This window comes from Dickeya sp. ws52 (genome assembly GCF_007210685.1).
Classification (GTDB): domain Bacteria; phylum Pseudomonadota; class Gammaproteobacteria; order Enterobacterales; family Enterobacteriaceae; genus Dickeya; species Dickeya chrysanthemi.
Genome location: NZ_SZVX01000024.1, coordinates 1 through 57,671, shown reverse-complemented (window position 1 = coordinate 57,671; position 57,671 = coordinate 1). Strand labels below are relative to the sequence as shown.

Here is a 57,671-nt window from a genome sequence, read left to right as displayed (position 1 = left end):
GATAACGCACATGCGCTGCTTTTTGCCCGTCGACTCAGGGAGAGTTTCGTCCAATACGGTATACAGGTGACGGCCCGCTAACGAAGATGAAGTGCCTGAGTATCAAGGAAATAGCGTTGCCATTAGTAAAAAGGCCGGGTAAAAAAACCCGACCTTTTACAATGAACGGCAATAGCATTTAGCGCTTGGTGATAACCGGTTCGAAATTGCGTTCGGTATGACCGGTATACAACTGGCGCGGACGGGCGATCTTCAGCCCTTCGCCGTGCATTTCGCTCCAGTGAGCGATCCAGCCGACGGTGCGCGCCATCGCGAAAATCACCGTGAACATGCTGGACGGAATCCCCATGGCTTTCAAAATGATGCCGGAGTAGAAGTCTACGTTCGGGTAGAGTTTACGCTCAATGAAGTACGGGTCGTTCAGCGCGATGTTTTCCAGCTCCATCGCCACTTCCAGCAGATCGTCTTTGGTGCCCAGTTCTTTCAGCACTTCGTGACAGGTTTGACGCATAACCGTTGCACGCGGGTCGTAATTTTTGTACACGCGGTGACCGAAGCCCATCAGACGGAACGAGTCGTTCTTGTCTTTAGCGCGTTTAATGAACGCCGGAATGTGCTCCACTGAGCTGATTTCTTCCAGCATACGCAGACAAGCCTCGTTGGCGCCGCCGTGTGCCGGCCCCCATAGCGATGCGATACCGGCGGCGATACAGGCGAACGGGTTGGCGCCGGAAGAGCCTGCGGTACGTACGGTGGAGGTGGAGGCGTTTTGCTCATGGTCGGCATGTAGGATCAGGATGCGATCCATCGCGCGTTCCAATACCGGGTTCACCACATATTCTTCACACGGGGTGGAGAACATCATGTGCAGGAAGTTACCGGCATAGGACAGGTCATTGCGCGGATAAACAAACGGCTGGCCGATGGAGTATTTGTAGCACATCGCAGCGACGGTCGGCATTTTCGACAGCAGACGATAAGCGGCGATTTCACGGTGACGCTCGTTGCCGATGTCCAGCGAATCATGGTAGAAGGCCGCCAGCGCGCCGGTTACGCCGCACAGTACCGCCATGGGATGAGAGTCGCGACGGAAGCCGTGGAACAAGCGGGTGATCTGCTCGTGAATCATCGTGTGACGGGTAACGGTGGTTTTGAAGGTGTCATACTGTTCTTGCGTCGGCGCTTCGCCGAACAACAGGATATAACAGACTTCCAGATAATTTGATTTTTCCGCCAGTTGCGCAATCGGGTAGCCGCGGTGCAGCAGTACACCCACGTCGCCGTCAATGTAAGTGATTTTGGATTCGCAGGATGCGGTGGAGGTGAAACCGGGGTCAAACGTGAAATAACCTTTAGAACCAAGGCTACGAATATCAATTTCATCGTTGCCAAGCGTACCAGACAAGACATTCAGCTCAATCGCTTCTTTGCCGTCTATCGTAAGCGTTGCTTTTTTATCAGCCATTTACAGTCTCCTTAGCGCTTTAATCTTTAATTTTAAAAATTCGTCACTGCAGAAATACCGTCATGCCCGCACGCTGGACAAAGTAAACAGACCAGACATCACTCTGTGATCGGAAATGGAATCGGGTACAGAGTTGACCATTATCGTCAGGCAGCCACTGTCAGGATGAACTCGTTGCTCTCCCAGCTCGGGTATTTAGCCCTGTCCTACTCATAAGTGTAGCCAGTACTTATCACTTTTCCGGGGACTTTGTTTCCCACTGTTACATAACTTTGGTGAATGGGAAAGAGCTACCGATGAGCTTTAACAGGGCAATAGGGTTTCTTGGGCCCTAGTTGTAATTTAAATGTTGAAGATTTGTCAAATCAGATAATTAATTTTATATAAATTGTGAAAATCGTGATCTTAATCACTGTTCAGGGCAAATGTGCCCAAACAGTTTGTAGGGTAATTGTAATGGGAATGTGAAGTGCCTATACTGCCGCCAGGTCTCCGGAATACCCTGCAGTAGGAGCACCCAGTGTGATCGATTTGTGTGAGTGAAATAAAGGATTCATATTCAGTCGCGCATTGACAGAGACAAGCATCATCTCATCGTCCACACTGTCTGACCCCACAACAGGTCCGGAGGAAGAAAATAATAAAAGCTGTGTGGGCAAACCCGTGAAAAAACAAAGACCTGTCAATCTGGATCTGCAGACGATCCGGTTCCCCGTTACCGCGATAGCATCTATTCTTCACCGTGTCTCCGGCGTTATTACGTTTGTCGCTGTGGGTATTCTGTTGTGGCTGTTGGGCCTTTCGCTCTCTTCGCAGGAAGGGTTTGCTCAGGCAGCGGCCATCATGAGCGGCTTCATCGTAAAATTCATTGTCTGGGGCATTCTGACCGCATTGGCCTATCATATTGTAGGGGGTCTGCGTCATCTGTTGATGGATTTCGGCTATATCGAAGAGAACTTCGAGGCGGGATCACGTTCTGCAAAAATCTCTTTCATCATTACTGTCGTGCTTTCACTTTTGGCTGGAGTCCTCGTATGGTAAGCAATGCCTCCGCATTGGGGCGTAATGGCGTACACGATTGGTTGTTAATTCGCGCTTCTGCCATCGTCATCGTGCTGTATGTCCTTTATATCGTTGGTTTTGTGGCCAGCGCCGGCCACATCACATATGAAGTCTGGCGCGGTTTCTTCGCCATGCATCTCACCAAGGTGTTCACCCTGCTGACTTTATTCGCCATTCTGGTCCATGCCTGGATCGGGATGTGGCAGGTGTTGACTGACTACATCAAACCGCTGGCTATTCGGCTGACCTTACAGCTGGCTATTGTGGTCGCGTTGTTGGTGTATGTCATTTATGGAACTGTTGTGGTGTGGGGTGCGTAATGAATTTGCCAGTCAGAGAGTTTGATGCCGTTGTTGTCGGTGCAGGCGGTGCAGGTATGCGCGCTGCGCTGCAGATTTCCCAAATGGGGTTGTCTTGCGCCTTATTATCAAAAGTGTTCCCGACTCGTTCCCATACTGTATCCGCTCAAGGCGGCATTACGGTAGCGCTAGGCAATAGCCACGAGGATAACTGGGAATGGCACATGTATGACACCGTGAAAGGCTCCGACTATATCGGTGACCAGGACGCGATTGAATATATGTGTAAAACCGGCCCGGAAGCGATTCTGGAGCTGGAACATATGGGATTGCCGTTCTCCCGTCTGGATGATGGCCGCATTTATCAGCGTCCGTTCGGCGGTCAGTCCAGGAATTTCGGCGGCGAGCAGGCTGCCCGTACCGCGGCGGCGGCGGACCGTACCGGCCATGCGCTGTTGCATACGCTGTATCAGCAGAACCTGAAAAACCACACCACCATTTTTTCCGAATGGTATGCGTTGGATCTGGTGAAAAACCAGGATGGCGCGGTGGTCGGTTGTACGGCTATCTGTATTGAAACCGGCGAAGTCGTTTATTTCAAAGCTCGTGCCACGGTGCTGGCAACCGGCGGCGCCGGCCGTATTTATCAATCCACTACCAATGCTCACATCAACACCGGTGACGGCGTCGGTATGGCGCTGCGTGCCGGTGTACCGGTGCAGGACATGGAAATGTGGCAGTTCCACCCAACCGGCATCGCCGGCGCTGGTGTGCTGGTGACCGAAGGTTGCCGCGGCGAGGGTGGTTACCTGTTGAACAAACACGGCGAGCGTTTTATGGAACGCTATGCGCCTAACGCTAAAGATCTGGCAGGGCGTGACGTGGTGGCTCGCTCCATCATGATTGAAATCCGTGAGGGGCGTGGCTGTGACGGTCCTTGGGGGCCACATGCCAAGCTGAAACTGGATCACCTGGGCAAAGAGGTGCTTGAGTCTCGTCTGCCGGGGATTCTGGAGCTGTCTCGTACATTTGCCCACGTCGACCCGGTGAAAGAACCGATTCCGGTTATTCCGACTTGCCATTATATGATGGGCGGTATCCCAACCAAAGTAACGGGACAAGCGCTGACGGTGAACGAGAAGGGCGAAGATGTGGTGATCCCGGGTCTGTTCGCTGTGGGTGAAATCGCCTGCGTATCGGTGCACGGTGCTAACCGTTTAGGCGGCAACTCGTTACTGGACTTGGTGGTATTCGGTCGTTCCGCCGGTATGCACCTGCAGGAGTCTCTGGCTGAACAAGGCGTTAGCCGTGATGCCAGTGATTCCGATATCGAAGCCTCGCTGGACAGACTTAACCGTTGGAACAACACGCGTTCCGGCGAAGATCCGGTAGAAATCCGTAAAGCGTTGCAGTCTTGTATGCAGAACAACTTCTCGGTGTTCCGCGAAGGCGATGCGATGGCGAAGGGGCTGGACGAGTTGAAAGTGATTCGTGAACGTCTCAAAAACGCCCGTCTGGACGACACATCAAGCGAGTTCAACACCCAGCGTATCGAATGTTTGGAGCTGGATAACCTGATGGAAACGGCTTATGCCACCGCGGTGTCTGCAAACTTCCGTACTGAAAGCCGTGGTGCCCACAGCCGATTCGACTATCCTGATCGTGATGACGAAAATTGGTTGTGCCATTCGCTGTATCAACCGCAAACCGAAAGCATGACGCGCCGCGAGGTCAACATGCAGCCTAAACTGCGTCCGGCGTTCCCGCCGAAAGTGCGTACCTATTAATTGTGCGGAGATAAAGCGATGAAAGTTGAATTTTCCGTTTATCGTTACAACCCGGATGTCGATAGCGCCCCGCGTATGCAGGACTATACGCTGGAGGCGGAAGAAGGCCGCGACATGATGCTGTTGGATGCGTTGATTCTCCTGAAAGAGCAGGACCCGACGCTGGCATTTCGTCGTTCCTGCCGTGAAGGCGTGTGCGGTTCCGACGGCCTGAACATGAATGGCAAGAATGGCCTGGCGTGTATCACCCCAGTATCCACCTTACGCAATGGTAATAACAAAATTGTGATCCGTCCCTTGCCGGGGCTGCCGGTGGTGCGCGATTTGGTGGTAGACATGGGGCAGTTCTACGCCCAATATGAGAAAATTAAGCCTTACCTGTTGAATAATGGGAAAAATCCGCCTGCTCGCGAGCATTTGCAATCACCGGAGCAGCGGGAAAAACTGGACGGGTTGTATGAGTGCATTATGTGCGCTTGCTGTTCTACATCCTGTCCGTCGTTCTGGTGGAATCCGGACAAGTTTATCGGGCCTGCTGGTCTGCTGGCTGCCTACCGTTTCCTGATCGATAGCCGTGATACGGAAACGAAATCGCGTCTGGATGACCTGAACGATGCTTTCAGTGTATTCCGTTGTCACAGCATCATGAACTGCGTCAGCGTTTGCCCGAAAGGGTTGAACCCGACGCGTGCCATCGGGCATATCAAGTCGATGTTGTTGCAGCGTAGCGCCTGATTTTCAGACGCTTGTAACAAACCGGCTCCCCCGCCGCAACGCGGGGGAACGGTAGGAAACCTTTAAAAACCGGCTCGCGCGCCTGAACCGTTTTTTAAAGGTTCCTTCGGGATAGGAATATCCCAATCGTGCGTAATCAGGCACAGCAAGTGAACCGTTTTTACGGCAACCCGTTTTATAACGGCAAGATAAGACATGTTAACTACGGCGAAAACTGAAGCTTATTAGCTTAAGGGATCATAATGCAGAACGGCGCAATGAAGGCCTGGCTGGATTCCTCCTATCTGGCGGGCGCGAACCAGTCCTACATAGAGCAGCTCTATGAAGATTTTTTAACCGACCCGGACTCTGTCGATCACAGCTGGCGTTCGATTTTTCAACAACTTCCTACCACTGGGGTTAAACCGGATCAACTTCACTCCAAAACTCGCGATTATTTTCGTCGTCTGGCGAAAGATGCATCGCGTTATACTTCTTCCATTACTGATCCTGACAGTGATGCTAAGCAAGTCAAAGTATTGCAGCTGATTAACGCATTCCGTTTCCGTGGGCATCAGCACGCCAATCTTGATCCGTTGGGGTTGTGGAAGCAGGATCGTGTAGCGGATCTTGACCTGGCTTACCACAATCTGACGGACGATGATCTGAAAGAGACCTTTAACGTCGGCTCGTTTGCCATCGGTAGCGAAACGATGCCGCTCGGCGAGCTGTATGCTGCGCTTAAGCAGACTTACTGTGGTTCGATCGGTGCGGAATACATGCACATCACCAATACTGAGGAAAAACGCTGGATTCAGCAGCGTATTGAATCAGTGGTGGGGCAGCCGAGTTTTACCGTTGAAGAAAGAAAACGTTTCCTGAAAGAACTGACCGCTGCCGAAGGGCTGGAGCGCTATCTGGGCGCCAAGTTCCCCGGCGCCAAGCGCTTCTCGCTGGAAGGCGGAGATGCGTTGATCCCGATGTTGAAGGACATTATCCGTCACGCGGGTAAGAATGGTACGCGTGAAGTGGTCGTAGGGATGGCCCACCGTGGGCGTCTCAACGTGCTGGTAAACGTGATGGGGAAAAAACCCCAGGACTTGTTCGACGAGTTTTCCGGTAAGCACAAAGACCACCTTGGCACCGGTGACGTGAAGTACCATCAGGGCTTCTCATCCGATATGGAAACTGAAGGCGGCAAAGTCCATTTGGCGTTGGCGTTCAACCCCTCGCATCTGGAAATTGTCAGCCCGGTCGTGATCGGGTCGGTGCGGGCTCGTATCGATCGTCTGGATAATCCCAGCAGTTCTCTGGTATTGCCGATTACGATTCATGGCGATGCGGCGATTACCGGTCAGGGTGTGGTGCAAGAAACGCTGAACATGTCCAAGGCACGTGGATATGAAGTCGGCGGCACTATTCGCATCGTCATCAATAACCAGGTTGGTTTTACCACTTCCAACCCTCGCGATGCACGCTCCACCGAATATTGTACTGACATTGGTAAGATGGTGCAGGCACCTATCTTCCACGTCAATGCTGACGACCCGGAAGCGGTAGCGTTTGTTACCCGTCTGGCGTTGGATTTCCGCAACACCTTCCAGCGTGATGTCTTCATCGATCTGGTGTGCTACCGCCGTCATGGCCACAACGAAGCCGACGAACCGAGCGCTACCCAGCCGGTGATGTACCAGAAAATCAAAAAGCATCCGACTCCTCGCAAAATTTATGCCGATCGTCTGGAACAGCAAAAAGTGGCGACGCTGGAAGACGCTACCGAGCTGGTTAATCTTTATCGCGATGCGCTGGATGCCGGCGAATGCGTGGTAGATGAGTGGCGTCCGATGGATATGCATTCTTTCACCTGGATGTCTTATCTCAACCATGAGTGGGACGAGCCTTATCCGCATAAAGTTGAAACCAAGCGTTTACAGGAGCTGGCGCGACGTATCAGCGAAGTGCCGGAAGCGCTGGAAATGCAACCACGCGTCGCCAAGATTTATAACGACCGTGCTGAAATGGCGGCGGGAGAAAAGGCGTTTGACTGGGGCGGAGCGGAAACATTGGCATACGCTACGCTGGTGGATGAAGGCATCCCGGTGCGTTTATCCGGTGAAGATGCCGGGCGCGGCACCTTCTTCCATCGTCATGCCGTGGTGCATAACCAGAAGGGCGGTTCCACCTATACGCCGTTGACGCACGTTCATAATGCTCAGGGCGTCTTCAATGTCTGGGACTCGGTGCTGTCTGAAGAAGCCGTGCTGGCGTTTGAATACGGTTATGCAACGGCCGAGCCGCGTACGCTCACCATTTGGGAAGCGCAGTTTGGTGACTTCGCTAACGGCGCGCAGGTGGTGATTGACCAGTTCATTAGCTCCGGCGAGCAGAAGTGGGGCCGTATGTGCGGGCTGGTCATGTTGCTGCCGCACGGTTACGAAGGTCAGGGACCGGAGCACTCATCCGCACGTCTTGAGCGCTATTTGCAATTGTGCGCGGAACAGAATATGCAGGTTTGCGTTCCGTCAACACCGGCACAGGTTTACCACATGTTGCGCCGCCAGGCGTTGCGCGGTATGCGTCGCCCGTTAGTAGTCATGTCGCCGAAATCGTTGCTGCGTCATCCGCTGGCGACGTCTACGCTGGATGAGCTGGCTAATGGGCAGTTCCAACCGGCGATAGGGGAAATCGACCAACTGGATCCCAAAGCAGTGAAGCGCGTCGTGCTGTGCTCCGGCAAGGTCTACTATGATTTACTGGAGCAGCGTCGTAAGAATGAACAGAACGATGTGGCGATAGTACGTATCGAACAGCTATATCCGTTCCCGCATCAGGCGGTACAGGCTGCGCTGGAGCCGTTCGCTCACGTACATGATTTTGTCTGGTGCCAGGAAGAGCCGCTGAACCAAGGCGCATGGTATTGCAGTCAGCACCACTTCCGTGAGGTGATTCCTTTTGGCGCATCGTTGCGGTATGCCGGTCGCCCGGCCTCTGCCTCACCCGCCGTTGGCTATATGTCCGTACACCAGAAACAACAACAAGCTCTGGTTGATGACGCGCTGAACGTTAATTAAATGAATAAGGATAGATAATGAGTAGCGTAGATATTCTTGTCCCTGACCTGCCGGAATCCGTAGCTGACGCGACAGTCGCTACCTGGCACAAGAAACCGGGCGATAGCGTCCAGCGTGATGAAGTGCTGGTTGAGATTGAAACCGACAAAGTGGTGCTGGAAGTGCCTGCGCTTGAAGCGGGCGTATTGGAAGTGGTGCTGGAAGGGGAAGGCGCGACGGTGACATCACGCCAGGTGTTGGGGCGTCTGCGTCCTGGCGATAATTCCGGCAAAGAAACCAGCGAAAAAGCACAAAGTAAAGAGTCTACTCCGGCACAGCGCCACACCGCCGGGTTGGAAGATGAGAATAACGACGCCTTGAGCCCGGCTATTCGTCGCCTGATTGCTGAACATGATCTGGATGCCTCGGCGATTAAAGGCAGCGGCGTCGGCGGGCGTATTACTCGCGAAGATGTGGAAAAACACCTGGCAGGGCAGAAGTCGGCGGCTAAGCCGGCTGAGGCATCTGCCGCCGCGTCGGCGCAGCCTGCTCCGGCCTTGGCGAGCCGCAGCGAGAAACGCGTTCCGATGACCCGTTTGCGCAAACGGGTTGCTGAGCGTCTGCTGGAAGCGAAAAACAATACCGCGATGTTGACTACGTTTAATGAAGTCAACATGCAACCGATCATGGACCTGCGCAAGCAATACGGTGAGGCGTTTGAAAAACGTCATGGCGTTCGTCTGGGTTTCATGTCCTTCTATATCAAAGCGGTTGTAGAAGCACTGAAACGTTATCCGGAAGTGAATGCATCTATTGATGGCGAAGATGTGGTTTACCACAACTACTTCGACGTCAGTATCGCCGTGTCTACTCCGCGCGGCCTGGTTACACCGGTTCTGAAAGATGTCGACCTGCTGGGTATGGCTGAGATCGAGAAGAAAATCAAAGAACTGGCGGTGAAAGGTCGTGACGGCAAGCTGACCGTCGAAGAGCTGACCGGCGGCAACTTCACCATCACTAACGGCGGCGTGTTTGGCTCGCTGATGTCGACCCCGATTATCAATCCGCCGCAGAGCGCGATTCTGGGGATGCATGCCATCAAAGATCGTCCTATGGCCGTTGACGGCCAGGTTGTGATCCTGCCGATGATGTATCTGGCGCTGTCTTACGACCATCGTTTGATCGATGGGCGGGAATCGGTCGGTTTCCTGGTTACCGTGAAAGAAATGCTGGAAGACCCGGCTCGCTTGCTGCTGGATGTCTAACCCGTTGTAGTAAAAGGCGGCCGGCCTGCGGCCTGCCGCCTTTATTTATGTGCTATGCAGGCCGTTGCACAAGTGCGGCGGCGTTATCCACGACAGAGAGTCTCTGGACTTATCTTCAAACTTAAATGGATAGAACATCATGAACTTACATGAGTATCAGGCAAAACAGCTCTTTGCTCGGTATGGTTTACCGGCACCTACCGGTTACGCCTGCACAACACCGCGCGAAGCGGAAGAAGCGGCCTCCAAGATTGGCTCCGGCCCATGGGTCGTGAAATGTCAGGTACATGCTGGCGGTCGCGGTAAAGCCGGCGGTGTAAAACTGGTGAACAGCAAAGAAGAAATTCGTGCTTTCGCTGAAAACTGGCTGGGTAAACGTTTGGTGACTTACCAAACGGATGCCAATGGTCAGCCGGTTCATCAGATTCTGGTGGAAGGCGCTACGGATATTGATAAAGAACTTTATCTGGGAGCGGTTGTTGACCGTGGTACTCGTCGTGTTGTCTTTATGGCTTCCACCGAAGGCGGTGTTGAAATTGAGAAGGTTGCCGAAGAAACGCCGCACCTGATTCATAAAGTCGCACTGGATCCGTTGACGGGGCCTCAGCCGTATCAGGGGCGTGAGTTGGCGTTCAAGCTGGGCCTGAATGGCAAGCAGGTTGCTCAGTTCACCAAAATTTTCATGGGACTGGCGACATTGTTCCTGGAGCGCGATCTGGCGCTGGTAGAAATTAACCCATTGGTTATCACCAAACAGGGCGATTTGATTTGTCTGGACGGCAAACTGGGTGCTGACGGCAATGCGTTATTCCGCCAGCCGGAACTGCGTGAAATGCGTGACCACTCTCAGGAAGATGCGCGTGAAGCACATGCCGCACAGTGGGAACTGAACTATGTCGCGTTGGACGGCAATATCGGTTGTATGGTGAATGGCGCAGGTCTGGCTATGGGCACCATGGACATCGTGAAACTGCACGGCGGCGCACCGGCCAACTTCCTTGACGTGGGCGGCGGCGCAACCAAAGAACGTGTGACCGAAGCGTTCAAGATAATCCTGTCCGACGATAAGGTGAAAGCGGTACTGGTGAATATTTTCGGCGGCATCGTGCGGTGCGACCTGATTGCCGACGGTATTATCGGTGCGGTAGCCGAAGTGGGTGTTAACGTTCCGGTTGTCGTGCGTCTGGAAGGTAATAATGCCGAACTGGGGGCGCAAAAACTGGCGGATAGTGGTTTGAACATCATTGCTGCGACCAGCCTGACGGATGCGGCTCAGCAAGTGGTTGCTGCAGTGGAGGGTAAATAATGTCCATTCTGATCGATAAAAATACCAAGGTCATCTGTCAGGGTTTTACCGGCAGCCAGGGATCGTTTCATTCTGAGCAGGCGATTGCCTACGGTACGCAGATGGTCGGTGGCGTAACGCCGGGCAAAGGCGGTACAGAACATCTGGGACTGCCGGTATTCAATACCGTGCGCGAAGCGGTAGAAGCGACCGGCGCGACGGCATCGGTTATCTATGTGCCTGCACCGTTCTGTAAAGATTCCATTCTGGAAGCCATTGATGCGGGTATTCAACTGATTATCTGTATCACCGAAGGTATCCCGACGCTGGATATGTTGACGGTGAAAGTGAAACTGGAGCAGAGCGGCGTGCGCATGATCGGCCCGAACTGCCCAGGCGTGATCACACCGGGTGCCTGTAAGATCGGTATCATGCCGGGCCATATCCACCTGCCGGGCAAAGTAGGGATTGTGTCCCGTTCCGGTACGCTGACTTATGAAGCGGTGAAACAGACCACTGATGCTGGTTTGGGCCAGTCTACTTGTGTTGGCATCGGTGGTGACCCGATTCCGGGTTCTAACTTCATTGATATTCTTAAGCTGTTCGAACAGGATCCGCAGACCGAAGCTATCGTGATGATCGGTGAAATCGGCGGTACTGCGGAAGAAGAAGCGGCGGCTTACATCAAAGAACATGTCACCAAGCCGGTGGTTGGTTACATCGCCGGGGTAACGGCGCCAAAAGGCAAACGCATGGGTCATGCCGGTGCAATCATTGCCGGCGGCAAGGGTACGGCTGATGACAAATTTGCCGCGCTGGAAGCCGCAGGCGTTAAGACGGTACGCAGCCTGGCAGACATCGGCGATGCGGTAAAATCCGTATTGGCGCGTTAATCGGGATGCACGGCACTAATAAATAGTGTGTCATTACCTTCAAAGTTCGACATGTTTGGCCACCACCGGTGGCCTTTTTTATATTTGAACCTTGTCGCAAAAATGCATCTCAAAAGAAAAGATATTTAATCAAACGGATAACAATAAAATAACAAGAAGAACATAAATTAAAAATTTCCATATTTGGGATCAACTCACGCTATTTTTAACTAAAATAAAAAATATATTATTAACGGCATACCGGAAATCATCTGATTACATTAAATTAACATCCAACCAGATGTAAAATAAAAGACGATATTTATTAACATCTGCGCCAATAGTTGTTTTAGATCAAAAATCTAAGCTGGATATCCGTCTGGAAATGAGATTAAATTGCGATGTATCAATTATGCCTCTGGCTGCTCGCGATTTGAGAATTGGCGTAGAATCAAAAACTCAATCCGCATCACGTAAAAACCTATTTATTGTAAGGTTGTAGAGGCGTAATATACTTATACTCATATCTGAGTATGTTGTTTGTAATTCTGTAATTTTTCTTTGGCTTACTTTTCAAATGCGCCGTGGCAACGTGGTAGCGCATATTGAAGCCTGTGCTAAAGCAATTGTTGTGTTCTTTAGGTTACTAACTGCCGGGTATTTAGTGGCTTGTCCGTACAGCGAGCTAAAGACCCTCCTGCGAGGAGCAAGGAGTTAAGATGTTTGATGTAGTCGAACTGTCACGTTTACAGTTTGCCTTGACCGCGATGTATCATTTCCTGTTCGTGCCTTTAACGCTGGGGATGGCGTTTTTGCTGGCGATCATGGAAACCGTGTATGTCTTGTCCGGCAAACAAATCTACAAAGATATGACCAAGTTCTGGGGCAAGCTGTTTGCGATCAACTTTGCTCTCGGCGTTTCCACCGGTTTAACCATGGAATTCCAGTTCGGTACTAACTGGTCATATTACTCTCACTATGTCGGCGATATCTTCGGTGCACCTCTGGCAATCGAAGGATTGATGGCGTTCTTCCTGGAATCAACCTTTGTCGGGTTGTTCTTCTTTGGCTGGGATCGTCTGGGTAAAGTGCAGCACATGGCGGTAACCTGGCTGGTCGCTTTAGGGTCCAACCTGTCTGCGCTGTGGATCCTGGTCGCCAACGGCTGGATGCAGAACCCGATTGCATCGGATTTCAACTTCGAAACCATGCGTATGGAGATGGTGAGCTTCGCCGATTTGGTGTTGAACCCGGTTGCGCAGGTGAAGTTTGTTCACACTGTCGCAGCGGGTTATTGCACCGGCGCAATGTTTATCCTGGGTATCAGCTCCTACTATCTGCTTAAAGGTCGTGATATTGCTTTTGCTAAGCGCTCTTTTGCGATCGCTGCAAGCTTCGGTATGGCATCCGTACTCTCCGTTATTGTGCTGGGCGATGAGTCCGGTTATGAAATGGGCGACGTGCAGAAAACCAAGCTGGCGGCTATCGAGGCTGAATGGGAAACCCAGCCAGCGCCGGCGGCGTTCACCTTGTTCGGTATTCCGAATCAGGAGACGATGGAGAACAAGTATTCAATCCAGATCCCTTATATGTTGGGCCTGATTGCTACCCGTTCTACCGATAAGACCGTTACCGGTTTGAAAGAATTGATGGAACAGCACGAAGTTCGCATCCGTAATGGGATGAAAGCCTATCACCTGTTGCAGCAACTGCGTTCTGGTAACACCGATCCTGCCGTACGTAATGAGTTTATCAAGAACAAACAAGATCTTGGTTATGGCTTGCTGCTGAAACGCTATACCCCGAATGTGGCTGATGCCAGCGAAGCACAAATTAAACAAGCGGTTAAAGACTCTATCCCGCGTGTGGCGCCGTTGTACTTCTCCTTCCGCATCATGGTGGCTTGCGGTGTGTTGATGCTGCTGATTATCGGCCTGTCGTTCTGGATGGTTCTTCGCAACAAGATCGGCCAAAAACGCTGGCTGCACCGTATCGCGCTCTATGGTATTCCGTTGCCGTGGATTGCCGTTGAAGCGGGTTGGTTCGTTGCAGAATACGGCCGTCAGCCGTGGGCAATCGGTGAAGTTCTGCCGACAGCTGTCGCTAACTCTTCCCTGACGGCGGGAGATATCCTGTTCTCCATGGGGTTGATTTGCGGTCTTTATACGCTGTTCCTGGTGGCTGAAACGTACCTGATGTTCAAGTATGCACGTCTGGGTCCAAGCAGTCTGAAAACAGGTGCTTATCACTTCGAACAGCCGATCGCGGCTCAGGAAGTACGGTAACAGGAGTCCACTATGTTTGATTATGAAGTCTTGCGTTTCGTCTGGTGGCTGCTGATTGGTGTGCTGCTGATTGGTTTTGCCGTTACCGATGGTTTCGACATGGGCGTCGGTGTGCTAGTGCGTCTGATGGGGCGTAATGATGTAGAGCGCCGTGTGATGATCAACAGCATTGCGCCGCACTGGGACGGCAACCAGGTTTGGCTGATCACGGCGGGTGGTGCGTTATTCGCCGCCTGGCCGATGGTGTATGCCGCTGCGTTCTCCGGTTTTTACATTGCGATGATTCTGGTGCTGGCATCGTTGTATTTCCGTCCGGTTGGTTTTGACTACCGTTCGAAAATCGAAGATCCACGCTGGCGCAACATGTGGGACTGGGGCATTTTTATCGGCAGCTTCGTACCACCGGTGGTTATCGGTGTGGCATTCGGTAACTTGTTGCAGGGTGTACCGTTCCACGTGGATGAATACCTGCGTTTGTACTACACCGGTAATTTCTTCCAGTTACTCAACCCGTTCGGCTTGCTGGCCGGCATCGTCAGCCTGAGCATGATTGTGGCGCAGGGGGCGACGTATCTGGTGATGCGTACTACCGGCGATCTGCATTTCCGTGCCAAGAAAGTCGCTCAGTTCTCTTCGCTGGCGTTGACGGTGACTTTTGCTCTGGCGGGTGTCTGGGTGGTTTATGGTATCGATGGCTATGCGGTAACCTCCGTCATCAATACTGCCGGCGAGTCTAACCCGCTGCATAAAGAAGTCGCCCGTCAGGCTGGCGCCTGGTTGGTGAACTTTAACAACCATCCGGTGTTGTGGGCTATCCCGGTGCTGGGCGTTGTATTGCCGTTGTTGACTGCGGTTATGGCGCGGGCTGAAAAAGGGGCGATGGCGTTTTTGTTCTCTTCGCTTAGCATCGCTTGCGTGATTCTGACTGCCGGGATTGCCATGTTCCCGTTCATCATGCCGTCAGTGACCGTACCGAATGTCAGCCTGACCATGTGGGATGCCACCTCCAGCCTGCTTACGCTCAGAGTGATGACCGTGGTAGCGATTATTTTCGTTCCCATCGTGCTGTCCTACACCATCTGGTGCTACTACAAGATGTTCGGACGCATCACCAAAGAGCATATTGAGCAGAATTCTCATTCGTTGTACTAAAGTAAGGAGCCTGATTTATGTGGTATTTTGCCTGGATATTGGGAACGCTTCTTGCTTGCTCGCTGGGCGTGATTACCGCTCTGGCACTTGAACAGAGCGAAGCAACCAAGACGAATCAAGATAAACCGCAATGATTGTTATTGATAGTCTTTACCGCTGTATGGATAAGGGCCCGCTACGGGCCCTTTCCCTGATCATGGCGTTATTGTTGGCCGGGTGCGTATTTTGGGAGCCTGCCCGCTTTGCCGCTCGCACCAGTTCGCTGGCGGTTTGGCAGGGGATGGTGCTGATTTGGGCGGTTTGCGCCGGTGTTGTTCACGGCGTGGGATTTCGCCCTCAACGTATGCGCTGGCGCGCCTTCTTTTCGCCCCTTCCGGCCTTTGTGATCCTGGCCGCAGGATTGTATTACTACTTCCTGTAAAATAGCTGCTCATTCCTTTTGGTTATGGGTTGTTCGCAACCCATAATTATTTACCTTCCTGTACATAGAACCCATTCCCAACTTTATTCCTCTTGCGTATAGTAGCGGGGTTTATCGCATTACCGGGATGTAGAGTGAGTAATAAAGTGTTCCGCTGGCCAGTACGCGTCTACTATGAAGATACAGATGCAGGTGGTGTGGTTTATCACGCGCGTTATGTGGCCTTCTATGAACGAGCCAGAACCGAAATGTTGCGCGCGCACGATGTTCATCAGCGCGTACTCATGAGTGAACATATCGCCTTTGCTGTTCGTAAAATGACGATTGAGTATCTTGCCCCGGCGCGTCTTGACGATTTACTGGAAGTGCAAAGCGAGATCGTTAAGATACGCGGCGCTTCCATGACATTCGCACAGCGCATTCTTGACTCGCATGGCGCCCTGCTGAGCCATGCCGAGGTTTTAGTCGCATGTATCGATCCATTTCAAATGAAGCCTGTTGCGCTTCCTAAGTCTATTGTCGCGGAGTTTAAGCAGTGACTGACATGAATATTCTTGATTTGTTCCTGAAGGCTAGCCTTCTGGTTAAACTTATCATGTTAATTTTAATCGGTTTTTCCATCGCCTCCTGGGCGATTATCATTCAGCGTACCCGTATTCTGAATGCTGCGACGCGTGACGCCGAAGCGTTTGAAGACAAATTCTGGTCGGGAATCGAGCTGTCTCGCCTTTATCAGGAAAGCCAGACGCGTCGTGAAAATCTGACGGGCACAGAGCAGATTTTCTATGCGGGCTTTAAAGAGTTTGCACGGTTGCATCGCGCCAACAGCCATGCACCGGAAGCGGTGGTGGAGGGGGCGTCCCGCGCTATGCGCATTTCCTTGAACCGTGAACTGGAAACGCTGGAAACGCATATTCCTTTCCTCGGTACCGTCGGTTCCATCAGCCCTTATATTGGTTTGTTTGGCACGGTATGGGGGATTATGCATGCGTTTATCGCGCTGGGTGCGGTGAAACAGGCGACGTTGCAGATGGTAGCACCGGGTATCGCAGAAGCGCTGATTGCTACCGCCATCGGCTTGTTTGCGGCGATTCCGGCGGTCATGGCTTACAACCGTTTGAATCAGCGCGTTAACAAGCTTGAGCAGAACTACGATAACTTCATGGAAGAGTTTATTGCTATCCTGCATCGTCAGGCTTTCTCCAGCGAAGGCAACCGTTAATCAGGGGGTGATATGGCTCGTGCGCGTGGCGGCCGCCGGTCGCTGAAATCCGAGATTAATATTGTTCCTCTTCTGGACGTGTTGCTGGTGCTGTTGTTGATATTCATGGCAACAGCGCCGATCATCACCCAAAGCGTAGAAGTGGATCTGCCGGATGCAACCGAATCCAAGACCGTATCCAGTAACGATAATCCTCCGGTGATTGTCGAGGTATCCGGTGTAGGGCAATACAGTTTGGTGGTTGATCATAACCGTATGAATCAACTGCCTGCGGAGCAGGTGGTGGCTGAAGCCCAGTCCCGCCTGACTGCAAACCCGAAAACGGTCTTTTTGATCGGGGGTGCCAAAGATGTTCCTTATGATGAGATCATCAAGGCGCTGAATTTGTTGCATCAGGCCGGTGTCAAATCTGTCGGGTTGATGACGCAGCCGATTTGACCGGCGAGTCCGTGAATGATGAAGTCTATGAAGGATGAGTAGTCATTTGTCTGGCAAAACTGTTTTTGGGAACCCTTTGTGTTAAAGGCAAACGAACGAAACGATAAGCTAAAGCGAGCCGTCATTATCTCGGTCGTTTTGCACGTTATTCTGATTACGTTGCTGATTCTGAGTTCGCTGACCCAGAAGATGGATGACGCCAGCGGCGGAGGCGGCGGGTCGTCCATTGACGCGGTGATGGTTGATCCAGGTGCAGTGGTCGATCAGTACAACCGTCAGCAACAGCAACAGAGCGATGCCCGCCGTGCCGAACAACTGCGTAAAAAGCAGGCGGAGCAGCAGGCTGAAGAGTTGCAGGCGAAACAGGCTGCAGAGCAGCAGCGATTAAAAGAACTGGAAAAAGAGCGCTTACAGGCGCAGGAAGAGGCCAAGCAACAGGCTCAGGAGCAAGCCGAACAGCGTAAACAGGCGGAAGAAGCCGCGCAGAAAGCCAAGGAACAGCAGAAACAAGCCGAAGCAGCTGCCGCTAAAGCCAAAGCAGAAGCCGAGCAACAGGCTAAGGCTGCCGCCGCTGCGAAGAAGCAGGCGGAAGACGAAGCGAAAAAACAGGCTGCTGCCGACGCTAAGAAAAAAGCGGAAGAAGAGGCTAAAGCTAAAGCCGCCGCGGCTGCCGCTGAAGCAAAGAAGAAAGCGGAAGAGGAAGCCAAAGCGAAGGCCACGGCTGAGGCTAAACAGAAAGCTGAGGAAGACGCGAAAGCTAAAGCAGCAGAGGCTGCTAAAGAAAAGGCGGCCGCTGAGGCGGCCAAGAAAGCCGAGGCAGCGGCGGCAGCGAAGAAAGCGGCTGACGATAAGAAGAAAGCGGCGGCAGCGGCAGCTAAGCAGGCGGGTGACGTGGACGACCTGTTAGGCGGGTTGGCGTCATCGAAGAATGCGCCGAAGGGCGGCGGTAGCGCTGCCGGCGGTGAGGCGCCTGCCGGGGTTGGTAATAATAAGAAGAGCGGGGCATCGGGCGCTGCGCTGGACAGCTATGGCAGTCAGGTCCGCACCGCGATTCAAAGCAAGTTTTATGATTGGGAGTCCTATAAAGGACGAACCTGTACGTTACGTATTCGACTGGCGCCAGATGGGTTGCTGGTCGATGTGAAGAGCGAAGGCGGCGATCCCGCGTTGTGTCAGGCGGCCATTGCTGCGGCTAAACAAGCGCGTATACCGAAGCCGCCCAGCTCTGATGTATATGAAGCATTCAAGAACGCACCGATAGACTTTAAACCGCAGTGATCCGGCTGCCAGTTGGCGGAGTTTAAGACTATGACTATATCTGGTCGCCGTACACATCGTGTTTGTTGATATGGGTTTGTTAAAACGCTGCCAGGTTATCGTAGGCTCTGGAGCCGGGATAAGGGAGATGAGATGAAGCAGGCATTAAAAATTGCATTGAGTTTTCTGATGCTGTGGACGGCTGTGTTACATGCAGAAGTCCGTATTGAAATTACTCAGGGGGTCGACTCCGCGCGGCCTATCGCCGTGGTGCCGTTTAAATCGGCGGGCGGTGCTGTTCCTGAAGAAATCGGCAATATTGTTGCTGCAGATTTACGTAACAGCGGCAAGTTTAACCCTATCGACCCGAGCCGTATGCCGCAACAACCGGGCACCGCGGCGGAAGTCACGCCATCCGCCTGGACTGCTCTTGGGATTGATGCTGTGATTGTAGGCCAGGTGCAGCCGACTGCGGATGGTTATCTGGTTTCTTATCAGTTGGTAGATACCTCCGGTAATGCAGGCAGCGTGTTGGCACAGAACCAATTCAAGGTGACCAAACAGTGGCTGCGTTATGCCGCTCACACCGCCAGCGACGAAGTGTTTGAAAAGCTGAGCGGTATTAAGGGGGCTTTCCGTACTCGTATCGCGTATGTGGTGCAAACCAATGGCGGGCAGTACCCGTATGAATTGCGTGTTGCGGATTATGACGGTTATAACCAATTCGTGGTGCACCGCTCTCCTGAACCGCTGATGTCTCCGTCCTGGTCGTCGGATGGCAGCAAACTGGCGTATGTTACGTTTGAAAGTGGCCGCTCAGCATTGGTTGTGCAGACACTGGCAAACGGCGATATCAGGCAGATTGCCTCTTTCCCGCGTCATAATGGCGCGCCGGCATTCTCTCCGGATGGGTCTAAACTGGCATTTGCTCTGTCCAAGAGCGGTAGCCTGAATCTGTATGTGATGAATCTGGGCTCTGGTCAGATTTCTCAGGTGACGGACGGTCGCAGCAACAATACCGAACCGACCTGGCTCCCTGATAGCCAAACGTTGGCCTATACTTCTGACCAGGCTGGTCGCCCTCAGATTTATAAAGTGGGTATTAACGGCGGGGCTCCCCAGCGTCTGACTTGGGAAGGGTCCCAGAATCAGGATGCTGAAATCAGCAGCGATGGTAAATTCCTGGTGATGGTCAGCTCCAACGGTGGCGCTCAGCATATCGCCAAACAGGATCTGGTAACGGGTGGCGTTCAAGTGTTAACGGACACGTTCCTGGATGAAACGCCGAGTATCGCACCCAATGGCACCATGGTAATCTACAGTTCCAAGCAGGGGCTGGGTTCCGTGCTGCAACTGGTTTCGACCGACGGGCGTTTTAAAGCGCGTCTTCCGGCGACTGATGGTCAGGTGAGATTCCCTGCCTGGTCGCCGTATATGTAATCAAAATATGTACAATAACCTATTTAAAGGACATAGAAATGCAATTCAATAAAGTGCTGAAAGGCCTGATGTTGGCTCTGCCGGTGCTGGCTATTGCCGCATGTAGCTCCAACAAACACGCTAATAATGACCAGTCCTCCCTGAACGGCGGCGCTGGCATGGAAAATGGCGGCAACATGTCTTCTGCTGAGCAGGCTCGTCTGCAGATGCAGGAACTGCAGCGCAACAATATCGTTTACTTCGATCTGGACAAATACGACATTCGTCCTGATTTCGCTCAGATGCTGGATGCTCACGCGGCTTTCCTGCGCAGCAACCCGTCTTACAAAGTGACTGTTGAAGGTCACGCGGACGAACGTGGTACGCCGGAATACAACATCGCGCTGGGCGAGCGTCGTGCCAACGCTGTGCAGATGTATCTGCAGGGTAAAGGCGTGTCTGCCGATCAGATCTCCGTGGTTTCTTACGGTAAAGAGAAACCTGCCGTTCTGGGTCATGACGAAGCTGCATGGTCCAAGAACCGTCGTGCCGTTCTGGTATACTAAGAGCATCGCATGAGCAGTAACTTCAGACATCACATGTTGAGTCTGTCGTTACTGGTTGGCGTAGCGGCCCCCTGGGCCGCTACTGCCCAGGCGCCAATCAGTAATGTCGGCTCAGGCTCGGTAGAAGATCGAGTCACTCAGCTGGAGCGTATCTCCAACGCTCATAGTCAATTATTAACCCAACTTCAGCAACAACTCGCCGACACTCAGCGCGACATCGATGGCTTGCGCGGCCAGATCCAGGAAAACCAGTATCAGTTGAATCAGGTCGTTGAACGTCAGAAGCAGATCTATCAACAGATTGACAGCCTGGGTTCTCAGAGTGGCGCTCAATCCTCTTCTGGCGCGTCATCAGCGGGTAATGCATCGGCGGCATCTGCACCGGCTGCAGCCACCGATACCGGGGCTGCAAACAGTGCGGCGGCTCATTCGGCGGCGGCGCCAGCCATGACCGGCGATGCCAATACCGATTACAACGCGGCTGCTTCGTTGGTGCTGGAAAAAAAGCAGTATGACCAGGCAATTGTAGCGTTTCAGAATTTCGTCAAGAAATACCCTGATTCAACCTACCAGCCGAATGCGAATTACTGGTTAGGACAATTGTTCTACAACAAGGGTAAAAAAGACGATTCGGCGTACTATTTCGCTAACGTCGTCAAAAGTTATCCTAAATCACCTAAAGCATCAGAAGCCATGTTTAAAGTTGGCCTCATCATGCAAGAAAAAGGTCAGACTGATAAAGCCAAGGCAGTCTACCAGCAGGTGATAAAGAACTATCCCAACACTGATGGTGCAAAACAGGCTCAGAAGCGTTTAGACAGTTTGTGATTCCCTTTCTGGTGCAAAAACTGCGCGTTATGCGTGGTTTTTGCGCTGGAACGTTCAAGGGATAAGCAGTTGAGCTTTTTTTTTGGAAAATGTGTTGCACAGAAAAATTATATTAGTAATATATGCCGCCGTTGCCAAGGCGATGCTGAATCGCTAAAAGCAGCCGAATGTTTGGGTCGTTAGCTCAGTCGGTAGAGCAGTTGACTTTTAATCAATTGGTCGCAGGTTCGAATCCTGCACGACCCACCAAACAATCTCTATGTAGCCATTCCGTAGCGGGTCGTTAGCTCAGTCGGTAGAGCAGTTGACTTTTAATCAATTGGTCGCAGGTTCGAATCCTGCACGACCCACCACCGCTAAATACATCACTCTTGCTGATTCTCTCGTTATGCACCATGTACCACGGTGTCGTGCGGGTGAGAAGCTGCGTTCAGGTTCGAGCCGAGCGAAGTGAGACAACAGCGCGTTGCGCTGGCCCGAAGGGCGAGGCCGCCGGCCGAGTCATCCTGCACGACCCACCACCGCTAAATAAATCACTCTCCTTTAATTCGCTCCCTGTTGTTTCAGACATCACGCTGTCGTGCAGGTGAGAAGCTGCATTCAGGTTCGAGTCGAGCGGAGCGAGACAACAGCGCATCCTCTTTCTATGTTGGTTTTTGTTATATCTGTTTTTGCCTTAACCCGGTTTAATCACACCCTGACATTTGGCGTATAGTAATGGCTTCTTTTTTGATTGACGGCGATGTTCCGTCTTAGCCCGATAAGTCGAAGAATACGCCTAAGAGATACGTGATGATGATTGGTCCGGTTATCAATGGTGCCGCTATTTTAATTGGCGGCGCACTGGGCGTAGCATTACGCCGCTTTATTCCTCAACGTATGCGTGATGGCTTACCGCCGGCGTTTGCCATGGTGTCGATTGCGATGGGGGTGACGTTGGTGATAAAAGTTCATCAACTGCCGGCAGTGGCACTGGCGATTATTCTGGGGGTGGGCATCGGTGAGTTGCTTCGTCTCGAAGCCGGTGTTCAGAAAGGGGCGATAGTGATTGAACGCCTGCTGAGTCGGGTTGTTTCGCCGCCTGAGCATAAGTTGCCGCAGGATGTGTACACCCAGAATTTTACGGCATTGATTGTGTTGTTTTGTGCCAGCGGTACCGGGGTCGTTGGCGCAATGACGGAAGGACTGACCGGCGATTATCAACTGCTGATCATTAAATCAGCGCTCGATATTTTTACGGCGCTGATTTTTGCGATTACGCTGGGTGTCGCCGTCATGTCGATCGCCATACCTCAGCTTTTGGTGCAGTCGCTATTATTTTTCTCTGCCAGACTGATCATGCCGTTTATGAATGAGGTAACGATGGGAGATTTTGCGGCGTGTGGCGGTATCGTGATGATGGCGGTCGGATTACGTATCGCTCAGATCAAAACCTTCGCTGTGGTTAACTTCCTGCCTGCGCTCGTGCTGATTATTCCTTTCTCGCTTTACTGGCATCGCCTGTTTTCCTGATAACCTTTCAGGCGGCCTGCTCAGGCCGCCTTGTGCACCCGCACGCTTTCATTTTTAATAAATTAAACACATCGAGCATTTCTGAAATTTATTAACAAAGAAAAAGCAGACTTTGGGATACTATTACGATATTTTGTTTAGTATATAAAACGAAATGCGTGTTAACCCCTTTGCCTTTACGCTGGAAACTGCACGGAATCCCATGATGAGCCTGTTTTTTGAACCACCTGTCATTGATTACCCTTTTCCCGCCAAACCCAGGCGGTTATCAGAAGAGGAAAAACAACAGCTCCGTCACCACATTAAGAGCCAACTAAAAGCCCGTAACGCGGTGCTGGTGGCGCACTATTACACCGACCCGGAGATTCAGTCCCTTGCCGAGGAAACCGGTGGTTGCGTGGCGGATTCGCTGGAAATGGCGCGTTTCGGCCGTAACCATTCTGCCGGTACGCTGGTGGTTGCCGGCGTTCGGTTTATGGGGGAAACGGCGAAGATACTGAGTCCGGAGAAAACCGTGCTGATGCCTACGCTGGAAGCCGAATGCTCATTGGATTTAGGATGCCCGGTCGAGGCGTTCAGCGCTTTTTGTGATAGCCATCCAGAACGCACCGTGGTGGTGTACGCCAATACCTCGGCGGCGGTTAAAGCGCGGGCAGATTGGGTGGTGACCTCCAGCATTGCTGTGGAGCTCATCGAACATCTGGATAGTTTGGGCGAAAAGATTATCTGGGCGCCGGATCGTCACCTCGGTCATTATGTGCAAAAACAGACGGGGGCCGACGTACTGTGCTGGCAGGGCGCTTGCGTCGTGCATGACGAATTCAAAACCCAGGCATTAAAACGGATGAAGGCGTTATACCCGCAAGCCGCGGTACTGGTCCATCCTGAGTCTCCACAAAGCGTCGTCGAGATGGCGGATGCGGTAGGCTCGACCAGTCAACTGATCCATGCCGCGAAGCAGTTGCCGCATCCAGAACTGATTGTGGCGACCGATCGCGGTATCTTTTACAAGATGCAGCAGGCTTGCCCGGAAAAGGTGCTGCTGGAGGCGCCGACGGCCGGTGAAGGCGCAACCTGTCGCAGTTGTGCTCATTGCCCGTGGATGGCGATGAATGGGTTGGAAGCGATAGCCGCAGCGTTGGCGCAGCCGTCGGTGTCTCACCACGCTATTGAGGTCGATGCTGATATTCGTCGGCGTGCTCTGCTGCCGTTAAACCGGATGCTGGAGTTCGCGGCTACACTCAGGTCATAGTCACCGTCATTAGGAGCAGAGATGGATTTTTTTAGCACCAGCAATATTCTGGTTCACATCCCGTTAGGGGCCAATGGTTATGACCTGTCATGGGTTGAAGCGTTGGGGACGTTATTCGGCCTGATATGTATCTGGTTGGCGAGTCTGGAAAAAATCGCCAATTATCTGTTTGGGCTGGTCAATGTATCGTTGTTTGCATTGATCTTCTTTCAGATTCAGTTATACGCCAGCTTGTTGTTGCAGATTTTCTTTCTCGCCGCCAACGTCTATGGCTGGTATGCCTGGAGTCGTACTACCGAGGACAAGGAAGCGGCGTTGCAGGTCCGCTGGTTGTCGCGCCGACAAGCGCTAGGCTGGAGCATCGGATGTGTGGTCGCCATTGCGCTGATGTCCCGGTATATCGATCCGTTCTTCTCCCTGTTGACCCGTATTGCGGTGATGCTGATGCAGGGCGCAGGTCTGGATGTATCAATGCCGACGCTGCAACCGGATGCGTTTCCCTTCTGGGATTCAGCCATGACGGTGTTGTCGGTGGCGGCGATGTTGCTGATGACCCGTAAATATGTGGAAAACTGGCTGTTGTGGGTAATCATCGACATCATCAGCGTGGTGATTTTTGCTTATCAGGGCGTTTATGCCATGTCGCTGCAATATATGGTGCTGACGTTGATTGCGCTGAACGGAGCCTGGTTGTGGGTAAAATGCGCCCGAAATAATCACTCGCAGCCGCTGGCGCGGGTGATGTAAGTCGTGTAAACCGGCGGCCAGGCTGTCCAGGCTGTCCAGGCTGTCCAGGCTGTCCAGGCTGTCCAGGCTGGCAGCGTGGCCGCTCCGCCCGCCCGCGTTAATGTGAATGACTGTGCGGCTGGGCGTTGCCTTGATGGGCGATATCGCAATGGTCATCGTCACACGCCTGATACTCAATCTGGATGGTGGTATGGGCAATTTGATAATGATCCAGCAGATAGTGTTGGATACGCTGTAATAATGCATCGTAGTCGTGTGGGGGAATCACCTGGGCGTGCAGCGTCATTAACGGCCTTTCGCCTACTTGCCATAAATGGACATGGTGCACATCGCGTATTTCCGGAATGTCCGTCGTCAGTTTCCGTTTTAGTTGATCGATGTCGATACGGGCAGGCGTCCCCTCCAGCAGTTCGTGCACGCTCTCTTTCATCAGGCGCCAGGCACTGCGCAGCACCAGTATCGAGACTAATACCGACAGGATTGGGTCGATCGGCGTCCAGCCTGTCAACATGATAATCAACGCGGCGCCGATAGCGCCGACCGAACCCAGCAAGTCCCCCATAACATGTAACGCCGCCGCTCGAACGTTGATGTTCTTTTCGCCGCTACCGTGATGCAATAGCCACAGCGCGACCAGATTCGCAATCAAGCCGCCGATGGCAATCAGCAACATAGGTGTGCCGGCAATAGGCTGTGGAGTCTGAAAGCGCTGGATAGCCTCCCAGACGATGAATCCGGTAATCGCCAGCAGAGCTATGGCGTTGACGAACGCGGCCAGGGTGGTCAGGCGTAAATAGCCGAATGTATGCTGAACAGTCGGTTTTCGCTGAGCAAAGCGAACGGCCAGCAGCGCTACCAGTAAGGCGACTGCATCGGTGAGCATATGCCCGGCATCCGCCAGCAAGGCCAGCGAGCCGGATAGCAGCCCACCGATAGCTTCGGCGAGCATAAAGGTAGCGGTAATGGCGAAAGCCAGTTTCAGACGCTTCATGCTGTCGTGTCCGGACTGGTCGGTCGGGTGTGAATGGGCCATGGTATATCCTGTATCAGGTTGATGAATCCGATTTGACGCCGCCCGCGTCAGCCGACAAAGCCCTGGCTGATGCCTGTGATCGGCATGGCCGAGCCGTTCCCGGAGCCAATAATGGTAGCCGTAAAAACGGGTGGGCATTATTGCGCCATGTTTTAGCCGCTTGACTTATAATAGCCAGCCTGCAATATGAACGACGACGTTTTTATTTTTTCGTTTTTTACTCCGGGCAGACAGAGGGCTACCGTCTGTTGCTGCGGAGACATGGACCCATTATGAATTACCAGAATGACGATTTGAGAATTAAAGAAATTAAAGAATTGCTTCCCCCTGTTGCGTTGCTGGAGAAGTTTCCGGCCACTGAACACGCAGCACAGACCGTGTTTAATGCCCGTAATGCCATTCACAAGATCCTGAAAGGTAATGACGACCGCCTGCTGGTGGTGATTGGGCCATGTTCCATCCATGATCCGAAAGCGGCTAAAGAGTATGCCGCGCGTTTGCTGAAATTACGCGAAGAACTGCATGACGATTTAGAAGTGGTGATGCGCGTCTATTTTGAAAAGCCGCGTACGACTGTGGGTTGGAAAGGGTTGATCAACGATCCGCACATGGATAACAGCTTCCAGATCAACGATGGTCTGCGTATTGCCCGCCAGTTGCTGCTGGATATCAACGACACCGGTTTGCCGGCGGCGGGTGAGTTTCTGGATATGATCACGCCGCAGTACGTGGCGGACCTGATGAGCTGGGGGGCCATCGGCGCTCGCACCACCGAATCTCAGGTGCATCGCGAACTGGCGTCCGGCTTGTCTTGCCCGGTTGGTTTCAAGAACGGTACTGACGGCACCATCAAGGTAGCGATTGACGCCATTAATGCCGCTCGTGCGCCGCACTGTTTCCTGTCGGTAACCAAGTGGGGTCATTCGGCGATCGTTAATACCAGCGGTAACCACGACTGCCATATCATTCTGCGCGGCGGCAAAGCGCCTAACTACAGTGCGGAGCATGTGCAGGCGGTGAAAGTCGGTCTGGAAAAAGCCGGTCTGCCGACACAGGTGATGATTGATTTCAGCCATGCCAACAGCTGCAAGCAGTTTAAAAAGCAGATGGACGTTTGCGAAGATGTGTGCCGTCAGGTCGGCGGTGGCGAGCAGGCGATCATGGGCGTGATGGTGGAAAGCCATCTGGTGGAAGGTAACCAGAGCCTGGAAAGCGGCGAACCGCTGGTATATGGCAAGAGCGTCACCGATGCTTGCATCGGCTGGGATGATACCGAGAGCCTGCTGCGTCAACTGGCGGCGGCGGTGCGCCAGCGTCGCGGCTAATACCCGTTATCGTCGGCAAGAAAAAACCCGGTTAAACCGGGTTTTTTTATGGCTGAACATCACCCGAGGTATACAGGTGATGTTTGGTGTCTCGGCAATTACTTCGCTTTACCCTGATTCGCTACTGCGGCTGCTTTGGCCGCGATCTCGTCGGCATTGCCCAGATAGTAGCGTTTGATCGGTTTGAAGTTTTCGTCGAATTCGTAAACCAGCGGTACGGCGGTCGGGATATTCAGCTCCAGAATTTCTTCTTCGCTCATGTTATCCAGATATTTCACCAGCGCACGCAGTGAGTTGCCGTGAGCGGCGATGATCACGCGCTCGCCTTTTTTGATACGCGGCAGAATGTTTTCATTCCAGTACGGCACTACGCGTTCGATAGTCAGCGCCAGACTTTCGGTCAGCGGCAGCTCTTTATCGCTCAGCGACGCGTAACGCGGGTCGTGGCCTGGGAAACGTTCGTCGTCACGGGTCAGTTCCGGCGGAGTAACCGCGAAGCCGCGACGCCACAGTTTCACCTGATCGTCGCCGTATTTCTCAGCGGTTTCCGCCTTGTTCAGGCCCTGCAACGCACCGTAGTGACGTTCGTTCAGTTTCCAGCATTTTTCTACCGGCAGCCAGGCCTGATCCAACTCGTCCAGCACGTTCCACAGGGTGTGAATGGCACGTTTCAGCACAGAGGTGTAGGCAAAATCAAAGCTGAAACCTTCTTCTTTCAGCAGTTTACCTGCCTGTTTGGCTTCATTGACGCCTTTTTCGGACAGATCAACGTCCATCCAGCCGGTGAAGCGGTTTTCGTTGTTCCACTGGCTCTCACCATGTCGCACCAGTACCAGCTTAGTTACAGCCATAGCTTAACTCCTTCATATACTAAGATTTCTATGATAACTGCGCCCATTATAGGGCCGGAGAGCGGTTATCGGCAATCGCTACTCATCTGGCCGCCTGATTTATATGCCGCCATAATGGCGATAAAACAGGCGGCTTTATCGTTTCAGCTTGTCTGTTTATCCACCGAATTTCGATGAAGCAACAAAAACAGCGCCGGAATCACCAACATGGATAGCAACGGCGCGCTGACCATGCCGCCGACCATTGGCGCCGCGATGCGCTGCATGATTTCCGAACCGGTGCCGCCGCCCCACATGATCGGCAGCAGCCCGGCCATGATGGTGGCGACGGTCATCATTTTCGGGCGCACGCGCAACACCGCGCCTTCACGGATGGCGGCCGTCAACTGCTCGTTGGTCAGCGCCTGTCCCGGCCGGCGATGTTTTTCCACTGCGTGATTCAGGTACAACAGCATGATCACGCCAAATTCCGCCGCCACCCCGGCCAGCGCGATGAACCCTACCGCACCGGCGACAGATAAATTATAGCCGAGCAGATACAACAGCCAGACGCCGCCGATCAGCGCAAACGGTAGTGTACCCATAATCAGCAGCGCGTCTTTGATCTGGCCGAAAGTCACGTACAGCAGAATGAAAATAATCAGCAGCGTGAAGGGCACCACCAGCTTCATGGTTTCCGTCGCTCGCTCCAGATATTCGAACTGACCGGACCAGCTAACCGAAACGCCCTGCGGCAGAGTGACTTGCTGCGCTACCTGGCGTTGCATCTCCTCCACGGCGGATTTCAGGTCGCGCCCGCGCAGGTCGACATAAATCCAGTCGGACAGGCGGCCGTTTTCGCTTTTCAACATCGGCGGCCCTTCGCTGACGCGTACCTCGGCCAGATCGGAGAGCGTCAGGCGCGCACCGCTTTGCGTCACCACCGGCAGATTTTTCACTGCGTCTATTGAGTCACGAATTTCCCGCGGGTAACGCACGTTGATCGGGTAACGCTGGCGGCCTTCCAGCGTTTCGCCGATGTTTTCCCCGCCGATCAGTGTCGCGACCATCGACTGCAACTCCTGCACCGATACGCCGTAGCGGGCGGCCCGCCGCCGGTCGATATCGATGTCGATATAGCGCCCGCCCGCCAGCCGTTCCGCCAGTGCCGACGTCACGCCGGGTACGCGTTTCACCACCTGTTCTATCTGTGCCGCCACTTGTTCGATGTCATGTAGATTGTCGCCGTTCACCTTGATGCCGACCGGGCTTTTGATGCCGGTCGCCAGCATGTCGAGCCGGTTGCGGATCGGCGGCACCCAGACATTGGCGATGCCGGGAAGGTTGACGGTTTGATCCAGTTCGGCTACCAGTGTGTCCATGGTCATTCCCGGCCGCCACTGTTCCCGCGGTTTGAGACGGATGGTGGTTTCCAGCATGGTCAGCGGCGCCGGGTCGGTGGCGCTATCGGCACGACCGGCCTTGCCGAATACGCTTGCTACTTCCGGTACGGTTTTGATCAGACGGTCGGTTTGCTGTAATAACCGCGCCGCTTCGCGTGGCGAAATGCCGGGCAGGGTGGAAGGCATATACAACAGGTCGCCTTCGTCCAGCGGCGGCATGAATTCGCTGCCGAGACGAGCAAGCGGGAACAACGTCAGCGCCAGCAGTGCCAGCGAAACAGCCAGCGTGGTTTTAGGAAACCGCAGCACCTGCTGTAAAATCGGTTGATACAGGGCTATCAGCCAGCGGTTGAGCGGGTTGGCCTGCTCGTCGGGAATACGGCCGCGCACGAAATACCCCATCAGCACCGGCACCAGCGTAATGCCAAGGCCGGCAGATACCGCCATCGCGTAGGTTTTGGTGAACGCCAGCGGCGAGAACAGGCGGCCTTCCTGTGCTTCCAGTGAGAACACCGGGATAAACGACAGCGTAATGATCAACAGGCTGCAAAACAGAGCCGGCCCCACTTCCGTCGCTGCCTGCGTGGCGAGTTGCCACCAGGTGGCGTTATCCGGTTCGCGGTCCGGGTGTTGATGCCGCCACTGTTCGACCACCTTGTGCATGTTTTCGATCATCACAATCGCTGCGTCCACCATGGCGCCGATAGCGATGGCGATCCCGCCCAACGACATGATATTGGCGTTGATACCCTGATGGCGCATGATGATAAACGCGCCCAGAATCCCCAGCGGCAGGCTGATGATCGCCACCAGCGAAGAGCGGAAGTGAAACAGGAACAACGAGCACACCAACGCCACCACCACGAACTCTTCCAGCAGTTTGTGGCTAAGGGTGGTGATGGCGCGTTCGATGAGCGATGAGCGATCGTAAGTGGTGACGATCTCCACCCCGGCGGGCAGGCTTTGGCGAACCTGTTGTAAGCGGGCGTGTACCGCACGCAGCGTTTCCAGCGCGTTTTTGCCGGAGCGCATCACAATCACGCCGCCCGCCACTTCGCCTTCGCCGTTAAGCTCGGCAATACCACGGCGCATTTCCGGGCCTTGTCGTAAGGTCGCGACATCCTGCAATAGCACCGGGATACCGTCGCGCCGACCGATCGCCACGTTGAGAAAGTCTTCCGTTTTCAGCAGATACCCGGAAGTTCGCACCATGTACTCCGCTTCACCCAGCTCGATAACCGAACCGCCGCTCTCCTGATTGGCCGCCCGCAGCGCGTCGATCACCTGCTGGTGCGTGACGTTAAGGGCACGCAGCCGTTCCGGATTCAGCACCACTTGATATTGGCGCACCATGCCGCCGATGCTGGCGACTTCCGCCACATTGGGCACGGTTTTCAGCTCATATTTCAGCAGCCAATCCTGAATCGCACGCAGGTCCGCCAGGCTGTGCCGGCCGCTGCGATCGACCAGCGCGTACTCGTAGATCCAACCGACCCCGGTAGCGTCCGGCCCCAGCGAGGCTTTTGCCTCAGTGGGCAGGGTGGATTGCACTTGACTCAGATACTCCAGTACGCGGGAGCGCGCCCAGTACGGGTCGGTGCCATCCTCGAACAAGACGTAAACATAGGCGTCGCCGAACATGGAAAAGCCGCGCACGGTTTTCGCGCCGGGCACCGACAGCATGGTGGTAGTCAGCGGATAGGTCACCTGATTTTCCACCACTTGCGGTGCCTTGCCGGGATAACTGACCCGGATGATCACCTGTACGTCGGAGAGGTCCGGCAGGGCATCCAGCGGCGTTTTCTGTAGTGAAATGACGCCCCAACCGGCCATCAGCAGCGTGGCTACCAGTACCAGAAAACGGTTTTGGATCGACCAGCGAATCACCGAAGCGATCATAAGTGACCTCCGTGGGGGGGAACGGCGACGGGCTGGATAGCCAGCAGGCGCGCACCGTTGTCATCCAGACGGAAACGAAATGTCACCGTCATGCCCGGCTGGAGGGTTACAGGCAGTGCGTCACCATCGAAAGTGAAATCCATGGTCATCGGCGGCCAGTCCAGTGCCGGTACGGCGTCGTGAGCGAGAGTGACCTGTTTGCCGTTGATGGCTTTGATCACGCCGTTGGTTTGGTAATCGCCGGCGTGCGTCGTTGTTGATGCGGGACCTTTGTCCTGAATTTTGTCCTGAACTTTGTCCTGAACACTACTGTCGCTAAACGCAGTCAACGCACTGCGCAGGCTGGCCTCGGAGTCGATCAGGAATTGGCCGGAGATAACCACTTTGTCGCCGTCGTTAAGCCCGGAGCGGATTTCTGCCCAACCTTCCTGAATGACGCCGACTTCAACCGGGCGTGGGGTGAAATAGCCCTGACCGTCGCTCAGCAATACCCGGTTCTGCCGGCTGCTGACCAACAGCGCCTGTTGCGGCACCATCAGCGTCTGGCGGGCGGTACCGGCGGCGAGCCGTGTCGTTAGGTACATACCGGGTTTGAGGCGTTGCCGGCGGTTGTCCAGCACCACGCGGGCTTTCAGCGTACGGGTGGCCGTGTCGAGCTGCGGCAACAGTTCGGCAATACGGCCCCGAAAGGTGTCGTCCGGCCAACTGTCGCTGATGGCGAGCATCTCGTCGCCGATATGCAACGCTGCCGCCTGTGCGGCCGGATACTCCACTTCAACCCACACTGGGTCGAGGCTGGCCAGCTCAAACAGCGGTTGCGCCGGGGTCAACTGAGTACCGGTACGCACATCCAGCCGGTTGATGTAGCCGTTCTCCGGGGCGGTGATGGTCAGCCGTGGTTGCGGTTTGCCGCTACGCTCCACCTGACGGATCACGCTTTCCGGCATGAACATCAACGCCAGCTTTTGTCGCGCGGCCTGGTTGAGTTCTGGGTCTCCCAACTGGCGTACCGCCAGATACTCTTGCTGAGCCGCCGCCCAGCTCGGGTTCCACAGCACCGCCAGCGTCTGGCCTTTCTGCACCGGCTGTTGCACCGCGCTGACGTTAAGTTGCTCGACCACGCCGCCGCTGGGGGCAACCAGTGTACGCAGCGTGCGTTCATTGAGCGCTACGGTGCCGTAACCGATCGCCTGAGGTCGCAGTTCACGGCGCTCCGCCTGGGCGGTACGCACGCCAAGATTCTGTTGCTGGCGCGGGCTGACCGTCACGCCGCCGTTATCCTGCACTTCATCGGCGTAACGCGGCGTCAGCGGCATATCCATAAACGGCGATTTGCCGGGCTGATCGAAGCGTTTGTCCGGCACCATTGGATCATACCAATAGAGAACCTTGCGACCGCCGTTGGCGTCGGGGGTTGCGGCGGTGACATGGGGCGAGGTCGTGCGGCTGCCGCTGTAATACCCGGCCGCCGCCGCGGCCAGCGCCACCATCGTCAGGCTGACAAGAAAAGTTCGGTTCATTTTGCAGCGGTTCCTTGTGGCATCAGATAACGGAGATTGGCCCACAGCGCCGCCATGTCGCGGGCGGCGTTCTGGGCGGCGATGCGGCTGTCCAGCAACGCGCGGCGCGCTTCCAGCACGCCGGCCAGATCACTGCTGCCGCTCTGATATTGGCTTTGCAGCAGCCGAATACGTTGTTGCTGTAGCGGTAACACCTCGTCGTTCTGGCGGCGCCAGCGTGACTGAGCGGCTTGATATTGCGCCAGCAGGGTATCGAGCTGCGCCCGATGTTCCCGCTGGGCCAGCGCAACCCGGTCGCGGGCTTCCATGCTGCGCGCGACGTCGGCGGCGTGATCTTTGTCCTGCCTGCTGGACTGGAACAGCGGTAAATCCATGCTGATCTCAACGCCTGCCATGTCGTCGAAATTGTTGCCGCGACGGCCGTAATAGACTTCAACGCCGACATCCGGAATGGCCGCAACCGCGGATTGCGCCGCCCGAGCCTGTGCCAACCGGGTTTCCTGTTCGGCCAGGGCGATTTCCGGGTGGTGATCGATAGCGGCGTACAACACCGTCGGTTCGGCAGGCAGGCGCTCGAAGCGGGGCAACGGCCCTTGTGTGGCGACATCGGCGATGCCGGTCAGCCGGGTGAGTCGGGTTTGTGCGACGGCGACATCCCGGGTGGCGTCCGCCAGCCGATCCTGCATGGCGGAGAGCGTCAGCCGGGCGTCCAGCACCCGGGCTGATTCGCCACCGGCTGCTACGCCGGCTTTTTGAACGGCTATCTGACGCTGGCTTTCCTGCACCAGCGCGGCAACGTCTTGCAGTGTCTGGCGGGAGAGCGCCAGTTCCAGCCAGGCCTGGGCGGTATCGCGTTGCAACTGGGCGCGCAGAGCGTCGCTATTGCCACGCACGGTGTCGGCTTCCGCCTGAATGGTTTGCGCTTTACGTTCGCGCTTGGTGGCGCTGACGTAAGTCTGCATGATGCCGACGCGTTGCATGGTCATGCCTTCGCGTGTCAGGCGCTGGTTGTTATTACCGCCGAGCGGTACGTTTTCGATGCCGTATTTCAGTTGTGGGTCCGGCAGTTGTGTGGCAGCGTCGGCCATGTTTTGCAGCGCGTTCATCCGGTGCTGGTTGGCGGACAGATCGGCGGAGTACTGTTCCGCCGCCTGTAGCGCGCCATCCAGATCCAGCGCTGCCGCAAATGACGCGGCAGGCAGCCACAACAACATCGCCAGCCACGCGCGCGGAGCGCGGAGCGTGCATGTAGGCATGGTGGTCTCCGGTTAGTGTTGCTGCGGTGTGATGTCGGTCAGGGTGTAGCCGTCCGCACGTTGCACGAAGCTGAAACTGACCGTGCTGCCCAGCGGCAGCGACGCCCGGTTATCGTTCGCCGGCAGGCGGAAGGTCATGGTCATCGCCGGCCAGCGCAGGGCGGGAATGGCCTCATGCGCCAGCGTAACGCCGCTGGCGTTCCACTGCTTGACGATGCCGGTGGAGTGGTAGACCGTTGCGGATTCGGCAGGCGCAGGCGACATACCGTTATGGTTCATGTCGCCCGTCATCGAATGAGACATACCGTTCATCTCGCCGGTCATGGTGTGGTGCTGAGGCTGTTCGGCCAGCAGTGAAGTGGAGAACAACAAAGTGGTGGTGACCACGAAAAAAGTGGCGATGGCCACGAAAAATGTACGCATGATAATAGCTCCATAAATACGATAAATAACAAGTTGTTGTGCAAAAACGCACGAAGTTGTTTATCGCGGAAGCTATTCTCTGAATCGGCAAAAACGGATTTCGGCCGGCGGGCCGGCGACAGGCGGCGTAAACCAACGGTTGCTGCCGGCGGTGACGGGTTCCGGCGGCTGCGCCGGCAGGAGTTCGCTGCTGACCGGCAGCGCCAGTAGCGATAACGACGGTAAATCCGGGCTGGCGGTGTCGGGCTGACAATGTTTTTCACACAGCGGGCTGACGCCGGTGGTAGCTTGGATGGCATCAGCGGCCGGCATATCGGGCATGACGGCGTCGGGCTGCATACGGTGCGCATCGTGCTGAATACTGACCGGTGCGGCGGTAACGGCGAGATTGCAGCGATGGCCTGCCACCGCCAGTTGAGCATTCAACAGCAGCCAGCAGAGCGCCAACATCCAGCCCCATCTGCTTTTGTAGCGCAGATGCCGCAGGCTGAGTGGATGATGGCGCGAGGCTGTCATGAAGTGAATATCCTTATAAAAAGTGCGTCCAGTGTAAGAGGCGCAGTCCGCGCCGGACAAGCAGGAATTTGCACAGATTTGTAAAGAGCCGGCGGTGCCGGCCCGGCTCTTTGGTGTGCGTCAGTCCGGTTGGCTGACGCTAAATGCGTACCGGGTGAGCGAGCGATAGCGTTTGCCGGGTTTCAGCCAGCAGTCGGGCTGCGGCCAGTCCGGGTGGTTGGGGCTATCCGGCAGAAATTCGCTTTCCAGCGCCAGCCCGGCGTGGTTGGTATAAGGCGACCCGTCGCGCGATGGTGTGTCGGCCAGAAAGTTACCGCTGTAGAGCTGCAACGCCGGTGCGCTGGTGTAGACCTGCATCTGTATTTTTCCGTCCGCCGACCACAGGCTGGCGGCCGGGCTTTCAGCGGAGCCGCCGGTGCGATGCAACAAAAAAGCGTGGTCATAGCCGCGCACGGCTTGCTGGTCGGCATCGGACAGAAAATCCTGCATCAGGGTTTTCGGCTGACGAAAGTCAAAACTGCTGTTCGCGACTTCCTGCAACGCCTCGCCGGGAATGCCATCCTGATTCACCGGCAGATAGTAATCCGCCATCAGTTGTAGCCGATGATGACGAACATCGGTGGGCTCGCCGTCAAGGTTAAAATAGGCATGGTTGGTCAGGCATACCGGGCAGGGCTGGTCCACTTCGGCCTGATACTCGATGTCCAGCGTGTTCTGGTCGGTCAGTTGGTAACTGACCTGCGCCGTCAGCGCGCCGGGAAAGCCCTGATCGCCGTCCGGCGAATGCAACTGGTAGGTGACTTGAGCATCGCTCTGTTGCAGTACCTGCCAGCGCCGGGCGTGGAAGCCGTCTGGGCCGCCATGTAACTGGTGCGGCCCTTGGTTGGCTGTCAGCCGGATGAGCGTATCGCCCTGACGCAGGGTGGCGTTGGCGATGCGGTTAGCGTAGCGCCCGACCGACGCGCCCAGATAAGCGGCCTGATGCGGATACTGTTCGGGCGCGCAGCCCAGCAGCACTTCACGCGTTGCGCCGCCAGGCAGCGGCAACAGGCAAGAGAGCCAGGCGGCTCCCCAATCCATCAGCGTTACCTGTGTACCGTGGCGGTTTTGCAGTACGGTCAACCGAAATGGCTGACCATCCGGTGCGAGCGCCGTTTGCGGCGCACGCGGTTCAACTGGGTCATTCGACATAACCGGCTCCTGGCGAGGCCTGGCAGACGTAACAGGTCGGTTGTAATCCGGTTTTCGCCGGATACTCCCGCATCACGGCATTTTGCACCGCGGTGACATGCTGTTGTGGGATCAGCGCCACGATACAACCGCCAAATCCGCCGCCGGTCATGCGCACGCCGCCTTCATCGCCGATTACCGCTTTGACTATCTCCACCAGCGTATCGATCGGCGGCACCGTGATTTCGAAATCATCCCGCATTGAGACGTGGGAGGCGGCCATCAGTTCGCCCATCTGGCGCAGGTCGCCCCGCGTCAGCGCATCGGCTGCCGCCAGCGTGCGGGCGTTTTCGGTAATGATATGACGTGCGCGGCGTGCCACGACTTCATCCAGACCGGCTACTTTGGCGGCGAAATCGGCCTCGCTGACGTCACGCAGCGCTTTAACCTGAAAATGGCGTGCGGCGGCTTCGCACTGCTGGCGGCGCGTGTTGTACTCGCTATCCACCAGACCGCGTTTGACGTTGGAATTGATGATCATCACCGCTACGTTGTCCGGCATCGACACCGCACGCGTTTCCAGCGAACGGCAGTCGATCAACAACGCGTGGCCGCGTTGGCCTTGTGCTGAAATCATCTGGTCCATAATGCCGCAGTTACAACCGACGAACTGGTTCTCCGCTTCCTGGCCGTTGAGCGCCAGCGCTACATTGTCCAGCGGTAGCTGATACAGCGCTTGAATCGCCTTGCCGACCGCCACTTCCAGCGACGCCGACGAACTCAGACCCGCGCCCTGCGGCACGTCGCCGCTTATCACCAGATCCGCGCCGCCAAAGGCATCGCTGCGGTTTTTCAGATGCTTGATGACGCCGCGCACATAGTTCGCCCACTGCCACTGCGAGTGATGTTCGATCGGTGCGTCCAGCGAAAATTGATCCTGCTGGCTGTCGTAGTCCACCGCAATCACCCGGATTTGCCGGTCATCGCGCGGGGCGGCGCTGATGGTGGTGGAATAGTTGATGGCGCAAGGCAGCACAAAACCATCGTTGTAGTCGGTATGTTCGCCTATCAGGTTGACCCGGCCCGGAGCCTGCACGGTAAGGGCTGCCGGGTAACCGAACTGTTGCTGGAAAACCGCCTGGGTGCGTGCTGATAAGGTCATGCCTGAACTCCTGAATCACGAGAGTGACTGTCGTCACGGTAATGAATATCGCTGACGGCGCGCAGCCGTTCAGCCGCCTGCTCGGCGGTCAAATCACGCTGGGTTTCCGCCAGCATTTCATAGCCGACCATGAACTTACGCACGGTAGCGGAACGCAGCAGCGGCGGATAAAAATGCGCGTGTAACTGCCAGTGTGGGTGGTCGCCGTCGGTAAACGGGGCGCCGTGCCAGCCCATGGAATAAGGGAATGAGGTCTGGAACAGGTTGTCGTAGCGGCTGGTGAGCTGCTTCAGCGCCAGCGCCAGATCCTGTCGCTGTGCTGCGGTGACATCCGGCAGGCGCAGGGTGTGGGCTTTGGGCAATAACAGCGTTTCGAACGGCCAGGCCGCCCAATAGGGCACCACCGCCAGCCAATGCTCGGTTTCCACCACATGGCGCGCGCCATCCTGCAATTCGCGTTGCAGGTAGTCCACCAGCAGCGGTGAACCGTATTGTCGGAAGTATTCGCGTTGCAGTCGATCTTCCCGTTCCGCTTCGTTGGGCAGGAAATCGTTGGCCCAAATCTGGCCGTGCGGATGCGGGTTGGAACAGCCCATCGCCGCCCCTTTGTTTTCAAACACCTGTACCCACGGGTAGGTTTTCCCCAGCTCGGCGCTCTGCTGCTGCCAGGTGGCGACCACTTGCTCCAGCGCGCCGAGCGACAGCTCCGGCAGGGTTTTGTTGTGATCCGGCGAAAAGCAGATCACCCGGCTGGTGCCGCGTGCGCTCTGGCAGCGCATCAGTGGATCGTGACTTTCCGGTGCGGCCGGGGTATCCGACATCAGGGCGGCGAAGTCGTTGGTGAAAACAAAGGTGCCCTGATAATCCGGGTTGGTATCACCGGTGACCCGTTCGTTGCCGGGGCAGAGAAAGCAACTGGGATCATGCGAGGGTAACGGATCGCTCGACACGCTTTCCTGCTGCCCTTGCCACGGACGTTTGGCGCGGTGCGGCGACACCAGTACCCACTGGCCGGTCAGCGGGTTGTAGCGACGATGCGGATGTTCAACGGGATCAAAGTACGCCATGGGGATACCTTCTGTGTTATCGAAACCACGTCTGCCATTGAAACGTGGTTTCCGGGAAAAGAGTACGGGCTGAAAACGGGGCTCCCCCCGTGTTAATCAGTCTGAAAAGCCATTCGGATGGCGGGATTGCCAGCGCCAGGTATCGGCGGCCATCTCATCCAGCGTCAGGCTGACGCGCCAGTTAAGTTCGCGAGCGGCTTTTTCCGCGTCGGCCCAGTAAGCGGGCAGGTCGCCGTCGCGGCGGGGCGCAAAATGATACGGCAGCGGCTTGCCGCAGGCGCGGCTGAAGGCTTCCACCACTTGCAGCACGCTGTAGCCGACGCCGGCGCCGAGGTTGTAGGTGTGTACGCCGGGTTTGCCGTGCAGAGTATTCATGGCGGCGACATGACCATCGGCCAAATCCACCACGTGGATGTAGTCTCGCACGCCGGTGCCGTCGACGGTCGGGTAATCATTACCGAAAATCGCCAGCGAGTCGCGGCGGCCTACCGCCACCTGCGCAATGTAAGGCATCAGGTTGTTGGGCACGCCCTGCGGGTCTTCGCCCATCTCACCCGACGGGTGCGCGCCCACCGGGTTAAAGTAGCGCAGCAGCACCACGCTCCAGTCCGGCTCCGCGCGCTGCAAATCCTGCAGGATCTGCTCTACCATCAGTTTGCTGCGGCCATACGGGCTGGCGGGGGTGCCGGTGGGGAAGCTTTCCTGGTACGGGATTTGCGGCTGGTCGCCGTAGACGGTGGCGGAAGAGCTGAAAATCAGTGTCTTAACGCCGGCGTGTTTCATGGCTTCCACCAGCGTCAGCGTGCCGTAGACATTGTTATCGTAATAACTGATGGGTTCGCGTACCGATTCGCCCACCGCTTTCAGGCCGGCGAAGTGGATCACGGCACCGATATCGTGCTCGGCAAAAATCGTCTGCAACAGGCTGCCGTCGCGGATATCGCCCTGATAAAACACCGGCGTTTGCCCGCTGACGTGGGCAATGGCTTTTACTACGCTGGCTTTACTGTTGCACAGGTTGTCGAGAATAACCGGCTGATGACCGGCGGCGATCAGTTGCACACAGGTATGACTTCCTATGTAACCGCTACCACCTGTAACCAATACTTTCATAATGACCTCTGTTGCAGAAAACTGATTGGAAAAATAGCATGACCGTGGCGGGAAAAAGGTGATCAACGCCGTAAATAGCGATAATTAAGGCTGTCGGCTCACTTTCCACCTGTTCCCTGAGTGGTGAACGACCAGCATAGCGCGATGTGGCGTCGAGTGAAATACGTTACATTTTTCGTGGTAACGTTATCACTAAAGTGTCCATTGCTGCGGGTAAGGCGACGGTTTCGCCTGAAGCGAAACCGTGAGTGAGCGTGTCAGCGGCTTTCCGTCAGGTAACGGTAGCCGTCGCCGTCGGCGACGAACGTGAGACGATGGGTAATGCAATCCGGCGCGTCTTGCGCATGGTGGGAAACAAACAACAGTTGGGTGTGTCCCTGACCGATCAAAATATCCAGCCAGCGCCGGATAAGCTGGCGGTTGAGCGGGTCTAATCCTTGTAGCGGTTCGTCCAGAATCAGCAAGGCCGGGTGTTTCACCAGCGCACGCACAATCAGCGCCAGCCGTTGTTGCCCCCAGGAGAGTGACTGAAACGGGGCATCGGCCACGCTGTCCGGTAGCCCGAGCAGCGCCAACCATTGGGCGGCGAGAAAACGCTGGCGATCGGATACCGCCTGATATATGCCGATGGAATCGAAAAACCCGGACAGGATCACGTTGCGCAGGCTGGTGCTGACGCGGTACTCCAGATGCAGGCTGCTGCTGACATAGCCGATGTGACGCTTGATGTCCCAGATGGTTTCGCCGCTGCCGCGCCGACGGCCAAACAGCGTCAGGTCGTTGCTGTAGCCCTGCGGGTGGTCGCCGGTTACCAGGCTGAGCAGGGTGGACTTACCCGCGCCGTTCGGCCCGACGATTTGCCAGTGCTGGCCCGGCAGCACTTCCCAGCTTAAATCGTCGAGAATGCGGCGATCGTTGTAGCTCACCACGCCATGCAGCAGCCGAATACGGGGTTGATCCGGCGGCAAAAGGGGGGATTGTTGCGGGTCTTCCGCTTCCGGCAATGCGCTATCGACCAGCGTTTCGCTGTGTGCCAGTTGCGATACCAGCGCATCGGATAAAATCGCTTCACGTGCGCCTTGCCGGGTCAGGGTACAGTCCGCCAGCACGCCGACCTGGCCGATAAAGTCCGGAATATCTTCAAAGCGGTTGAGGATCAGCACCAGCGCTTGCCCTTGCGCCGCCAGCGACGCCAACAGTTCGGTCAACTGCGCGCGTGAGGCGACGTCCAGCCCGTCGAACGGCTCGTCAAGAATCAGCAGGTCCGGCTGCGCCATCAGCGCCTGACACAGCATGGTTTTGCGGGTTTCGCCGGTAGAGAGGTATTTGAAGCGCCGGTTTAATAAATGGGCGATGCCGAATTGCGCGGCCAATCGGTCGCAGCGTTCGGCGTCGTGTACGCTGTCCTGAATCACTTCAGCGGCGGTGCGCCCGGTGTCGTCTTCATCGGCGCTTAGCATATCCGTATTGTTGCGCTGCCACTCCAGCGACACCAACTGTTGTAACTGTTCGAAGGAGAGACGCGCCACGCGCTGAAAGTCACACCGGCGTTGCCCCGATAGCAGCAGTAATTCGCCACAGAGTGCGCGCGCCAACGCCGATTTTCCACTGCCGTTGGCGCCGACGAACGCCCAGCATTGTTCCTGATGTAGCTTGAGTTCATCCAGACGCATCATCCGGGTGTCGCTTAACCGGAACTGCGCCTGCTGGATGTGCAGCAATGACATGATGATTCCCTTTACAAAATGACGGGCCTGTTACGGGTAAAGCTAAGCAGGCGGCTTGTCAAGGTACGCGATATCGGGTGTGTTAGCACAGGGTGGCGATAATCACCTGGTCGGCATTAAAACTGGCGTAGACCGCCATCTCCGGCTGCAAGCCTTGCCGCGCCACCTCATCGTTGGACAAGGTGGCGCAGACCACTTCGCCGCCTTCCAGCGTCACCAGCACTTCACTCTGCGCCGAGCCGGGCTGCAGGCTGCTGATACGGCCCGGCAATACATTGTCGTGAGCCGGCGTCGGTTCCATTTGCGGGGTGATGGTGACCCAGGGGGCTTTGATTAACGCCAACACTTCTTTGCCGCTGGTCAGTTGCAGCCGGTCGGCACTTTGTTGAGTCAGTGCGCCTTGAATGCGGGTATGACCATCCGCCAGCAGGATAGACAGGTGCTGTTGTACCTGTTGCCGATCACGTTCCAGAACGGTGCCGAAAAACTGGTTGCGAGCGCTGGTTTGCAGCGAAAAACGGGCGATAGCCGCCAGCAGGCTGTCCAGCGGCAGCGTATCGTCTTGCAGGACATCGAAGGCTTTTTGTTGAATCTGCCCTAACAGATCATACAGTTGCAGCAGCCGTTCACCGTAACGCGTCAGCACCGCACCGCCGCCGCCTTTACCGCCGGTGGTGCGTTCAACGATGGTTTGCTCCGACAACTGATTCATTTCATTGATCGCGTCCCAGGCGCTTTTGTAGCTGATATCGGCCAGCCGCGCTCCCTGACTGATGGAGCCGGTTTGCTGCACTTGCTTAAGTAGTGCGATGCGACGCGGGTCGGCGAAGAGCCGTTGCTGGAGTTTGAGGGTAAGAAGAATTTCTGCTTGCATGATCACATCCGTATCTGGGCCGCTAATCGTTTGTATTGTCATCGTTTTGCGTCAAACAGGCAAACCGCACAAATGGCCGCTCTAATTCCGGCGATTCAGGTAAACTCGTTGGCAGCAATAGGGTCAGGATAGCCTACCCTGAATCAATGAGATGCTGGCGTTGTAACGGTCAGCCACGGTGAAAGATGAGGTCGATATGTTTGAATTGCTGAAAAGCCTGGTGTTTGCGGTGTGCATGGTGCCGGTGATGATGGCACTGATTTTGGGGGCTATTTATGGGCTGGGCGAAGTATTCAACCTGTTTTCCGCCTTCGGCCATCGCGAGTCTTCCGCAGCGCGTAAATAAGCGCTCTCGATTTCCTATTTTGACGAATCCGGCGTTTGCCGGATTTTTTTTGCTTAAGAACAATGACAATGCGATGGATATTCTGTATTTATCGTTATGTGATTAACTACATAACGAAAATGTCAGGAGAGAGAATGAAACAGCAATGGAATTATTGGTTGACGGCCGCTGCGTTAACTCTGGGGATGAGCGCAAACACGGCGCTGGCGCAGGATAAAGTCACGGTGTTTGCCGCCGCCTCGCTGACCAATGCATTACAGGATATCGCCGCGCAATACCAAAAGGAAAAGCAGGTTTCCATCGTGGCGTCCTACGCTTCATCCTCAACGCTGGCGCGCCAGATAGAACAAGGCGCACCCGCCGACCTGTTTATCTCGGCCGATCAACAGTGGATGGATTACGCTCAGGGTAAACAACTGACCGAAAACGAGACCCGCTATACCTTGCTGGGGAACAAACTGGTGGTGATTGCCCCTAAATCCGCCGAGACGAAAGGCTTCAAGATCGATGACAAGACCGACTGGAAAGCGTTGCTGAACGGCGGGCGTTTGTCGGTCGGCGACCCGGATCACGTGCCGGCGGGGATCTACGCCAAAGAAGCGTTGCAGAAACTGAACGCCTGGGACACGCTCTCGCCGCTGATGGCGCGCGCGAATGACGTGCGGGCGGCCATGGTGCTGGTGGAGCGTGAAGAAGCGCCGTTAGGGATTGTCTACGGGTCGGACGCCGTCGCCAGTACGAAGGTGAAAGTGGTCGGCATTTTCCCGGATAACACCCATAAACCGGTGGAATACCCGATGGCCATCGTCAAAGGTCACAATACGCCGGCAGTCAAAGCCTTCTTTGATTACCTGAAAACCCCACAGGCCGCCGTTGTGTTTAAACAATACGGGTTTACGCCGGTTAATGCTGCTCAGTGATTACGAATGGCAGGCGGTTTCGCTGAGCCTTAAAGTATCGCTGGTGGCGGTCGGTTGCAGTTTGCCGCTGGGTATTCTGGCCGCCTGGGTACTGGCGCGTTGCCGTTTTGTCGGTAAGTCGCTGCTGGATAGCGTGATCCATCTGCCGCTGGTGCTGCCGCCGGTGGTGATCGGCTATTTGCTGCTGATCGTCATGGGGCGCAAAGGCGTGGTCGGCAGTTGGCTCTATAACTGGTTCGGCTTTAGCTTCAGTTTTAGCTGGCATGGCGCGGCGTTGGCGTCGGCGGTGGTGGCGTTTCCGTTGATGGTGCGCGCCATTCGGCTGGCGCTGGAGGCGGTGGATACCCGGCTGGAACTGGCGGCGCGTACGCTGGGCGCCGGGCGCTGGCGGGTGTTTTTCACCATCACGCTGCCGCTGACGCTGCCGGGGATTATTGTCGGCACCGTACTGGCGTTCGCCCGATCGTTGGGTGAATTCGGCGCCACCATCACCTTTGTGTCTAATATTCCAGGCGAAACCCGCACCATTCCCAATGCCATGTATACGCTGATAGAAACGCCGGGAGCGGAAATGCAGGCGGCTCGCTTGTGCGTTATCGCCATTGGCTTGTCGTTGGTGTCGCTGCTGTTGTCGGAATGGCTCACCCGCTGGAGCCGTAAACGGTTGGGGGGATAATGCTGCAACTGGATTTTACTCAGCAACTGGGCGACCTGACGCTCAGCGTCGCCGCCCAGCTTCCGGCCAGCGGGATTACCGCCGTGTTCGGTGTCTCGGGGGCCGGGAAAACGTCGCTGATTAATGCGATTGTCGGCCTGACCCGGCCGGATAGCGGGCGCATCCAGCTCAACGATCGGGTGCTGTCCGATCGGGAACAAAGGGTGTTCCTGCCGCCGGAGAAACGTCGCATCGGTTACGTGTTTCAGGATGCGCGCCTCTTCCCGCACTACCGGGTATTAGGGAATTTACGTTACGGCATGGCCGCACCGATGCAGGCGCAGTTCGACGATATCGTGCAGTTGCTCGGCATCGGGCATTTGCTGAAACGCTATCCGTTGACGTTGTCCGGCGGGGAGAAGCAGCGGGTGGCGATTGGCCGTGCGTTGCTGACGGCACCGGAATTGCTGCTGATGGACGAGCCGTTGGCGTCGCTGGATGCACCGCGCAAGCGTGAACTGCTGCCGTACCTGGAGCGACTGGCCCGCGAGGTCAACACGCCGATTTTGTACGTCAGCCACAGTCTGGAAGAGGTGGTGCGGCTGGCGGACGGGGTGTTGATATTGGATAAAGGGCGGGTGAAAGCGCAGGGTACGCTGGAAGAGGTCTGGGCCGGCAATGCGCTGCGCGCCTGGTTGCCGCGAGAAGAGCAGAGCAGCATTTTGAAGGTGACGGTGATGGAACATCACCCGCATTACGCCATGACCGCGCTGTCGCTGGGTGAACAGCCCCTGTGGGTCGGCCGTGTTGACGCACCGCCCGGCCGTGTGCTGCGTATCCGCATCAATGCGGCGGATGTGTCGTTGGTGACGCAACGTCCGGCAGTCAGCAGCATCCGTAATGTGCTGTCGGCCTGCGTGGTGGAATGCCTTGACGTGGGCGAACAGGTAGAGGTGAAGCTGGATATCGGGGGGCAAATTCTATGGGCGCGTATCACGCCCTGGGCGCGGGACGAACTGGCGCTGACGGCTGGGCAACGTCTCTACGCTCAGGTCAAAAGCGTGTCGATTACGCCATGATGTCTTCCCTGCCCGCCACGGCACCACACCTGCGTGGGCCGTGGTGGCGTCAGGCCAGCACCCGGCGGCGAATCACCTCGGCGATGCCGGGTTGTTCATGATGTTCGATCACCAGATCGGCGTGAGCTTTGACGTCATCGGCGCTGTTGCCCATCGCGACACCCAACCCGGCGGCGGACAACATGCTGATGTCGTTGTAGTTATCGCCGAACGCCACCACCTCGTCCATGCTGAACCCTTGCGATTCCACCCACCGTTGCAGTAACCGGCCTTTGCTGTTGCCGGTTTGGGCGATATCCACCTGATCCATCCATGACCATTCGCAGGCCAAACCTAACTCCTCTTCAACCCGTTTGGCGAAGTCATTCAGCACGGCGGTATCGGTATGGTGGGTGGCGAATTTCCAAATAGAACGGCTGTTGTCGGTGGCGGTCATCAGGTCGTCCACCTGACGAAACACCGGCCGCTGTGATTCCGGCAGTTGTTCCGCCCAGGTCTGCGTGCGGGTAATGTGACCGGTAATGTGTTGATAGAGCATCGCATCGTCCGCGTACATCAGGCCGTGGATGGCGAATTGCTGTAAGCGTTGCAGCACGCTTTTGGCCTGCGTCGGCGTCAGCGGGTTGGCGTCGCGGGTTTGCCCGGTCTGGTAGTCGTACAGGTAGGTGCCGTTGCAGCAGATAGCCGGGGTATCCAGCGCCAGCGCCTGATAAAACGGATGGATAGCCGAGTGGTGGCGGCCGGTCACGATGATGACCTTGATCCCGGCCTGTTGGGCTAGCGCCAGCGCCTGTAAGGATTCCGGTAAAATCGTTTTCTTTTGCGTTAACAAGGTGCCGTCCAGATCGAGGGCAATGATGCGATAGGTCATGGTATTCTCAACGGGTTATCGGGTTCACTTCTTTGGGATGGTACACTGGAAGCCATTCAAAGTAACAGGGCCTTTTTCCGTGCGGGTTCTCACGTCAGGAGCCTGTACCGATGAACGAAAGCATAGCCTGAGTTAACGAGGCGCACCTGTCGCCTCAGCGGTGCCAACAAGGAGAATCGAATGCAGCAAGTGGTTTATATCGCCAGTCCGGAAAGTCAGCAGATCCATGTCTGGCAACTCGCTTCCAGCGGGGAGTTGAGCTTGTTACAGGTGGTTGATGTTCCCGGACAGGTGCAGCCGATGGTTATCGCGCCGGATAAACGTCACCTGTACGTCGGGGTGCGTCCTGAGTTTCGGCTGATCAGCTATCGGATTGATGCACAAGGGAAACTGAGTGAAGCCGGTGTAGCGCCGTTGCCGGGCAGCCCGACGCACCTGTCTACCGATCAGCGTGGGCGTTTCCTGTTCAGCGCCTCTTACAGCGACGCCTGCGTCAGCGTCAGCCCGATTGGCGACGACGGTGTGGTGCAGGCGCCTGTCCAGCAATTAGACGGGTTGGAAGGGTGCCATTCCACCAATATCGACCCGGCTAACCGTGTGTTGTGGGCACCTTGCCTGAAAGAAAATCGTATCCGTTTGTATGACGTCGCCGACGATGGACGTTTGACTGAAAGCCAGCCCGCAGAACAGCGTGCGGCGGCGGGTGCCGGGCCGCGCCATATGGCTTACCACCCGAATAACCGTTTTACCTACTGCATCAACGAACTGAACAGTTCAGTGGATGTGTTCGAACTGGATGCGCAGGGCGAAGGCAAACGCATTCAGACGCTGAACGCCATGCCGGCCGATTTCACCGGCACTTGCTGGGCGGCGGATATCCATATCACGCCGGACGGTCGTCACCTGTATACGACGGATCGTACCGCCAGTCTGATTTCCATTTTCCAGGTATCGGCACAGGACGGTATGCTGACGCTGGCCGGGCACCAGCCGACGGAAACCCAGCCGCGCGGTTTTAACATCGACCATAGCGGCCGTTTCCTGATCGCTGCGGGTCAGAAATCCCATCACATTGAGGTTTACGGCATTCAGCCGGACAACGGTAGCCTGACGCCGCTGGCGCGCTATGCGGTTGGTCAGGGGCCGATGTGGGTGTCGGTACTGGCGCTGGATTGATAACGAATACCGGCAGATAGCAGAAAATTAACGCGCTGCGGTAACGCAGCGCGCATTCTCCCGGCGGGTTAGCCGCGGTATTCGATAATCGACAATCCGGCGTTGTAGTCGGTGCTATAGATAATCCCTTGTGCATCGACAAACACGTCGCAGGATTGAATAACCTGAGGGCGGCCGGGGCGTTTATCGATCATGCGCTCGGGCGCGGCGGGCACCAGCGCGCCGGTTTCTTTCGGCCGATACGGGTTGCTGATGTCGTAAGCGCGCACGCCGGCATTCTGGTAGGTGGCGAAGATCAGCGTCGAGCTAATGAAGCTGCCCGGTCGGTTTTCATGCAGATTGTGCGGGCCGAAGTGCGCGCCTTTCTTCACATAGTCGGTTTCACTGGGTTGCGGGAAGGTGGCGATGCTGACCGGGTTGGACGGCTCGCGGATATCAAACACCCAAATCAGCTTTTCGCCGTCTTCCTGATTATCCAGCACCGCTTCATCCAGCACGATCAGCAAGTCGCGGTCCGGCAACGGCAGCGCCGTGTGCGTACCGCCGCCAAACGGCGGGCTCCAGTTGCGATGGCTGATGAGCCGCGGCTGGGTGCGATCGCTGACGTCCAGCAGCGTCAGGCCGCCGTCGCGCCAGCTGCCGTAAGCGGTATCGCCGCTGACAATCGCGTGGTGCAGCGCGTAGCGTTTGCCTTCCGGCCAGCTCGGTGTTTCACCGACGGCGGTGTGCATACCTGGCAGCCAGTAACGGCCGGCGACCTCCGGTTTGCGCGGGTCAGCCAGGTCGATGGTCAGAAAAATGTAGTCGCTGTAGCCATCCAGTAACGCGGAAACGTATGCCCAGCGTCCGCCCACGTACCAGATGCGGTGGATGCCGATGCCATCAAGCGGCAGGAAGCTGATTTCACGCGGTTGGTCCGGTGTGGCGATATCGAATATCCGTAACCCGGCGCTCCAGTGTTTATCCTGTTGACCGGTGCTGACCGTCTCCGCCACCGAGCGAGTGTAGTAGACTTTTTCTTCGGCGAAGCGCGCATCGGCGAACAGATCGCGCGCGTTGACCACCAGCAGCAGGTCATCGTGGGTTTGCAAGTGGATGTTCCAGGTGCCCGGCGGCGCGGCGATAAAACCGGCCGGTTTAGGGTTTTTCGGGTCACGCACATCGACGATGGAAACACCCTGCGACACCATGTGTCCGATATAGGCGTAACCACGATGCACCATCACCTGTACGCCATCAGGACGCCCGCCCTGATCGCTGTGTCCAATCAGCCGCATGTTGCGGCTGTATTCCGGCATGGGCAGGGGCGCTGATGCCATATAAGCCTCCGTTATAACAGATCTTTATTTGCTTTTGGCTTCCAGTGTAGCAAACCACGGAGCGATAAAGTCATTGGTCTGGCCCCATCCCGGGATGATTTTCGCCAGCCCCGCCACATTGACCGGCCCTGGCTGGCTGACCAGTAACGCCTGTGGAATGCTGGCGGCGCGGAATTCGTACGTTGGCGGCGTCGGTTCGCCGGCTATCTTGTTAGCCACCAGACGCAGGTTGACCTTGCCGATCAGTTTCGGGTCCACCGCCACGCTCACTTTCCACGGGCTATTGGCTTCACGCATCAGTTGCAGATCCTGATTGGAAATATCGATGCTGTAGAGCTTTACCTCGGTACGACCGTTTTCTTTCAGCGCCTTGTACGCTCCCTGACTGAAGGCATCCCAGGCCCCCCAGATAGCGTCAATCTTACCTTTCGGGTATTTCGCCAGAATCGCGCCCACTTTATTGGCGGTATCGCCCTGCACATCAGAGGAGACGGCGCCGATGGATTCCAGCTCTTTAATGCCGGGATTGTCTTTCAGGATCTGCTGGTACGCCGTCTGGCGGCGTTCCATCGGCGGGAAGCCTGCCACCCACAGTTTGATGATGTTGGCTTTGCCGTTGAAATCCTTCACTAACTGGCCCAGTGATTCGTTGGCCAGCGAAGCGTCGTCTTGCTGGGTCACGGTAACGCCGGGGATGGTTTTATCGACCGCAGTATCAAACACCGCCACCTTGATGCCGCTGTCGACAATGCGTTGGATAAGGTCGGTGGAATAGGGCGCACGACCCTGCGACAGGATAATGCCGTCGTATTTCTGGCTGATGGCCTGGTTGACGAAATCCTGAAATTTAGCGTCGTCGCCGTTGCTCAGGAAGGTACTGATTTTGAACCCCAGCTTTTTGCCCTCTTCCAATACGCCGGAAACGAACTGGGTGGTGTTGTCGTCTGAACCGAGATTGCGGATCACGGCGATGCGCACCGGTCCCTGATGATTAGCGATGGCGGCCGGTATCGGGGCGGCGGTAGCCGGTGTTTCCGCCGCCAGCGTGGAGAACGACGCCGTCAGGCTCAGTGCCAGCAATGCAGCAGGGAATTTTTTCATTTTCAATCCTCGGTGTTGTTAAGCAAGTGTTGTGAAGCAAGTTCGCAGCTTTATGGATATCTTTATGTCTGGATGTCTATTTTAGTGATGAGGAATCATAGCGGGTAACCGCACAGCGTGCAAAGGGGGCGGATTATGCCTTTTGGGCTTAGCTTATAACTTTTCGTTCAATGGGATAGCAGGCGACGGGAGAGGCGGAAAATAAACGCACCCAGCCGGCTGGGTGCGTGCGGCATGACTTATTGCTCGAAGAATTTGATGTCCTGACCCAGTTTGCACAGGTAACTCAGCGTGTTGCCGCGCTGTTGCAGGCTGGGCAGGTTAAACATAAAGGTGGTGAAGCGTACGGTGTTGTCCGGTTGCACCTGATAACGCATGAACTGCTGGATCGGCGTGCCGTCGTTGGCAACGGTAAAATGTTCATCGCTGAACGACAGCGTGCCGTTATCTACCAGACGATAGGCGTTAATATGCAGGCCGCCGCGGGTCTTGCTGGCCGAGGTGCCCTCCTGTGGTGTACAGGCGGATAAATCAATGGTGACATTGACGCTGCGTCCCTGATTCAGGGCAGTAATCACGTCATCGGCGCTTTTCAGCGATTTGGTCGCCATCGCCGGGGCGGCGGCGGCAAGCAGGGCTGTGCTCAGTAGCAACGGGGTGATACGAGACATTCGATATTCCTCCATGATCGAGAATTGGCCTGGGCGTCGTGACTATCACGTACGGCACAAAGCACACACTGCGTGAAGGTGCAGGCCAACGACGCACGCCGCTAAGTGCGCAACGTGATAATCACGACGAGACACTGTTTATCATGGCAGCGACGAAAGTGCCATGCCGTTTATCCGAATAACGACATGGTCAGAGGTGTTAACAACGGTAACAGACAGGGTAGGAGGCACGGTATAGCAATGGCGAGACGGAAAAAATCAGGCCGGTAGACCGGCCTGATTTTCATGGAGTTACTTGATTTGCATCCCGGGTTGGGCGCCGCTGTCGGGGCTCAACAGGAAGATGTCTTTGCCGCCGGGGCCTGCTGCCATCACCATGCCTTCGGAGACGCCAAAGCGCATTTTACGCGGCGCCAGATTGGCGACCAGTACCGTCAGGCGGCCTTCCAGCGCGCTCGGCTCCGGGTAGGCGGCGCGGATACCGGAGAACACCTGGCGGGTTTGACCACCCAGATCCAGCGTCAGCCGTAGCAGTTTGTCTGAACCCTCTACCATCTCAGCTTTCTGGATCAAGGCTACGCGCATGTCGACTTTGTCGAAATCGGCGAAATCGATGGTGTCCTGAATCGGGTTATCGGCCAACGGGCCGGAGGCCGGTTTGGCGGCTGCGGCCGCTTCCTCTTTGGAGGCGTCCACCATGCCTTGCACGTGTGCGATGTCGATACGGTTAAACAGCGCCTTAAACGCTCCGACCCGATGGTTCGTCAGCGGTTGAGCCAGGTTATCCCAGCGCAGCTCGGTTTGCAGGAAGGCTTCGGCACGTTCCGTCAGCGAAGGCAATACCGGCTTCAGGTAGGTCATCAGCACGCGGAACAGGTTGATGCCCATCGAGCAAATCGCTTGCAGGTCGGCATCGCGGCCTTCCTGTTTGGCGACGACCCACGGCGCTTGTTCGTCGACATAGCGGTTGGCGAGATCCGCCAGCGCCATGATTTCGCGGATAGCCTTGCCGGACTCGCGGCTGCCGTACGCCTCGGCGATGGTCTGTGCGGCGTCGATAAAGGTTTGATACAGCGCCGCATCCGCCAGTTGATCCGCCAGTTGGCCGTCAAAACGTTTGTTGATGAAACCGGCGTTGCGCGACGCCAGATTCACCACCTTGTTGACGATATCGGCGTTTACGCGCTGCACGAAGTCTTCCAGATTGAGGTCGATATCATCAATGCGCGACGACAGTTTGGCGGCGTAGTAGTAACGCAGGCAGTCGGCATCCAGATGTTTCAGATAGGTATCGGCCTTGATAAAGGTGCCGCGCGACTTGGACATTTTGGCGCCGTTTACCGTCACATAGCCGTGCACGAACAGGTTGGTCGGCTTGCGGAAACCGCTGCCTTCCAGCATCGCAGGCCAGAACAGGCTGTGGAAGTAAACGATGTCTTTGCCGATGAAGTGGTACAGCTCGGTGCTGGAGTCTTTACGCCAGAATTCATCGAAATTGAGATCGCCGCGTTTATCGCACAGGTTTTTGAACGACCCCATGTAGCCGATCGGCGCATCCAGCCAGACGTAAAAATATTTACCCGGCGCATCCGGGACTTCGAAACCGAAATAAGGGGCGTCGCGGGTAATATCCCACTGTTGCAGCCCGGAATCGAACCACTCCTGCATCTTGTTGGCGACCTGTTCCTGCAACGCGCCGGAGCGGGTCCAACCTTGCAGCATGTCGCTGAATGCCGGCAAGTCGAAGAAGAAGTGCTCGGATTCGCGCATCACCGGCGTCGCACCGGACACGGCGGATTTCGGGTCGATAAGCTCGGTCGGGCTGTAGGTGGCGCCGCAGACTTCGCAGTTGTCGCCGTACTGATCCGCTGCCTTACATTTCGGGCAGGTGCCTTTTACAAAGCGATCCGGCAGGAACATGCTTTTTTCCGGGTCGAACAGTTGGGAAATCGTGCGGTTCTTGATAAAACCGTTTTCCTTCAGCCGACGATAAATCAACCCGGACAATTCGCGGTTCTCCTCGCTGTGCGTGGAGTGATAGTTGTCGTAGCTGATGTTGAACCCGGCGAAATCCTGCTGGTGTTCCTGACTCACCGTCGCAATCATCTGCTCCGGCGCGACGCCCATCTGCTGTGCTTTGAGCATGATCGGCGTGCCGTGGGCGTCGTCCGCACAGATAAAGTGGACCTGATTGCCGCGCATTCGCTGGTAACGGACCCAAATATCCGCCTGAATGTGTTCGAGCATGTGGCCAAGGTGGATCGGACCGTTAGCATAAGGCAGCGCGCACGTTACCAAAATTTTGTTTGCGACTTGAGTCATAGTGGGGAACTTGCTTGTTGGTTGGTGAATAAATTAAGAAGGAGCCCAGATGTTACCCCATCGCGCCGTAATGCGTAAACCTTGGGGCGACGCGGGCTGCAACAAAACCCCTGCCTGTCGGCGGTGATGACGGTGCCGCTGGGTTTGAGTTGCGCCGGGTGCGGAGAAGTTCCGGCTCTTTTTTCCACATCGGGCATTGTGCGATACACCCACATACGGGCGTTCTGCTATGCTAGGGCCGCTGTGACAATGACTTTAATTCAAACTCAAGGAGCCGGGATGAACGATAAACTCCCCGCGCAAAACCCCGAGATGTTGCGCGCCGTGGTAAATGGCGTACTTTCCTCCTTTTCGCACCCGACGCTGAAAAACAACCTGACCACGCTGAATGCGTTGCATCACTGTGCATTGATGGATGATGTCTTGCATATCGAACTGACTATGCCGTTTGTCTGGCTGAGCGGGATGGCGGATTTAAAAGACAGCGTTAGCGAAGAGCTGTTACGCCTGAGCGGCGCCCGTGAAGTGGAATGGCGATTGACGCATAACATCGCCACGCTGCGCCGCGTTAACAATCAGGCCGGTGTGAAGGGGGTGAAGAATATTATCGCCGTCAGCTCCGGCAAGGGCGGCGTCGGCAAATCCAGTACCGCGGTGAATATGGCGTTGGCGCTGGCGGCCGAAGGGGCGAGCGTCGGCATTCTGGACGCGGATATTTACGGGCCGTCCATCCCCACCATGCTGGGGGCGGCCAACGAACGGCCGACTTCGCCGGATGGGCAACACATGGCGCCGATCATGGCGCATGGTCTTGCCACCAACTCCATCGGTTATCTGGTCACCGACGATAACGCCATGGTATGGCGCGGGCCGATGGCCAGCAAGGCGCTGCTGCAACTGTTGCAGGATACGCTGTGGCCGGATCTGGATTATCTGGTGTTGGACATGCCGCCGGGCACCGGCGACATCCAACTGACGCTGGCGCAGAATGTGCCGGTCACCGGTGCGGTGGTGGTCACCACGCCGCAGGACATCGCGCTGGTGGATGCGATGAAAGGCATCGTGATGTTCGAGAAGGTGAAGGTGCCGGTATTGGGCATCGTAGAGAACATGAGCGTGCACATTTGCAGTAACTGCGGGCATCTGGAGCCGATTTTCGGCACCGGCGGCGCGCAAAAACTGGCGGAAAAATACCACTGCGCCTTGCTGGGCCAGTTGCCGCTGCATATTTCGCTGCGTGAAGACCTCGACCGTGGCGAGCCGACGGTGGTCAGCCAGCCGGACAGCGAGTTTACCCAGTTGTACCGCGAACTGGCAGGGCAGGTTGCAGCCCAGCTGTTCTGGCAGGGTGACGTGATCCCGACGGAAATCGCGTTTCGCGCGGTGTGACCGTCTTAAACGGATACCGTGATGTGAGGCGGTATCCGTTGTTTTTACCGCCCGACGTAACGTGACGACCGGATGCTGAGCGTACCGATAGCATAAGCGTACCGATAGCATAAGCGTACCGATAGCATCAGCCCGCGTAATGCTGGCGCGAATCGTGCTAACTCCCTATAATTGCCGCGTCCAGACACGTCAGGCCGTATTCCGCAATCAACCACGCAGGTTGCGGGTGACTCTCTCAGGCGGACGATTTCGAACGAATCGTGCCTGAACCGTACGGCGTGTCCCCCTCCTTTTTTATTTTAATCAGGTCTTTATTGCCATGACTGATAAGTCTCGCCAGTGTGTCATCATCGGGATTGCCGGCGCGTCCGCGTCCGGAAAAAGTCTTATTGCCAGCACTCTGTATCGCGAATTACGCGATCAGGTCGGTGATGAACACATCGGCGTTATTCCGGAAGACAGCTACTACAAGGATCAATCCCACCTGACCATGGACGAACGGGTCAAAACCAATTACGACCACCCCAGCGCGATGGATCACAGCCTGCTGTTGCAACACTTGCAGATGCTTAAAGCCGGTCAGCCGATCGCGCTGCCGCAATATAGCTATGTGCAGCACACCCGTTTGCAGGAAACGGTGCATCTGGCGCCGAAAAAGGTGATTATCCTGGAGGGTATCCTGCTGTTGACCGATGCCCGGTTGCGTGAAGAGCTGAATTTTTCGATTTTTGTCGATACCCCGCTGGATATCTGCCTGATGCGCCGTATGCGTCGTGATGTTAATGAGCGCGGCCGCTCAATGGATTCGGTGATGGAGCAATATCAGAAAACGGTACGGCCGATGTTCCTGCAATTTATCGATCCGTCCAAGCAGTATGCGGACATTATCGTACCGCGCGGCGGCAAAAACCGTATCGCCATCGATATTCTGAAGGCGAAAATCAGCCAGTTCTTTGAATAGGCCGATTTGCTGAGAAAATCCTTAAAGCAGGTGGAATCAGCGTGGTATTTCCGGCGCTGCTGTGGCAGTTTGAACACCTGCAAAAGTCTGACTGGAGAAGATGATGAGACTGTGCGACCGTGACATTGAAACCTGGCTGGATGACGGCCGTCTGGTGATTACGCCGCGTCCCCCGATTGAACGGATTAACGGAGCTACGGTGGATGTGCGGTTGGGCAATCAGTTCCGGGTGTTCAGCGGCCATACCGCACCGTTTATCGACTTGAGCGGGCCGAAGGATGAAGTGAGCGCCGCGCTGGATCGCGTCATGAGTGATGAGATCAATTTGGCGCAAGGCGATGCCTTTTTCCTTCATCCGGGTGAGCTGGCGTTGGCGGTGACGCTGGAATCGGTCACGCTGCCGGATAATTTGGTCGGCTGGCTGGATGGCCGCTCCTCGTTGGCGCGTCTGGGGTTAATGGTGCATGTGACCGCTCACCGTATCGATCCAGGCTGGCAGGGGTGCATCGTGCTGGAGTTCTACAACTCGGGTAAATTACCGCTGGCGTTGCGCCCCGGTATGATCATCGGCGCGTTGAGTTTCGAGCCGCTCTCCGGCCCGGCGGCTCGGCCGTATAACCGCCGTGAAGATGCGAAATACAAGGATCAGCAAGGCGCAGTGGCAAGCCGGATCGATAAAGACTAGCTGGGCCAGAGGCGACAGCGAATGAGGATGGCATGAGAAGATTGTTGACCGCGCTGGTGATACTGCTGGTGGTGCTGGCCGCCGGTATGACGGCGTTGGTGGTGTTGATCAACCCGAATGATTTCCGGGCGTATATGGTGCGTAAGGTTGAGGCGCGCACCGGTTACCGATTGAACCTGGACGGCGACCTGCGCTGGCATGTCTGGCCGCAACTGAGCATTCTGTCGGGCAATTTGTCGGTGAGTGCGCCAGGGGCCGCCGCTCCGGTGATCAGTGCTGAGAATATGCGGCTGGACGTGAAGCTATGGCCGTTGTTATCTCATCAACTGGAAGTGAAGCAGGTGATGCTGAAAGGCGCGGTTATTCGTCTGACGCCGGACAGCGAAGCGAAAGTGGCGGGCCCGGCGCCGATTGCGCCGGCGGGCTCATCGGTGTCGGAACCGGAAACGCCGTGGCGTTTCGATGTTAATCGGGTGGAGGTCGCCGATAGCGTGCTGGTGTTCCAGCGGGGTAACGCGCCGGTGCTGAATGTGCGGGATATCAACCTGAAAATGGAGAGCGACGACACCCGGCAGGTGAGGGTATCGCTTTCCAGCCGCTTTAACCGTGATCAGCGCGATTTGTCGTTTTCTCTTGATGCCTTGCTGGATATGCAAAACTATCCGCAACAGGTCGGTGCCGATATCGGCAGCGTCAACTACCAGTTGCAGGGCGCAGGTCTGCCGACGGAAGGTATCAGCGGTAAAGGCGCGATTCGCGGCAGTTATCAGCGCCAGCCAGAGAAACTGACCGTCAACCAGTTTACGCTCAGCGCCAATAATAGTCAGCTAAATGGATCGCTGTCGGCCACGTTCGGCACGACGCCGGAATACGTGCTGGCCTTGCAGTCGGAAAAACTGGATCTGGATGCATTGCTGGGCCTGGCGCATACCTCTTCGGCCAGCGAGAGCGGCGACAAAACGGTCATCGCCAGGCCGGTATTTTCGCATGAGCAACCGCCGGAGCCTTATCAGGGGCTGCGTAATTCCATTGCCCGGGTAGCGGTAAATGCCAATACGCTGATCTACCACGGTATGAGCATCAATCAGTTTGTCCTGAAAGGCAGTAATCAGCACGGCAACGTCAAGGTGGCCGACTTTAGCGGTCAGATTGGTGACGGCCGTTTCTCTATTCCGGGGAGTATGGATGTTGATGCTTCTCCTGCGATCACGATTCAGCCAACCCTGAGCGCGTTGCCGTTGTCGGCGTTGCTGTCGGTGTTTGATCTGCCCGACGGTCTGGACGGTAAGCTGAGTCTGCGAGGCCGGCTAAGTGGTAATGAGCTGTCGCGGCAGGCGGTGATATCGCAGTGGCGCGGCACGGCGGCGGTACAGTTCGACGCATTACGGCTCTCCGGGCTGAATATTCAGCAACTGATCCAGCAGGCGGTGGCGCGCAGCAATAGCGGCGTTCAGGTGCCGGATGACTATACCCGCTATACCGATATTCAACAGATGCGCGGCGAGGCGACGCTTAACGCCGGCAAGCTGGATTTGCAGTCATTATCCGGGCAGTCTGACGTGTTGGCATTACAGGGCGACGGGCAGTTCGATTTAGCGGCGCAGCGCTGCGATATCAACGTCGATGTGCGGATAACGCAAGGGTGGAAAGGGGATGGGCAGTGGGTTCAACTGTTGCGGGATACGGCGATTCCTTTCCGGTTGTATGGCGAATTCGGTAACCTGAACTACCAGTTGCAGGTTGATCAGGTTCTGCGTAAGCGCTTGCAGGATGAAATGAAAAAACGCCTGAACGACTGGGCCGAGAAAAATCAGCCTGCGTCTAAAACCCCGGCGACGGGCCTGTGATCTGTATTCGCTATTTCCGGTGAAACCCTGTTTGTTGCTGTTGACAAACAGCTATATTGTCTTGTGAATGGTGAAGTTTGTCCGGTCAGTGAATAATTTCGTGCGGGATAAAC

General features: G+C 55.9%; 52 protein-coding genes, 2 tRNA genes and 1 other RNA gene (1 of these 55 running past the window's edge). 36 read left to right on the top strand and 19 right to left on the bottom strand.

All coding sequences use genetic code 11. The annotated features are described in order from the left end of the window. Window positions 1-81 carry the end of a 5-oxoprolinase subunit PxpA gene (pxpA, locus tag FDP13_RS19155; protein WP_033575590.1) on the top strand. It extends 657 nt beyond the left edge of the window, so only the last 81 of its 738 coding nucleotides appear in the window; its start codon lies off the left edge, out of view; the stop codon is at window positions 79-81. Between the two features lie 97 nt (window positions 82-178). On the opposite strand, the gene FDP13_RS19150 is transcribed toward pxpA, so the two are convergent. Then, complete coding sequence (locus tag FDP13_RS19150) at window positions 179-1,465, bottom strand: citrate synthase (RefSeq protein ID WP_012770594.1); 1,287 nt, start codon at window positions 1,463-1,465, stop codon at window positions 179-181. A gap of 651 nt (window positions 1,466-2,116) precedes the next feature. Between FDP13_RS19150 and sdhC the strand changes: the two genes are divergently transcribed. The 25 genes from sdhC to pnuC all read left to right on the top strand — a co-directional run bounded on the left by sdhC (window position 2,117) and on the right by pnuC (window position 24,898). Beyond that, window positions 2,117-2,506 (top strand): succinate dehydrogenase cytochrome b556 subunit, encoded by a 390-nt coding sequence (gene sdhC, locus FDP13_RS19145; RefSeq protein ID WP_012770593.1) that lies wholly within the window; start codon window positions 2,117-2,119, stop codon window positions 2,504-2,506. Beyond that, a complete protein-coding gene (gene sdhD / locus FDP13_RS19140; RefSeq protein ID WP_012770592.1) occupies window positions 2,500-2,847 on the top strand; it encodes a succinate dehydrogenase membrane anchor subunit in 348 nt (115 codons plus the stop codon). Before sdhC ends, sdhD begins: the two co-directional genes overlap by 7 nt. Next, window positions 2,847-4,613 (top strand): succinate dehydrogenase flavoprotein subunit, encoded by a 1,767-nt coding sequence (sdhA, locus tag FDP13_RS19135; RefSeq protein ID WP_012770591.1) that lies wholly within the window; start codon window positions 2,847-2,849, stop codon window positions 4,611-4,613. The genes sdhD and sdhA overlap by 1 nt, the downstream gene beginning before the upstream one ends. A gap of 18 nt (window positions 4,614-4,631) precedes the next feature. After that, the gene (locus FDP13_RS19130; protein ID WP_012770590.1) at window positions 4,632-5,348 is read left to right on the top strand and encodes a succinate dehydrogenase iron-sulfur subunit; all 717 of its coding nucleotides are present in this window, start codon (window positions 4,632-4,634) and stop codon (window positions 5,346-5,348) included. 242 nt (window positions 5,349-5,590) lie between these two features. Then, the gene (gene sucA / locus FDP13_RS19125) at window positions 5,591-8,398 is read left to right on the top strand and encodes a 2-oxoglutarate dehydrogenase E1 component (protein ID WP_143840158.1); all 2,808 of its coding nucleotides are present in this window, start codon (window positions 5,591-5,593) and stop codon (window positions 8,396-8,398) included. A 17-nt stretch (window positions 8,399-8,415) separates the two neighbouring features. Then, the gene (gene odhB, locus FDP13_RS19120) at window positions 8,416-9,642 is read left to right on the top strand and encodes a 2-oxoglutarate dehydrogenase complex dihydrolipoyllysine-residue succinyltransferase (protein WP_012770588.1); all 1,227 of its coding nucleotides are present in this window, start codon (window positions 8,416-8,418) and stop codon (window positions 9,640-9,642) included. 139 nt (window positions 9,643-9,781) lie between these two features. Continuing rightward, window positions 9,782-10,948, top strand: coding sequence for an ADP-forming succinate--CoA ligase subunit beta (sucC, locus tag FDP13_RS19115; RefSeq protein ID WP_027712714.1), 1,167 nt, complete (start codon window positions 9,782-9,784; stop codon window positions 10,946-10,948). Then, on the top strand, window positions 10,948-11,820 hold the full coding sequence (sucD, locus tag FDP13_RS19110; RefSeq protein WP_012770586.1) for a succinate--CoA ligase subunit alpha: 873 nt from the start codon (window positions 10,948-10,950) through the stop codon (window positions 11,818-11,820). Before sucC ends, sucD begins: the two co-directional genes overlap by 1 nt. Before the next feature lie 698 nt (window positions 11,821-12,518). Further along, window positions 12,519-14,084 (top strand): cytochrome ubiquinol oxidase subunit I, encoded by a 1,566-nt coding sequence (gene cydA, locus FDP13_RS19105; protein WP_012770585.1) that lies wholly within the window; start codon window positions 12,519-12,521, stop codon window positions 14,082-14,084. Between the two features lie 12 nt (window positions 14,085-14,096). After that, complete coding sequence (cydB, locus tag FDP13_RS19100) at window positions 14,097-15,236, top strand: cytochrome d ubiquinol oxidase subunit II (RefSeq protein WP_012770584.1); 1,140 nt, start codon at window positions 14,097-14,099, stop codon at window positions 15,234-15,236. A 17-nt stretch (window positions 15,237-15,253) separates the two neighbouring features. Then, window positions 15,254-15,370, top strand: coding sequence for a cytochrome bd-I oxidase subunit CydX (gene cydX / locus FDP13_RS19095; RefSeq protein ID WP_012770583.1), 117 nt, complete (start codon window positions 15,254-15,256; stop codon window positions 15,368-15,370). Next, window positions 15,367-15,657 (top strand): cyd operon protein YbgE, encoded by a 291-nt coding sequence (gene ybgE / locus FDP13_RS19090; protein WP_033575588.1) that lies wholly within the window; start codon window positions 15,367-15,369, stop codon window positions 15,655-15,657. The genes cydX and ybgE overlap by 4 nt, the downstream gene beginning before the upstream one ends. Before the next feature lie 134 nt (window positions 15,658-15,791). Beyond that, entirely contained in the window at window positions 15,792-16,196 is a 405-nt protein-coding gene (ybgC, locus tag FDP13_RS19085) for a tol-pal system-associated acyl-CoA thioesterase (protein ID WP_012770581.1), read from the top strand. Then, window positions 16,193-16,879, top strand: a complete 687-nt coding sequence (gene tolQ / locus FDP13_RS19080) for a Tol-Pal system protein TolQ (RefSeq protein WP_012770580.1) — start codon at window positions 16,193-16,195, stop codon at window positions 16,877-16,879. The genes ybgC and tolQ overlap by 4 nt, the downstream gene beginning before the upstream one ends. A gap of 12 nt (window positions 16,880-16,891) precedes the next feature. Further along, the gene (gene tolR, locus FDP13_RS19075) at window positions 16,892-17,317 is read left to right on the top strand and encodes a colicin uptake protein TolR (RefSeq protein WP_012770579.1); all 426 of its coding nucleotides are present in this window, start codon (window positions 16,892-16,894) and stop codon (window positions 17,315-17,317) included. Between the two features lie 78 nt (window positions 17,318-17,395). Continuing rightward, window positions 17,396-18,595, top strand: coding sequence for a cell envelope integrity protein TolA (gene tolA, locus FDP13_RS19070; protein ID WP_143840157.1), 1,200 nt, complete (start codon window positions 17,396-17,398; stop codon window positions 18,593-18,595). 132 nt (window positions 18,596-18,727) lie between these two features. After that, window positions 18,728-20,014: a Tol-Pal system beta propeller repeat protein TolB gene (gene tolB / locus FDP13_RS19065; RefSeq protein ID WP_012770577.1), complete on the top strand. Its 1,287-nt coding sequence runs from the start codon at window positions 18,728-18,730 to the stop codon at window positions 20,012-20,014. 38 nt (window positions 20,015-20,052) lie between these two features. Further along, the gene (gene pal / locus FDP13_RS19060) at window positions 20,053-20,559 is read left to right on the top strand and encodes a peptidoglycan-associated lipoprotein Pal (protein WP_012770576.1); all 507 of its coding nucleotides are present in this window, start codon (window positions 20,053-20,055) and stop codon (window positions 20,557-20,559) included. A gap of 9 nt (window positions 20,560-20,568) precedes the next feature. Continuing rightward, window positions 20,569-21,387 carry a cell division protein CpoB gene (cpoB, locus tag FDP13_RS19055; protein WP_012770575.1) on the top strand — a complete coding sequence of 273 codons (819 nt, stop codon included), beginning with the start codon at window positions 20,569-20,571 and terminating at the stop codon, window positions 21,385-21,387. Between the two features lie 173 nt (window positions 21,388-21,560). Next, window positions 21,561-21,636: transfer RNA gene (locus FDP13_RS19050), tRNA-Lys, on the top strand. 28 nt (window positions 21,637-21,664) lie between these two features. Further along, window positions 21,665-21,740 (top strand) — tRNA-Lys (locus FDP13_RS19045). Between the two features lie 43 nt (window positions 21,741-21,783). Beyond that, window positions 21,784-21,908: non-coding RNA, RtT sRNA (locus tag FDP13_RS19040), on the top strand. A 274-nt stretch (window positions 21,909-22,182) separates the two neighbouring features. Beyond that, entirely contained in the window at window positions 22,183-22,899 is a 717-nt protein-coding gene (locus FDP13_RS19035) for a DUF554 domain-containing protein (protein ID WP_143840169.1), read from the top strand. Between the two features lie 205 nt (window positions 22,900-23,104). After that, window positions 23,105-24,151, top strand: a complete 1,047-nt coding sequence (gene nadA, locus FDP13_RS19030; protein ID WP_033575585.1) for a quinolinate synthase NadA — start codon at window positions 23,105-23,107, stop codon at window positions 24,149-24,151. 21 nt (window positions 24,152-24,172) lie between these two features. Next, entirely contained in the window at window positions 24,173-24,898 is a 726-nt protein-coding gene (gene pnuC / locus FDP13_RS19025; protein ID WP_012770572.1) for a nicotinamide riboside transporter PnuC, read from the top strand. 97 nt (window positions 24,899-24,995) lie between these two features. Here the strand turns inward: pnuC and zitB are convergent, their stop codons facing one another. Then, on the bottom strand, window positions 24,996-25,931 hold the full coding sequence (gene zitB / locus FDP13_RS19020) for a CDF family zinc transporter ZitB (RefSeq protein WP_143840156.1): 936 nt from the start codon (window positions 25,929-25,931) through the stop codon (window positions 24,996-24,998). Window positions 25,932-26,203: 272 nt separating this feature from the next. On the opposite strand from zitB, the gene aroG reads away from it, so the two are divergent. Next, window positions 26,204-27,256 (top strand): 3-deoxy-7-phosphoheptulonate synthase AroG, encoded by a 1,053-nt coding sequence (gene aroG / locus FDP13_RS19015; protein WP_143840155.1) that lies wholly within the window; start codon window positions 26,204-26,206, stop codon window positions 27,254-27,256. A 98-nt stretch (window positions 27,257-27,354) separates the two neighbouring features. Here the strand turns inward: aroG and gpmA are convergent, their stop codons facing one another. From gpmA to modE, 12 genes are all read right to left on the bottom strand, one after another. Continuing rightward, a complete protein-coding gene (gene gpmA, locus FDP13_RS19010) occupies window positions 27,355-28,107 on the bottom strand; it encodes a 2,3-diphosphoglycerate-dependent phosphoglycerate mutase (protein WP_012770570.1) in 753 nt (250 codons plus the stop codon). A gap of 143 nt (window positions 28,108-28,250) precedes the next feature. Next, the gene (locus FDP13_RS19005) at window positions 28,251-31,388 is read right to left on the bottom strand and encodes an efflux RND transporter permease subunit (RefSeq protein WP_012770569.1); all 3,138 of its coding nucleotides are present in this window, start codon (window positions 31,386-31,388) and stop codon (window positions 28,251-28,253) included. Then, a complete protein-coding gene (locus FDP13_RS19000) occupies window positions 31,385-32,908 on the bottom strand; it encodes an efflux RND transporter periplasmic adaptor subunit (RefSeq protein WP_143840154.1) in 1,524 nt (507 codons plus the stop codon). Before FDP13_RS19000 ends, FDP13_RS19005 begins: the two co-directional genes overlap by 4 nt. Beyond that, entirely contained in the window at window positions 32,905-34,164 is a 1,260-nt protein-coding gene (locus FDP13_RS18995; protein ID WP_143840153.1) for a TolC family protein, read from the bottom strand. Before FDP13_RS18995 ends, FDP13_RS19000 begins: the two co-directional genes overlap by 4 nt. Window positions 34,165-34,176: 12 nt before the next feature. Next, window positions 34,177-34,587 (bottom strand): copper-binding protein, encoded by a 411-nt coding sequence (locus FDP13_RS18990; protein WP_012770566.1) that lies wholly within the window; start codon window positions 34,585-34,587, stop codon window positions 34,177-34,179. A 72-nt stretch (window positions 34,588-34,659) separates the two neighbouring features. Continuing rightward, entirely contained in the window at window positions 34,660-35,103 is a 444-nt protein-coding gene (locus FDP13_RS18985) for a hypothetical protein (RefSeq protein ID WP_033575578.1), read from the bottom strand. A gap of 120 nt (window positions 35,104-35,223) precedes the next feature. Then, entirely contained in the window at window positions 35,224-36,294 is a 1,071-nt protein-coding gene (gene galM, locus FDP13_RS18980) for a galactose-1-epimerase (protein WP_143840152.1), read from the bottom strand. After that, on the bottom strand, window positions 36,284-37,435 hold the full coding sequence (galK, locus tag FDP13_RS18975; protein WP_027712697.1) for a galactokinase: 1,152 nt from the start codon (window positions 37,433-37,435) through the stop codon (window positions 36,284-36,286). Before galK ends, galM begins: the two co-directional genes overlap by 11 nt. Then, a complete protein-coding gene (gene galT, locus FDP13_RS18970; RefSeq protein ID WP_143840151.1) occupies window positions 37,432-38,502 on the bottom strand; it encodes a galactose-1-phosphate uridylyltransferase in 1,071 nt (356 codons plus the stop codon). Before galT ends, galK begins: the two co-directional genes overlap by 4 nt. A gap of 96 nt (window positions 38,503-38,598) precedes the next feature. Further along, window positions 38,599-39,615: a UDP-glucose 4-epimerase GalE gene (gene galE, locus FDP13_RS18965; RefSeq protein ID WP_033575574.1), complete on the bottom strand. Its 1,017-nt coding sequence runs from the start codon at window positions 39,613-39,615 to the stop codon at window positions 38,599-38,601. A 257-nt stretch (window positions 39,616-39,872) separates the two neighbouring features. After that, window positions 39,873-41,342, bottom strand: coding sequence for a molybdate ABC transporter ATP-binding protein ModF (gene modF, locus FDP13_RS18960; RefSeq protein ID WP_143840150.1), 1,470 nt, complete (start codon window positions 41,340-41,342; stop codon window positions 39,873-39,875). Between the two features lie 82 nt (window positions 41,343-41,424). After that, on the bottom strand, window positions 41,425-42,216 hold the full coding sequence (modE, locus tag FDP13_RS18955; protein ID WP_143840149.1) for a molybdenum-dependent transcriptional regulator: 792 nt from the start codon (window positions 42,214-42,216) through the stop codon (window positions 41,425-41,427). 196 nt (window positions 42,217-42,412) lie between these two features. Between modE and FDP13_RS18950 the strand changes: the two genes are divergently transcribed. The 4 genes from FDP13_RS18950 to modC all read left to right on the top strand — a co-directional run bounded on the left by FDP13_RS18950 (window position 42,413) and on the right by modC (window position 45,216). Then, entirely contained in the window at window positions 42,413-42,562 is a 150-nt protein-coding gene (locus tag FDP13_RS18950) for an AcrZ family multidrug efflux pump-associated protein (RefSeq protein ID WP_012770558.1), read from the top strand. Between the two features lie 134 nt (window positions 42,563-42,696). After that, the gene (gene modA / locus FDP13_RS18945; RefSeq protein ID WP_027712692.1) at window positions 42,697-43,482 is read left to right on the top strand and encodes a molybdate ABC transporter substrate-binding protein; all 786 of its coding nucleotides are present in this window, start codon (window positions 42,697-42,699) and stop codon (window positions 43,480-43,482) included. Then, window positions 43,469-44,158, top strand: a complete 690-nt coding sequence (modB, locus tag FDP13_RS18940; RefSeq protein ID WP_143840148.1) for a molybdate ABC transporter permease subunit — start codon at window positions 43,469-43,471, stop codon at window positions 44,156-44,158. Before modA ends, modB begins: the two co-directional genes overlap by 14 nt. Next, window positions 44,158-45,216 (top strand): molybdenum ABC transporter ATP-binding protein ModC, encoded by a 1,059-nt coding sequence (gene modC / locus FDP13_RS18935; RefSeq protein ID WP_033575570.1) that lies wholly within the window; start codon window positions 44,158-44,160, stop codon window positions 45,214-45,216. The genes modB and modC overlap by 1 nt, the downstream gene beginning before the upstream one ends. A 49-nt stretch (window positions 45,217-45,265) precedes the next feature. Here the strand turns inward: modC and FDP13_RS18930 are convergent, their stop codons facing one another. Beyond that, window positions 45,266-46,087, bottom strand: coding sequence for a pyridoxal phosphatase (locus FDP13_RS18930; RefSeq protein ID WP_033575569.1), 822 nt, complete (start codon window positions 46,085-46,087; stop codon window positions 45,266-45,268). Between the two features lie 180 nt (window positions 46,088-46,267). Between FDP13_RS18930 and pgl the strand changes: the two genes are divergently transcribed. Continuing rightward, window positions 46,268-47,263, top strand: coding sequence for a 6-phosphogluconolactonase (gene pgl / locus FDP13_RS18925; RefSeq protein WP_143840147.1), 996 nt, complete (start codon window positions 46,268-46,270; stop codon window positions 47,261-47,263). 68 nt (window positions 47,264-47,331) lie between these two features. On the opposite strand, the gene FDP13_RS18920 is transcribed toward pgl, so the two are convergent. The 4 genes from FDP13_RS18920 to metG form a co-directional block, all read right to left on the bottom strand. Next, window positions 47,332-48,582, bottom strand: coding sequence for an LVIVD repeat-containing protein (locus FDP13_RS18920; protein WP_143840146.1), 1,251 nt, complete (start codon window positions 48,580-48,582; stop codon window positions 47,332-47,334). Window positions 48,583-48,606: 24 nt separating this feature from the next. Next, complete coding sequence (locus FDP13_RS18915; protein ID WP_012770551.1) at window positions 48,607-49,683, bottom strand: sugar ABC transporter substrate-binding protein; 1,077 nt, start codon at window positions 49,681-49,683, stop codon at window positions 48,607-48,609. A gap of 239 nt (window positions 49,684-49,922) precedes the next feature. Further along, on the bottom strand, window positions 49,923-50,354 hold the full coding sequence (locus tag FDP13_RS18910) for a VirK family protein (protein ID WP_012770550.1): 432 nt from the start codon (window positions 50,352-50,354) through the stop codon (window positions 49,923-49,925). A gap of 291 nt (window positions 50,355-50,645) precedes the next feature. Beyond that, on the bottom strand, window positions 50,646-52,676 hold the full coding sequence (gene metG / locus FDP13_RS18905) for a methionine--tRNA ligase (protein ID WP_143840145.1): 2,031 nt from the start codon (window positions 52,674-52,676) through the stop codon (window positions 50,646-50,648). 279 nt (window positions 52,677-52,955) lie between these two features. On the opposite strand from metG, the gene apbC reads away from it, so the two are divergent. The 4 genes from apbC to asmA all read left to right on the top strand — a co-directional run bounded on the left by apbC (window position 52,956) and on the right by asmA (window position 57,558). Further along, window positions 52,956-54,065 (top strand): iron-sulfur cluster carrier protein ApbC, encoded by a 1,110-nt coding sequence (gene apbC / locus FDP13_RS18900; RefSeq protein WP_033575564.1) that lies wholly within the window; start codon window positions 52,956-52,958, stop codon window positions 54,063-54,065. Window positions 54,066-54,384: 319 nt separating this feature from the next. Beyond that, window positions 54,385-55,026: a uridine kinase gene (gene udk, locus FDP13_RS18895; protein WP_012770547.1), complete on the top strand. Its 642-nt coding sequence runs from the start codon at window positions 54,385-54,387 to the stop codon at window positions 55,024-55,026. A 103-nt stretch (window positions 55,027-55,129) separates the two neighbouring features. Beyond that, window positions 55,130-55,711 (top strand): dCTP deaminase, encoded by a 582-nt coding sequence (gene dcd, locus FDP13_RS18890; protein ID WP_012770546.1) that lies wholly within the window; start codon window positions 55,130-55,132, stop codon window positions 55,709-55,711. Between the two features lie 32 nt (window positions 55,712-55,743). After that, window positions 55,744-57,558, top strand: a complete 1,815-nt coding sequence (gene asmA, locus FDP13_RS18885) for an outer membrane assembly protein AsmA (protein ID WP_143840144.1) — start codon at window positions 55,744-55,746, stop codon at window positions 57,556-57,558. Window positions 57,559-57,671 lie beyond the last annotated feature (113 nt).

What these genes read in the sequence shown, in the direction of transcription:
- zitB (WP_143840156.1), bottom strand. Translation starts at nt 25,931, where the DNA reads ATGGCCCATTCACACCCGACCGACCAGTCCGGACACGACAGCATGAAG.
- cydB (WP_012770584.1), top strand. Translation starts at nt 14,097, where the DNA reads ATGTTTGATTATGAAGTCTTGCGTTTCGTCTGGTGGCTGCTGATTGGT.
- pnuC (WP_012770572.1), top strand. Translation starts at nt 24,173, where the DNA reads ATGGATTTTTTTAGCACCAGCAATATTCTGGTTCACATCCCGTTAGGG.
- gpmA (WP_012770570.1), bottom strand. Translation starts at nt 28,107, where the DNA reads ATGGCTGTAACTAAGCTGGTACTGGTGCGACATGGTGAGAGCCAGTGG.
- tolB (WP_012770577.1), top strand. Translation starts at nt 18,728, where the DNA reads ATGAAGCAGGCATTAAAAATTGCATTGAGTTTTCTGATGCTGTGGACG.
- FDP13_RS18910 (WP_012770550.1), bottom strand. Translation starts at nt 50,354, where the DNA reads ATGTCTCGTATCACCCCGTTGCTACTGAGCACAGCCCTGCTTGCCGCC.
- cpoB (WP_012770575.1), top strand. Translation starts at nt 20,569, where the DNA reads ATGAGCAGTAACTTCAGACATCACATGTTGAGTCTGTCGTTACTGGTT.
- sdhD (WP_012770592.1), top strand. Translation starts at nt 2,500, where the DNA reads ATGGTAAGCAATGCCTCCGCATTGGGGCGTAATGGCGTACACGATTGG.
- sucA (WP_143840158.1), top strand. Translation starts at nt 5,591, where the DNA reads ATGCAGAACGGCGCAATGAAGGCCTGGCTGGATTCCTCCTATCTGGCG.
- ybgE (WP_033575588.1), top strand. Translation starts at nt 15,367, where the DNA reads ATGATTGTTATTGATAGTCTTTACCGCTGTATGGATAAGGGCCCGCTA.
- dcd (WP_012770546.1), top strand. Translation starts at nt 55,130, where the DNA reads ATGAGACTGTGCGACCGTGACATTGAAACCTGGCTGGATGACGGCCGT.
- udk (WP_012770547.1), top strand. Translation starts at nt 54,385, where the DNA reads ATGACTGATAAGTCTCGCCAGTGTGTCATCATCGGGATTGCCGGCGCG.
- galK (WP_027712697.1), bottom strand. Translation starts at nt 37,435, where the DNA reads ATGACCTTATCAGCACGCACCCAGGCGGTTTTCCAGCAACAGTTCGGT.
- FDP13_RS19000 (WP_143840154.1), bottom strand. Translation starts at nt 32,908, where the DNA reads ATGAACCGAACTTTTCTTGTCAGCCTGACGATGGTGGCGCTGGCCGCG.
- FDP13_RS19130 (WP_012770590.1), top strand. Translation starts at nt 4,632, where the DNA reads ATGAAAGTTGAATTTTCCGTTTATCGTTACAACCCGGATGTCGATAGC.
- galT (WP_143840151.1), bottom strand. Translation starts at nt 38,502, where the DNA reads ATGGCGTACTTTGATCCCGTTGAACATCCGCATCGTCGCTACAACCCG.
- sdhA (WP_012770591.1), top strand. Translation starts at nt 2,847, where the DNA reads ATGAATTTGCCAGTCAGAGAGTTTGATGCCGTTGTTGTCGGTGCAGGC.
- cydA (WP_012770585.1), top strand. Translation starts at nt 12,519, where the DNA reads ATGTTTGATGTAGTCGAACTGTCACGTTTACAGTTTGCCTTGACCGCG.
- modE (WP_143840149.1), bottom strand. Translation starts at nt 42,216, where the DNA reads ATGCAAGCAGAAATTCTTCTTACCCTCAAACTCCAGCAACGGCTCTTC.
- aroG (WP_143840155.1), top strand. Translation starts at nt 26,204, where the DNA reads ATGAATTACCAGAATGACGATTTGAGAATTAAAGAAATTAAAGAATTG.
- nadA (WP_033575585.1), top strand. Translation starts at nt 23,105, where the DNA reads ATGAGCCTGTTTTTTGAACCACCTGTCATTGATTACCCTTTTCCCGCC.
- modF (WP_143840150.1), bottom strand. Translation starts at nt 41,342, where the DNA reads ATGTCATTGCTGCACATCCAGCAGGCGCAGTTCCGGTTAAGCGACACC.
- cydX (WP_012770583.1), top strand. Translation starts at nt 15,254, where the DNA reads ATGTGGTATTTTGCCTGGATATTGGGAACGCTTCTTGCTTGCTCGCTG.
- pgl (WP_143840147.1), top strand. Translation starts at nt 46,268, where the DNA reads ATGCAGCAAGTGGTTTATATCGCCAGTCCGGAAAGTCAGCAGATCCAT.
- FDP13_RS19150 (WP_012770594.1), bottom strand. Translation starts at nt 1,465, where the DNA reads ATGGCTGATAAAAAAGCAACGCTTACGATAGACGGCAAAGAAGCGATT.
- tolR (WP_012770579.1), top strand. Translation starts at nt 16,892, where the DNA reads ATGGCTCGTGCGCGTGGCGGCCGCCGGTCGCTGAAATCCGAGATTAAT.
- FDP13_RS19005 (WP_012770569.1), bottom strand. Translation starts at nt 31,388, where the DNA reads ATGATCGCTTCGGTGATTCGCTGGTCGATCCAAAACCGTTTTCTGGTA.
- odhB (WP_012770588.1), top strand. Translation starts at nt 8,416, where the DNA reads ATGAGTAGCGTAGATATTCTTGTCCCTGACCTGCCGGAATCCGTAGCT.
- FDP13_RS18990 (WP_012770566.1), bottom strand. Translation starts at nt 34,587, where the DNA reads ATGCGTACATTTTTCGTGGCCATCGCCACTTTTTTCGTGGTCACCACC.
- sucD (WP_012770586.1), top strand. Translation starts at nt 10,948, where the DNA reads ATGTCCATTCTGATCGATAAAAATACCAAGGTCATCTGTCAGGGTTTT.
- galE (WP_033575574.1), bottom strand. Translation starts at nt 39,615, where the DNA reads ATGAAAGTATTGGTTACAGGTGGTAGCGGTTACATAGGAAGTCATACC.
- metG (WP_143840145.1), bottom strand. Translation starts at nt 52,676, where the DNA reads ATGACTCAAGTCGCAAACAAAATTTTGGTAACGTGCGCGCTGCCTTAT.
- sucC (WP_027712714.1), top strand. Translation starts at nt 9,782, where the DNA reads ATGAACTTACATGAGTATCAGGCAAAACAGCTCTTTGCTCGGTATGGT.
- FDP13_RS18950 (WP_012770558.1), top strand. Translation starts at nt 42,413, where the DNA reads ATGTTTGAATTGCTGAAAAGCCTGGTGTTTGCGGTGTGCATGGTGCCG.
- modB (WP_143840148.1), top strand. Translation starts at nt 43,469, where the DNA reads ATGCTGCTCAGTGATTACGAATGGCAGGCGGTTTCGCTGAGCCTTAAA.
- apbC (WP_033575564.1), top strand. Translation starts at nt 52,956, where the DNA reads ATGAACGATAAACTCCCCGCGCAAAACCCCGAGATGTTGCGCGCCGTG.
- FDP13_RS18930 (WP_033575569.1), bottom strand. Translation starts at nt 46,087, where the DNA reads ATGACCTATCGCATCATTGCCCTCGATCTGGACGGCACCTTGTTAACG.
- FDP13_RS18985 (WP_033575578.1), bottom strand. Translation starts at nt 35,103, where the DNA reads ATGACAGCCTCGCGCCATCATCCACTCAGCCTGCGGCATCTGCGCTAC.
- FDP13_RS18920 (WP_143840146.1), bottom strand. Translation starts at nt 48,582, where the DNA reads ATGGCATCAGCGCCCCTGCCCATGCCGGAATACAGCCGCAACATGCGG.
- asmA (WP_143840144.1), top strand. Translation starts at nt 55,744, where the DNA reads ATGAGAAGATTGTTGACCGCGCTGGTGATACTGCTGGTGGTGCTGGCC.
- FDP13_RS18915 (WP_012770551.1), bottom strand. Translation starts at nt 49,683, where the DNA reads ATGAAAAAATTCCCTGCTGCATTGCTGGCACTGAGCCTGACGGCGTCG.
- modA (WP_027712692.1), top strand. Translation starts at nt 42,697, where the DNA reads ATGAAACAGCAATGGAATTATTGGTTGACGGCCGCTGCGTTAACTCTG.
- galM (WP_143840152.1), bottom strand. Translation starts at nt 36,294, where the DNA reads ATGTCGAATGACCCAGTTGAACCGCGTGCGCCGCAAACGGCGCTCGCA.
- modC (WP_033575570.1), top strand. Translation starts at nt 44,158, where the DNA reads ATGCTGCAACTGGATTTTACTCAGCAACTGGGCGACCTGACGCTCAGC.
- FDP13_RS18995 (WP_143840153.1), bottom strand. Translation starts at nt 34,164, where the DNA reads ATGCCTACATGCACGCTCCGCGCTCCGCGCGCGTGGCTGGCGATGTTG.
- pal (WP_012770576.1), top strand. Translation starts at nt 20,053, where the DNA reads ATGCAATTCAATAAAGTGCTGAAAGGCCTGATGTTGGCTCTGCCGGTG.
- FDP13_RS19035 (WP_143840169.1), top strand. Translation starts at nt 22,183, where the DNA reads ATGATTGGTCCGGTTATCAATGGTGCCGCTATTTTAATTGGCGGCGCA.